General features: G+C 62.0%; 53 protein-coding genes (2 of these 53 running past the window's edge). 19 read left to right on the top strand and 34 right to left on the bottom strand.

All coding sequences use genetic code 11. From position 1 onward, the window contains the following. Together E0L37_RS10200 and lpxL are read left to right on the top strand one after the other, a co-directional pair. A protein-coding gene (locus tag E0L37_RS10200) for a hypothetical protein (protein WP_133491641.1) crosses the window boundary here: on the top strand, positions 1 to 1,110 show its 3' portion. Its footprint begins 78 nt before the window's first position; only the last 1,110 of its 1,188 coding nucleotides appear in the window; the start codon falls outside the window, past its left edge; it ends in the stop codon at positions 1,108 to 1,110. 7 nt (positions 1,111 to 1,117) lie between these two features. Beyond that, positions 1,118 to 2,032, top strand: coding sequence for an LpxL/LpxP family Kdo(2)-lipid IV(A) lauroyl/palmitoleoyl acyltransferase (gene lpxL / locus E0L37_RS10195; RefSeq protein ID WP_133491640.1), 915 nt, complete (start codon positions 1,118 to 1,120; stop codon positions 2,030 to 2,032). Here the strand turns inward: lpxL and E0L37_RS10190 are convergent. Beyond that, positions 2,002 to 3,498 (bottom strand): glycosyltransferase family 39 protein, encoded by a 1,497-nt coding sequence (locus E0L37_RS10190; RefSeq protein WP_133491639.1) that lies wholly within the window; start codon positions 3,496 to 3,498, stop codon positions 2,002 to 2,004. The two genes, lpxL and E0L37_RS10190, sit on opposite strands and share 31 nt — an antisense overlap. Positions 3,499 to 3,717: 219 nt before the next feature. Between E0L37_RS10190 and E0L37_RS10185 the strand changes: the two genes are divergently transcribed. Together E0L37_RS10185 and E0L37_RS10180 are read left to right on the top strand one after the other, a co-directional pair. Then, positions 3,718 to 5,664, top strand: a complete 1,947-nt coding sequence (locus tag E0L37_RS10185) for an acyltransferase family protein (protein ID WP_166643038.1) — start codon at positions 3,718 to 3,720, stop codon at positions 5,662 to 5,664. A gap of 97 nt (positions 5,665 to 5,761) precedes the next feature. Further along, a complete protein-coding gene (locus E0L37_RS10180) occupies positions 5,762 to 6,865 on the top strand; it encodes a hypothetical protein (RefSeq protein WP_133491637.1) in 1,104 nt (367 codons plus the stop codon). A gap of 22 nt (positions 6,866 to 6,887) precedes the next feature. Here the strand turns inward: E0L37_RS10180 and pseI are convergent, their stop codons facing one another. The 15 genes from pseI to E0L37_RS10105 form a co-directional block, all read right to left on the bottom strand. Beyond that, positions 6,888 to 7,949 (bottom strand): pseudaminic acid synthase, encoded by a 1,062-nt coding sequence (gene pseI / locus E0L37_RS10175; protein WP_133491636.1) that lies wholly within the window; start codon positions 7,947 to 7,949, stop codon positions 6,888 to 6,890. Then, entirely contained in the window at positions 7,946 to 8,476 is a 531-nt protein-coding gene (gene pseH, locus E0L37_RS10170; protein WP_205655601.1) for a UDP-4-amino-4,6-dideoxy-N-acetyl-beta-L-altrosamine N-acetyltransferase, read from the bottom strand. Before pseH ends, pseI begins: the two co-directional genes overlap by 4 nt. Then, positions 8,473 to 9,585: a UDP-2,4-diacetamido-2,4,6-trideoxy-beta-L-altropyranose hydrolase gene (gene pseG / locus E0L37_RS10165; RefSeq protein ID WP_133491635.1), complete on the bottom strand. Its 1,113-nt coding sequence runs from the start codon at positions 9,583 to 9,585 to the stop codon at positions 8,473 to 8,475. Before pseG ends, pseH begins: the two co-directional genes overlap by 4 nt. Continuing rightward, complete coding sequence (pseF, locus tag E0L37_RS10160; protein WP_240687453.1) at positions 9,582 to 10,298, bottom strand: pseudaminic acid cytidylyltransferase; 717 nt, start codon at positions 10,296 to 10,298, stop codon at positions 9,582 to 9,584. Before pseF ends, pseG begins: the two co-directional genes overlap by 4 nt. Beyond that, entirely contained in the window at positions 10,295 to 11,452 is a 1,158-nt protein-coding gene (gene pseC / locus E0L37_RS10155) for a UDP-4-amino-4,6-dideoxy-N-acetyl-beta-L-altrosamine transaminase (RefSeq protein WP_133491634.1), read from the bottom strand. Before pseC ends, pseF begins: the two co-directional genes overlap by 4 nt. Further along, positions 11,452 to 12,453, bottom strand: coding sequence for a UDP-N-acetylglucosamine 4,6-dehydratase (inverting) (gene pseB / locus E0L37_RS10150; RefSeq protein WP_133491633.1), 1,002 nt, complete (start codon positions 12,451 to 12,453; stop codon positions 11,452 to 11,454). The genes pseC and pseB overlap by 1 nt, the downstream gene beginning before the upstream one ends. 145 nt (positions 12,454 to 12,598) lie before the next feature. After that, positions 12,599 to 13,981, bottom strand: a complete 1,383-nt coding sequence (locus E0L37_RS10145) for a lipopolysaccharide kinase InaA family protein (RefSeq protein ID WP_133491632.1) — start codon at positions 13,979 to 13,981, stop codon at positions 12,599 to 12,601. 6 nt (positions 13,982 to 13,987) lie between these two features. Beyond that, entirely contained in the window at positions 13,988 to 14,833 is an 846-nt protein-coding gene (gene rfaP, locus E0L37_RS10140) for a lipopolysaccharide core heptose(I) kinase RfaP (RefSeq protein ID WP_133491631.1), read from the bottom strand. Next, positions 14,830 to 15,909: a glycosyltransferase family 4 protein gene (locus E0L37_RS10135; protein WP_133491630.1), complete on the bottom strand. Its 1,080-nt coding sequence runs from the start codon at positions 15,907 to 15,909 to the stop codon at positions 14,830 to 14,832. The genes rfaP and E0L37_RS10135 overlap by 4 nt, the downstream gene beginning before the upstream one ends. Next, a complete protein-coding gene (gene waaC / locus E0L37_RS10130) occupies positions 15,906 to 16,937 on the bottom strand; it encodes a lipopolysaccharide heptosyltransferase I (RefSeq protein ID WP_133491629.1) in 1,032 nt (343 codons plus the stop codon). Before waaC ends, E0L37_RS10135 begins: the two co-directional genes overlap by 4 nt. 235 nt (positions 16,938 to 17,172) lie before the next feature. Next, complete coding sequence (locus E0L37_RS10125; protein ID WP_159661126.1) at positions 17,173 to 17,946, bottom strand: lipopolysaccharide kinase InaA family protein; 774 nt, start codon at positions 17,944 to 17,946, stop codon at positions 17,173 to 17,175. Positions 17,947 to 17,948: 2 nt separating this feature from the next. After that, the gene (gene waaF, locus E0L37_RS10120) at positions 17,949 to 18,992 is read right to left on the bottom strand and encodes a lipopolysaccharide heptosyltransferase II (RefSeq protein ID WP_133491627.1); all 1,044 of its coding nucleotides are present in this window, start codon (positions 18,990 to 18,992) and stop codon (positions 17,949 to 17,951) included. Positions 18,993 to 19,019: 27 nt separating this feature from the next. Next, positions 19,020 to 19,943 (bottom strand): branched-chain amino acid transaminase, encoded by a 924-nt coding sequence (locus E0L37_RS10115; protein ID WP_133491626.1) that lies wholly within the window; start codon positions 19,941 to 19,943, stop codon positions 19,020 to 19,022. A 54-nt stretch (positions 19,944 to 19,997) separates the two neighbouring features. Further along, on the bottom strand, positions 19,998 to 22,865 hold the full coding sequence (gene glnE, locus E0L37_RS10110) for a bifunctional [glutamate--ammonia ligase]-adenylyl-L-tyrosine phosphorylase/[glutamate--ammonia-ligase] adenylyltransferase (protein ID WP_133491625.1): 2,868 nt from the start codon (positions 22,863 to 22,865) through the stop codon (positions 19,998 to 20,000). A gap of 253 nt (positions 22,866 to 23,118) precedes the next feature. After that, positions 23,119 to 24,855 (bottom strand): GspE/PulE family protein, encoded by a 1,737-nt coding sequence (locus E0L37_RS10105; RefSeq protein ID WP_240687452.1) that lies wholly within the window; start codon positions 24,853 to 24,855, stop codon positions 23,119 to 23,121. A gap of 231 nt (positions 24,856 to 25,086) precedes the next feature. Here E0L37_RS10105 and E0L37_RS10100 point away from each other — a divergent pair, with 231 nt between their 5' ends. The 11 genes from E0L37_RS10100 to tatC all read left to right on the top strand — a co-directional run bounded on the left by E0L37_RS10100 (position 25,087) and on the right by tatC (position 34,312). After that, on the top strand, positions 25,087 to 25,767 hold the full coding sequence (locus E0L37_RS10100; RefSeq protein ID WP_133491623.1) for a TIGR00153 family protein: 681 nt from the start codon (positions 25,087 to 25,089) through the stop codon (positions 25,765 to 25,767). A 27-nt stretch (positions 25,768 to 25,794) separates the two neighbouring features. Then, positions 25,795 to 27,063 carry an inorganic phosphate transporter gene (locus E0L37_RS10095; RefSeq protein ID WP_133491622.1) on the top strand — a complete coding sequence of 423 codons (1,269 nt, stop codon included), beginning with the start codon at positions 25,795 to 25,797 and terminating at the stop codon, positions 27,061 to 27,063. A gap of 158 nt (positions 27,064 to 27,221) precedes the next feature. Continuing rightward, on the top strand, positions 27,222 to 28,532 hold the full coding sequence (gene argA, locus E0L37_RS10090; protein WP_133491621.1) for an amino-acid N-acetyltransferase: 1,311 nt from the start codon (positions 27,222 to 27,224) through the stop codon (positions 28,530 to 28,532). Between the two features lie 2 nt (positions 28,533 to 28,534). Next, the gene (locus E0L37_RS10085; protein WP_133491620.1) at positions 28,535 to 29,272 is read left to right on the top strand and encodes a hypothetical protein; all 738 of its coding nucleotides are present in this window, start codon (positions 28,535 to 28,537) and stop codon (positions 29,270 to 29,272) included. Continuing rightward, positions 29,269 to 30,027, top strand: coding sequence for a bifunctional demethylmenaquinone methyltransferase/2-methoxy-6-polyprenyl-1,4-benzoquinol methylase UbiE (gene ubiE, locus E0L37_RS10080; protein ID WP_133491619.1), 759 nt, complete (start codon positions 29,269 to 29,271; stop codon positions 30,025 to 30,027). The genes E0L37_RS10085 and ubiE overlap by 4 nt, the downstream gene beginning before the upstream one ends. Further along, positions 30,027 to 30,659 carry an SCP2 domain-containing protein gene (locus E0L37_RS10075; protein ID WP_133491618.1) on the top strand — a complete coding sequence of 211 codons (633 nt, stop codon included), beginning with the start codon at positions 30,027 to 30,029 and terminating at the stop codon, positions 30,657 to 30,659. Before ubiE ends, E0L37_RS10075 begins: the two co-directional genes overlap by 1 nt. A gap of 259 nt (positions 30,660 to 30,918) precedes the next feature. Then, on the top strand, positions 30,919 to 32,535 hold the full coding sequence (locus E0L37_RS10070; protein WP_133491617.1) for an AarF/UbiB family protein: 1,617 nt from the start codon (positions 30,919 to 30,921) through the stop codon (positions 32,533 to 32,535). A gap of 44 nt (positions 32,536 to 32,579) precedes the next feature. Further along, entirely contained in the window at positions 32,580 to 32,909 is a 330-nt protein-coding gene (locus tag E0L37_RS10065) for a phosphoribosyl-ATP diphosphatase (RefSeq protein WP_133491616.1), read from the top strand. Between the two features lie 2 nt (positions 32,910 to 32,911). Continuing rightward, positions 32,912 to 33,139 (top strand): Sec-independent protein translocase subunit TatA, encoded by a 228-nt coding sequence (gene tatA / locus E0L37_RS10060; protein WP_133491615.1) that lies wholly within the window; start codon positions 32,912 to 32,914, stop codon positions 33,137 to 33,139. 20 nt (positions 33,140 to 33,159) lie between these two features. Continuing rightward, positions 33,160 to 33,540 (top strand): Sec-independent protein translocase protein TatB, encoded by a 381-nt coding sequence (gene tatB / locus E0L37_RS10055; protein WP_133491614.1) that lies wholly within the window; start codon positions 33,160 to 33,162, stop codon positions 33,538 to 33,540. Further along, on the top strand, positions 33,533 to 34,312 hold the full coding sequence (gene tatC / locus E0L37_RS10050) for a twin-arginine translocase subunit TatC (RefSeq protein WP_133491613.1): 780 nt from the start codon (positions 33,533 to 33,535) through the stop codon (positions 34,310 to 34,312). The genes tatB and tatC overlap by 8 nt, the downstream gene beginning before the upstream one ends. A 175-nt stretch (positions 34,313 to 34,487) precedes the next feature. On the opposite strand, the gene E0L37_RS10045 is transcribed toward tatC, so the two are convergent. The 15 genes from E0L37_RS10045 to E0L37_RS09970 all read right to left on the bottom strand — a co-directional run bounded on the left by E0L37_RS10045 (position 34,488) and on the right by E0L37_RS09970 (position 51,091). Continuing rightward, positions 34,488 to 35,324: an alpha/beta hydrolase gene (locus E0L37_RS10045; RefSeq protein WP_133491612.1), complete on the bottom strand. Its 837-nt coding sequence runs from the start codon at positions 35,322 to 35,324 to the stop codon at positions 34,488 to 34,490. Continuing rightward, a complete protein-coding gene (locus tag E0L37_RS10040; protein WP_133491611.1) occupies positions 35,309 to 37,153 on the bottom strand; it encodes a DUF4105 domain-containing protein in 1,845 nt (614 codons plus the stop codon). Before E0L37_RS10040 ends, E0L37_RS10045 begins: the two co-directional genes overlap by 16 nt. Positions 37,154 to 37,224: 71 nt before the next feature. Continuing rightward, positions 37,225 to 37,704, bottom strand: coding sequence for a DUF3015 domain-containing protein (locus E0L37_RS10035; protein ID WP_133491610.1), 480 nt, complete (start codon positions 37,702 to 37,704; stop codon positions 37,225 to 37,227). 162 nt (positions 37,705 to 37,866) lie between these two features. Next, positions 37,867 to 38,304 (bottom strand): D-aminoacyl-tRNA deacylase, encoded by a 438-nt coding sequence (dtd, locus tag E0L37_RS10030; protein WP_133491609.1) that lies wholly within the window; start codon positions 38,302 to 38,304, stop codon positions 37,867 to 37,869. After that, on the bottom strand, positions 38,301 to 39,245 hold the full coding sequence (gene pip, locus E0L37_RS10025; protein WP_133491608.1) for a prolyl aminopeptidase: 945 nt from the start codon (positions 39,243 to 39,245) through the stop codon (positions 38,301 to 38,303). Before pip ends, dtd begins: the two co-directional genes overlap by 4 nt. Positions 39,246 to 40,040: 795 nt before the next feature. Then, on the bottom strand, positions 40,041 to 41,465 hold the full coding sequence (gene glnG / locus E0L37_RS10020; RefSeq protein ID WP_133491607.1) for a nitrogen regulation protein NR(I): 1,425 nt from the start codon (positions 41,463 to 41,465) through the stop codon (positions 40,041 to 40,043). A gap of 41 nt (positions 41,466 to 41,506) precedes the next feature. Further along, on the bottom strand, positions 41,507 to 42,610 hold the full coding sequence (gene glnL, locus E0L37_RS10015) for a nitrogen regulation protein NR(II) (RefSeq protein WP_166643037.1): 1,104 nt from the start codon (positions 42,608 to 42,610) through the stop codon (positions 41,507 to 41,509). A gap of 169 nt (positions 42,611 to 42,779) precedes the next feature. Further along, entirely contained in the window at positions 42,780 to 43,490 is a 711-nt protein-coding gene (locus tag E0L37_RS10010; RefSeq protein WP_166643036.1) for a DUF4124 domain-containing protein, read from the bottom strand. A 314-nt stretch (positions 43,491 to 43,804) separates the two neighbouring features. After that, positions 43,805 to 45,211, bottom strand: a complete 1,407-nt coding sequence (gene glnA / locus E0L37_RS10005) for a glutamate--ammonia ligase (protein ID WP_133491604.1) — start codon at positions 45,209 to 45,211, stop codon at positions 43,805 to 43,807. Between the two features lie 223 nt (positions 45,212 to 45,434). Further along, on the bottom strand, positions 45,435 to 45,677 hold the full coding sequence (locus tag E0L37_RS10000; protein WP_133491603.1) for a sulfurtransferase TusA family protein: 243 nt from the start codon (positions 45,675 to 45,677) through the stop codon (positions 45,435 to 45,437). A 2-nt stretch (positions 45,678 to 45,679) separates the two neighbouring features. Then, on the bottom strand, positions 45,680 to 46,777 hold the full coding sequence (locus E0L37_RS09995) for a tRNA (5-methylaminomethyl-2-thiouridylate)-methyltransferase (protein ID WP_133491602.1): 1,098 nt from the start codon (positions 46,775 to 46,777) through the stop codon (positions 45,680 to 45,682). Between the two features lie 609 nt (positions 46,778 to 47,386). Beyond that, positions 47,387 to 47,866 carry a DUF3413 domain-containing protein gene (locus E0L37_RS21680; protein ID WP_205655600.1) on the bottom strand — a complete coding sequence of 160 codons (480 nt, stop codon included), beginning with the start codon at positions 47,864 to 47,866 and terminating at the stop codon, positions 47,387 to 47,389. Positions 47,867 to 47,995: 129 nt separating this feature from the next. After that, a complete protein-coding gene (locus tag E0L37_RS09980) occupies positions 47,996 to 48,994 on the bottom strand; it encodes an alpha-L-glutamate ligase-like protein (protein WP_133491600.1) in 999 nt (332 codons plus the stop codon). Continuing rightward, on the bottom strand, positions 48,995 to 50,536 hold the full coding sequence (locus tag E0L37_RS09975; protein WP_133491599.1) for an inactive transglutaminase family protein: 1,542 nt from the start codon (positions 50,534 to 50,536) through the stop codon (positions 48,995 to 48,997). It abuts the gene before it with no gap. A gap of 9 nt (positions 50,537 to 50,545) precedes the next feature. Continuing rightward, the gene (locus E0L37_RS09970) at positions 50,546 to 51,091 is read right to left on the bottom strand and encodes a RimK/LysX family protein (RefSeq protein WP_236564205.1); all 546 of its coding nucleotides are present in this window, start codon (positions 51,089 to 51,091) and stop codon (positions 50,546 to 50,548) included. Between the two features lie 475 nt (positions 51,092 to 51,566). On the opposite strand from E0L37_RS09970, the gene typA reads away from it, so the two are divergent. From typA to trmL, 3 genes are all read left to right on the top strand, one after another. Continuing rightward, positions 51,567 to 53,375: a translational GTPase TypA gene (typA, locus tag E0L37_RS09965; RefSeq protein ID WP_133491598.1), complete on the top strand. Its 1,809-nt coding sequence runs from the start codon at positions 51,567 to 51,569 to the stop codon at positions 53,373 to 53,375. 174 nt (positions 53,376 to 53,549) lie between these two features. Beyond that, complete coding sequence (locus tag E0L37_RS09960; protein ID WP_022997152.1) at positions 53,550 to 53,756, top strand: CsbD family protein; 207 nt, start codon at positions 53,550 to 53,552, stop codon at positions 53,754 to 53,756. An 86-nt stretch (positions 53,757 to 53,842) separates the two neighbouring features. Then, positions 53,843 to 54,307 (top strand): tRNA (uridine(34)/cytosine(34)/5-carboxymethylaminomethyluridine(34)-2'-O)-methyltransferase TrmL, encoded by a 465-nt coding sequence (gene trmL / locus E0L37_RS09955; protein WP_133491597.1) that lies wholly within the window; start codon positions 53,843 to 53,845, stop codon positions 54,305 to 54,307. A gap of 1,125 nt (positions 54,308 to 55,432) precedes the next feature. On the opposite strand, the gene secB is transcribed toward trmL, so the two are convergent. The 3 genes from secB to E0L37_RS09940 all read right to left on the bottom strand — a co-directional run bounded on the left by secB (position 55,433) and on the right by E0L37_RS09940 (position 56,679). Then, positions 55,433 to 55,900, bottom strand: a complete 468-nt coding sequence (gene secB, locus E0L37_RS09950; protein ID WP_133491768.1) for a protein-export chaperone SecB — start codon at positions 55,898 to 55,900, stop codon at positions 55,433 to 55,435. Between the two features lie 91 nt (positions 55,901 to 55,991). Next, positions 55,992 to 56,246 (bottom strand): glutaredoxin 3, encoded by a 255-nt coding sequence (grxC, locus tag E0L37_RS09945; RefSeq protein WP_133491596.1) that lies wholly within the window; start codon positions 56,244 to 56,246, stop codon positions 55,992 to 55,994. 16 nt (positions 56,247 to 56,262) lie between these two features. Then, positions 56,263 to 56,679: a rhodanese-like domain-containing protein gene (locus tag E0L37_RS09940; protein WP_133491595.1), complete on the bottom strand. Its 417-nt coding sequence runs from the start codon at positions 56,677 to 56,679 to the stop codon at positions 56,263 to 56,265. Positions 56,680 to 56,753: 74 nt separating this feature from the next. On the opposite strand from E0L37_RS09940, the gene E0L37_RS09935 reads away from it, so the two are divergent. After that, positions 56,754 to 56,897 carry the beginning of a murein hydrolase activator EnvC gene (locus tag E0L37_RS09935; protein ID WP_133491594.1) on the top strand. The gene runs 1,041 nt beyond the window's last position, so the window shows 144 of its 1,185 coding nt (coding positions 1-144); its start codon is at positions 56,754 to 56,756; the stop codon falls past the right edge of the window.

The raw sequence follows: 56,897 nt of genomic DNA, 5'->3' as shown, positions 1-56,897 counted from the left end.
ACCGGACCCTTTTTGTTCCATTCCCGGGTCGCCCTTCTCAACGTGGTGGACGTGCTGTTCTTTCTGCCGTCACTGACCCTGTTGACCCGGGCCGTGGTCAGCGGTGATCGCCGCCTGTTGCTGTCCCCCTGGCTGGTGCCGCTGTACGCCCTGCTCGGCTGGTTGCTGCTAACCATGGCCTGGGCGGATAACGCCAATACCTCCCGCACCGTACGCGGCGTGGTGGAGATCATCACGCTGGTGGGCATTCTGCGCTGGCTGCATCTGTACTACCGGCACACGCTCAAACAGGCGCTGACCAACGCCGCGCTCACCTCCACCGTGCTGCTGGTGGTGATCATGATCAGCTACTACACCACCCAACCCCTGGGCAGCCCGCTATTCGGCGAATCCGTGCGTTTGATTTTCGATCTGCCGCAGCCCGGTCCACTGCTGACCACCATGGCCCTGGTGACGCCCTGCTTCATCCTGCTGGCCCAGGCCGTGGAGGAAGGCATCAATGCCAAAGGCGGACGCCGCGCCGCCGGCGCCCTGGTGGGATTCGGCTTCCTGCTGCTGGTGCAATGGCATACCGGCATCATGTTGCTGGTAGCGGCGCTCAGTTGGGTGCTGCTGCGCGCGGAACAACGGATACTCGGCATGCTCGCCGCCGCGGTGGCCTTGTATCTGTCCCTGGATTTCCAGGTACTCGGCAACATGAGCCAGTACTTCACCCATCCTTTCTTCGGCAACGGTCTCAGCCAGGAAACCGGGGAGTCGTTGCTGGTGGGCGTGGACGACGCCCTGCGCATCATTCCGCATCCGGATAATGTGCTGCTGGCGGTAATCCACTCCTCCGGGCTGGTGGGTCTGATTCTGTTCATCGCCGCCTGGGCGGTGCCCGCCTGGCGCCTGCCGGACGGCGAGCAGAACCTGCGCGAAGGGGCCATCTTCCTGATCGCCGTGGTACCGGGTCTGCTCGCCATGCTGTCGGTGGGCGCCTATCTATTGGTGCCGTTCCATCCCAGTTGGATGAGCCTGTGGATGCCGCTGGCTTTGATGCTGGCCAGCCTCAGCACCCGCGACACCATCCGCCCGCCAGTGCGGCACCCGCAACCCCAGCCGCAGTAACCGCACCATGGCTAAACGTCGACAACGACCCACGGATCCCCGCGACCCGCGCCTTTGGCCCACACGTGTGGGCCTGGCCCTGTTCTGGCTGACCGGCCAGTTACCCTGGGACCTGCTGCTGGCGCTGGGGCGCGGCATCGGGCATCTGGGTTGGTGGCTGGCCAGGAAGCGGCGGCATATCGCCCTGACCAATCTGCGTCTGTGCTTCCCCGAACTCTCCGACACCGAGCGGGAAGCGCTGGCCCGGAAAGTGATGGTCAGCACCGGCGAGGCATTGATGGAGATGGCGGGCAGCTTCCACAACCGCCGCATCGACCTGGGCCAGCGGCTCTCGGTCACTGGCCTGGAGCACCTGGAAGCCGCTCGAGAGCGTGGCCAGGGGGTCCTGCTGCTAGGTATGCACTTCAATTCCATCGACGTCGGCAGCCGCCTGCTCGGCAAGTTCTTTACCTTCAGCGTGGTGTATCGACCCAACGACAACCCCTTGCTGGATCACCTGATCACCGAAGGCCGCGGCACCTGGCTCAAACACTCAGTGGACCGCCGTGACTTGCGGCAAACAGTACGGCTGCTGCGCCAGGGCGAAGTGGTGTGGTATGCCCCGGACCAGGACTACGGCACCGAACATGCCGTGTACGTGCCGTTCTTTGGTGTCCCCGCGGCCACCATCACCTCCACCAGCCGTATCGCCCGCATGGGCAAAGCGGCGGTGATCCCCTGTGCCCATTACCGCCTGCCTGGCGGGCGCTATAAGATCGAATTCGGTGAACCGCTAACCGACTTCCCCAGCGGCGATGACGAAGCCGACACCGCTCTGATCAACCGCACCATCGAGCACTACGTGCGCAAGCATCCCGAGCAGTATTTGTGGGTGCATAAGCGCTTCAAGCATCAGCCCGAGGGGCGGCGCTCGCCGTATTGAACGCGCTTCTCGAACACCAGCACCAGGTCGGAACCGCCGGTGTCGAAGCGTTGTATCAGACGATAACGTTGTTCCAACTTGTCCCTGGTGGTCACTTCCTCATCGCGGTCGACCATCAATACCTGCCAGCGGCTATCAACCTGCTCAGGGGGGCGGATTTTATCCGAATGACCACGAAAATAGGGCCGGCCGAAATAAAAGTTCACCTGCCCGTTGTTGATGTAGACCCGTTCATCACCCGGCAGATTCTCTCGAGCCCATTCACCCGCCTGACGAATCGCCAGCTTTTCCGGCCCACGGGTGGATATAGCGCCAGACAGCCCCTGTAGCAGTATCAGGAAGATCAGCATTCCCCAAACCCAGCCTCTCACCCGGTGTTCGGTGAGACGCATCATGCCTACGTACAGGAACGGTAGCAGGCACACCATTAACGGCACGAGATAGCGGGTGGACAAGTAGTAGTGGCGCCAAAGAAACACCACCACCACGGCCAGCCAGGTCAAAGCCAGAGCGCCATAGACCCGCAGCTCACCATCAAACCGCAGCGGCCCGTAGCGTCGCGCCAGAATCGCGGGCAACATCATCGCCAACAGATAATGCAACAGCTTGATCGGAATCAGTATCAGCAGCCCGAACAGCAGCACTTGCGCCCCGTAATCCTTGGAGTACTGATTCAGCACCGCATCGGCCAAAGCCTCCCCGGAGCGTAGAAAACCCTCATGGATCAACGCCGGATTGATGGTATTCAGATAGCCCCATAGCCGCTGACTCAGGCCACCACTATCCCCCAGCAGCACGCCCACCCCCAGCACGCCGATCACTATCGGAACCACGAACAAACGCAGCCTCTCCCGCCAGCGATAACCGCGCTCGAACAGCGACAACAGAAACAAAGGGACCAGGATGATTCCCGTTTCCAGTCGAAACAGAGCCCCCATGAACACGGCCAGAAAAAAGCAAATTGCCCAGGACCAGGCCCGGCTCCGCGAATAGCGCAGGTACAACCATATTGACAGCAGCATGAAGAACCAGGCGGGCCAGTCCCTCAACGCATCCGGCCGGTATTCGTTGAAAGCCGCGAACGAAAGCGCCGTCAGCACCGCCCACCAGATGCTCTTTTCCGGGGTCAATCGATGCAGAAGAAGCACCAGCATCCAGGAAGCCAGCGCGGCGGACACCACACTGACTCCGTAGGCGACGTGCAACATGGAAACCGGCAGTACCGCCTCCAGAACGGCCATAAAGGCTGAGTAGAACGGCCAGTCGAAAAGGGCGAGAGCCTGATCCAGGCGCCCGTCACCGATCAATTCGGCTACATGGATGTAGAGCATGCCGTCGCGATCCAGGATCGGTGAATAGTGAATAGCCACCAGCGAAAGCATCACACTGCCGAGCAAGGTCACTATCAGCGCTGACCCGTGGGACCGCGCGGGCCGCTGCGCCACGGCGCTTTCATCCATGTTCATCCTGCCTTATCCATTATTTAATCCGGAAGGGAGAAGCCCGATGGCGGGCATGATCACCAACACAATTGCGCTGATCCATCGGCTTGGGCAGACTTGCCCGCACCAATGATGCGTGACCACCAATCCCCGTTCAAGCGCCTGTGTACACTTGGAAATTCAGCAGGCGTCGAGGGTGGCCATTCAAGCTTTTGCATTTTCACCACCGTGGTAGGGACTGCCTTGGATTCTTTCCGCACCGACATCAACGGCCTGAGGGCTTGGGCCGTACTGCTTGTGATCCTGTTTCATTTCCAGGTTCCCGGGTTCCAATCCGGCTTTCTCGGTGTGGACGTGTTCTTCGTCATTTCCGGCTTCCTCATGGCCTCCATCCTCTATCGCGGTCTGGCCAAGAGCACGCTCTCTCTGCCCGCTTTCTACGCCTCGCGGATGAAAAGAATCTATCCGGCCCTGATTGCCGTCTGCGCCGCCAGTCTGGTGCTGGGATGGTATTTGCTGATGCCTCGCGACTATATGGCACTGGGCGCCCATGTTCGAGAGAGCCTGCTATTTTCATCCAATTACCGCTACTTGTCCGAGGCCGGCTATTTCGATGCCGCTTCCGAAAGCAAATGGCTGTTGCACACCTGGTCGCTGTCGGTGGAGTGGCAGTTCTACCTACTGTATCCGTTGCTGGCGATGCTGCTCTATCGGTTAACCCGGCATCATCGCACCTTACTCGTCGGAACCCTGCTGATCGCGGCGCTGTCCCTGGCCTGGGATATCCACACGATCCAGGTCGCCCCGGACCGGGCTTTCTATGGTTTTCCCGGCCGCGCCTGGGAAATGCTGCTGGGCGCCGCGGCCTTCCATCTCGCTCAGCTGTGGCGGCCGGAGCGTCGCGTTGGTCTGGCACTGCACCTGGGTGGACTGGCTTCGATAGCGGTGGCAGCCTGTCTGGTCACGCCGGCGTCCTGGCCCGGCCTGTGGGCGCTATTGCCAACGGCCGGCGCCGCCGCTCTGATTCTCGGGAACAGCCACTCACCGCTGACGGCAGGCCGGTTCTGGAACTGGTGCGGTGAGCGCTCCTATTCCATTTACCTCTGGCACTGGCCGGTGGTGGTTCTACTGCACTATTTTCTGATCGCTACGAATCCCCTGTGGGTGGTTGCCGGCCTGGCCGCATCCGCGCTGCTCGCTGAGTTATCCTACCGCCTCATCGAGCAACCCTGCCGTGGCCGAATGGCGCGATTCAGTTCCTGGCGCACCATCGGCACGGTCTTCACCGTGGCGGTTCTGCTCGCCGGGCTAGGACAAACCGTGCGCCGCTCCGGCATTCCCGAGCGCCTTCCCGATGAGGTGATCCATCTGGCGGACGAGGCACGCCTCTCCAATCCACGGCAGGACGAGTGCCTGGATCACGACAGCGAATGCGTCTATGGCAGCGGCCCGGTGGGGTTGATTCTGATCGGCGACAGCCACGCTGATGCGGTGGTCAACGCGATGCAAAGCGCTCTTGAGCCTCGGGTCGGCGGCATTCTGTTCAAAGGCGAGTCCGACTGCATCCCCCTGCCCGGACTTCAGGGCAACGAGCCCGATGATCGCGAGTGCGAACAGCTCGCCGCCGGCATCCCTGATCTGCTGGCACAATACCCCGGATTACCCGTGTTAGTGGTATCCCACTGGGCCGCCTACGCCAATTACGGCGTGGTGGAACCGGACCGGGAGGCGCATTTCTTCGTCCCCGGAGGCGCCAGGCACTTCAGCGAGCGCTGGTTCCAGGAATTTGATAACTGGTACCTCACGTCGCTATGCCGAATCAGCCAGACCCACCCCCTGTGGATCATGCGTCCAACACCGGTGATGCCGGTGGACGTTGCCAGCGTGATGGGCCGCGAAGCTCTGGTAAACCGGGATATTGATCTGTCTCTGCCGCGCCACCAATACGATCTCGACACCGCCTATATCCGGGACTTGCAGGATCAGGCTGCTCGCCAGTGCGGCATCCGCATCCTCGACCCCATCGCCACCTTATGCGATGAACAGCATTGTGTCGCTGAAACCTCCAATGGCCTGCCCATTTACCGGGATGACAACCACTTCACCGAGTATGGCAACCGGCTGTTGATTCCGATGTTCCAATCCATGGTGCTACCCGGGGTTACCGAAGATCATGTCGGCGCTCGTTGAACGGGAAGGTTGCGGCACAACAACCCTCTACGGCAGACTTGCCCGATAACCCGGGGCTCCCTGAGTCTCCGGACTTTTTTGCGTACGAGAATTGGCGTTGAACGACATAGTCTATTTTTCGAAGATGTTCCAGGCAGTGCCGCATCTGGCACAGATCGCCAGGGTTCTGCCGGGAACCTTCGTTTCCAATCGCTCATCCACCCTCAAGGTGGTGCGGCGGCAGTATCCTCAACTACAGAGCGCCCGCTACCTGAAGCATCTCGGCCCCCTTGGCAAAGGCAATCGCAAGCTCAGCGGCGCCGATGTTATCGTCACGGGTTCTCCTTACCGGGAGTTTCTGCAACCTTACGCCGCTCGCAAGTGCACCGTCTTTCACGGCACTTACATGTTCCTCAGCCGGGAAGCCCTGCAGGCCAACACACATTTTGATCTGCTTTGCATCATTGGTCCGCGCATGCAGCAAATGGTGGAACGCTTCGCCGATGACATTCCGGTGAAAGCGGTACGCACCGGCTTTCTGCCATTCTGCGAATTTCCCCAACGGACCGAAGCCCATCGCCACGAAGTGCTCACGGAAATGGGCCTCGACCCATCACAACCCACCGTGGTCTACACACCCAGCCGCCGGGGCATCGGTTCCTGGGACCAGGCCGTGGAGGCGCTGCTGGATACCCTCGCCACACATTACAATCTGGTGCTGCGACCCCATCCAAGCCAGGGCGTGACACCGCGCTCCAGGGATCACGCGTTGTTCCGCAAGCTCGCGGCCCGTATCGAAGCGCGACCGCACTGCGTACTGGACTTGTCCCGCTTTGCACTATCCACAGTGTTGTCGGTGGCGGATCTGGTGATCTCCGACGCCAATTCGCCGGCGGAGGAATCGTTGTTCTATGACGTGCCGCAGTTGTTCGTGGAAACCGACACGTTTTCCCGCGACACTCTGGCCCGGCAAGGGGAACGGGAAGGCATGCACGCCGACGACATGGCACGGTTGCTGGCCATCTATGATTGTGGCCCCAGCGTCCACTTCGGCGGCCAGCACCAAGGGCCCCATGATTTCAACGCGACGGTGGAAGACGCGCTGGCCCGGGCGGCACAACATCGCTCCGCCCGCGAGCACTACTTTTCCTGGGTATTCGGTGAGCGCGACCGGCAGGCCAACCAGAGAGTAGCGGCGGCAATCCGCCAACATCTGCTGTAGTCACGATCAGACGGCGCCTCCATCAACGGGGCGCCAGATCCTCCCAGCGTACCGGGGTATTGCGGCACACATCCCGCGCCAGCGTGGCACCCACCACCTGGTCCTGGTACTTCGGCGCCAGCCCGAACCCCGGCCGCACACTGCGCACATTCGCGGCCGACACCACCTCGCCCGCCTTCAGATCACTGACAAAATACAGCGAACGACGGAACTGGGCGTTGCCCTGCTCACTGGATTTTCGTCCGTAATCCACCTCCCCCAACGCCCGCCAGGCGGTCTTGCTGTCCCGGCACAGCGCCGCCAGCTCCGGCGGTTCCAGGGAGAAGCTGTCGTCCGGTCCACCGCCACGGCGATCCAGGGTAAAGTGTTTCTCGATCAGCGCCGCGCCAAGAACCACGCTGGCAATGGCGGTGGTATTGTCCAGAGTATGGTCGGACAAACCGGTGACGACACCGAAACGCTCGGCCATGTCCACCAGCGTTCGCAGGTTATAGTCCTCCGCCGGGGCCGGATACCCGCTGACACAATGCAGAATGGCCAGGGAGGTACAGCCCCCTTCCCGCGCCGCTTCAATGGCCTCACCGATTTCCTCCGCATCGGCCATACCGGTGGAAATAATCATCGGTTTTCCGGTAGCGGCCACATAGCGGATCAACGGCAGGTCCACCGCCTCGAACGAAGCAATTTTATATGCCGGGGCGTTGAGATCCTCCAGCAGGTCCACCGCGGTGGTATCAAACGGCGAACTGAACAGAGTGATGCCCCGCTGGCGCGCATGCTCGAATAACGGCTTGTGCCATTCCCATGGCATATGCGCTTCTTGATAGAGCTGATACAGCGTCTTGCCATCCCAAAGCCCGCCATGGATCTGGAAGTCCTCGCCGTCGCTGTCCAGGGTAATGGTGTCAGGACGGTAGGTCTGCAATTTCACCGCATCGGCACCGGCCTGTTTGGCCTCGTCGATAATGCGTAACGCGGTCTCCAGCCGGCCATTATGGTTGGCGGACAGCTCAGCGATCACATAGGGCGGCTGGTGCCGGGCAATCTCCCGGCCATCAATAATAAGGGAAGGGTATCCGCTCATGACGCCTGACCTCCTGGGATTGGCCACTCGGTGGCCAGTATTCCGAAGCAATATACCGAGTGGTACTGTTCACCATCAAAATGCTGGTCGCGCAGCACCCCTTCGTCCTCGAATCCGAGGGCGCGATGCAACGCGATGGAGCGCGCGTTAAAGGCCAGTGCCTGGCCACACACCTTGTGCAGAGCCAAAGGTCCGAAAGCGTGCGACAGTGCCGCCCGCCCCAGCCTGCGGCCGCTGCCGCGCGGCGCCTCCGGGGTCAGATAAAACCCCCAATCGACCACGCCGCCGTTACCGGCTCGTTTGAACTGAACGAATCCCAGCGGTACCCGGCCGCTTTCCACAATGCACAGGTGGTGGCCAGTGTCGGCGGAGACCCGTTCAAACCAGGCACTGTGTTCCGCCAACGTGATCTCATGGGACTGGTACATGTAGCGGCGAACGTCGGGATGGTTACGCCAGCGTAACACCGCCGGCAGGTCCTCGGTGGTCACCGCCCGGACGATTTCGTTTGCCTTTGTCTCGCTCATGGTCCCGATTTCTCCGAGGTGGGGCCGACCATGTGCTGCGCCACCCGTTCGGCTCCCAGCCCATCGCACAACGCTGACGCCGCACGTGCCATTCTCAACATGCCAACAGGATCGTCCAGTGCCGGCAAATCGATCCGCAACGGCCGCTCGGTGACGTCACCAATAATCATCGCCGCACCGGCCTCCACCAACGCCCTGGCACCGGGCCTCTGATTGTCCGCCAGCACCACCATCCAGGTCGGCAGCCCCAGGCAACATCGCTCCCAGGCCGAACCGCCAGCGGCGCCGATGGCCAGATCAGCCTCACACAGGCGCCGGGCCATATCGGTGACATTCACCTCAACGGAGCACTCGAACGGCACCGTGCTCGCTCGCTCACGCACTTCCACCAGGCCCGGCGCGGAGGCACCCATGACCACGTCCACTTTGATGGAGGCAGGTAGCGGTGCCGTCGACAACGTGGCCAGCACCGCCGAGGTCACGTTGTCCGGATCGGTGCCACCCAGGCTTACCAGAATGCGTTCCGGCAATCCCGCGTCACGACGAGCCAGCGCGAGTTGCCGCCACTGGGCAAATTCCGGCCGCAACAGCGCGAAACGGGGCCCGATTAACGGCGTCGCCGGAGTCGGCAGCAGATCGTGGTAGTCCTCGACGCGACGCCCCAGATTCTGATCCAGCAGCACATCCACGTCATGGCGGCGATCGGCCAGATCGTCTATCGCCAGAATCGCACCAACCCGATCCCGCAATGCCCCTTCCCACCGCTGATCCAGGGCATAATGATCCACCACCAGCCAGTCTACTTCGAGACCGGCCAGAGCCGCGGCACAATCCCGTGCGTCCTCGTCGGCGGGCACTCCCAGCCAGGCCGCATGAGCCGGCGCGCCAGGCGCGGGAACAACATCACCGGTGGGCGCAGGCAGCAGAGTCAGCCGGTGGCCGGCCTGCTGGATGCGCGCCCCCAGGTGGCCCGGCAAATCACGGCACAGGAAATGTATCTCCGCGCCGTGACGCTGAAGGGCCGCCGCCAGGGTCAGACAGCGCATCACATGACCACTGCCGATACGCAGCGACGCATCCGCGCGAAACACCACGGACAGCGCGGTCATGACGGGTCGGGCTCGCTTTGCAGCACCTGAAACAACGCTTCCGCGCGACGCCAGTCTTCCAGAGTATCAATATCCTGAACGCGGTGGCGGGGCAGCCTCACCGCCACCGACTCCGGCGTGAAAATCGCCCTTCCATCAAGCCATGCCCGCGCCCTGCCCCAATAAAACTGACCGGCATCGTGGAAGGCTTCTTCCAAATCCTGGGAGCGGGTATTGGCGTGAGCCGGTTCAAACATGCTGACGCGCTGCCGTGGATCCAGACGCAGAGCGCGCTGGATCGGAAAGGCGAAAGTGGTTACGGGAAACGCGTAGTCACCGCCACCGGCTCGCAGCGCCTCCAAGGCGGCAAGGATATCCCCGGCACGAACAAAAGGTGCGGTGGCATACAAACAGCACACCTCGGATACGGAAACGCCCTGTTGCCGAAGCCATGCCACCGCGTGGGCGATCACCGGCACCGTCGGAGTGTGATCGTCCGCCAGTTCGGCGGGGCGCCGGAACGGCACTTCCGCGCCTTCCGCCAAGGCGACCGCCGCCACCGCGTCGTCATCGGTGGACACCAGAATGCGGTCAAAACAGTCCGCCTCGCGGGCCGCCTGGATCGACCAGGCGATCATCGGGCGGCCGCAGAACGGCTTGATGTTCTTATGCGGGATTCGCTTGCTGCCGCCCCGCGCTGGGATGACGGCAACCCGCACCGGCGCCGTCGTCATGCTCTGACCACCTCCGCCACCGCCTCACAGACCTGCTCCTGCTGCGCTTCGGTCAGTGTCGGAAACAGTGGCAGACTGATGGCCTCACGGTAATAGGCTTCCGCTTCAGGGAAATCGCCATCGGCGAAGCCAAAGCGCCGGTAGTAAGGTTGGGTATGCACGGGAATATAGTGAAGGTTAACGCCGACGCCACGCTCACGGAGTGATTCGAAAGCACGAGCATGCTTTTCCTTACCGCATCGCGGTAACCGGATCACGTACAGATGGCGTCCGGAATAGCTGTCCGGATGCTGCCAGGGCGTGGTCAGCGGCAGCCCCGCCAGGCGCTCATCATAACGATGCGCCAGCTCATTGCGGCGGGTCACATACTGATCCAGCCGGGCCACCTGACTCAACCCCAATGCTGCCTGCATTTCGGTCATGCGGTAATTGAAGCCCAGCTCGATCTGCTGGTAATACCAGCCGCCGTCCGGCTCCCGGTCCATCAGCGCCGGATCACGGGTGATGCCGTGGCTACGCAACAGTGCCATGCGCTCCGCCAGCGCCCCGTCCCGTGTCATCGCCAGCCCGCCTTCCGCGGTAGTAACGATTTTTACCGGATGAAAACTGAAGACGGTGATATCACTATAACGACCGCAACCAATAGGTTCGTTCCGATAACGACCGCCGATGGCGTGGGAAGCATCCTCAATCACACGGAAGCCGTACTTGTCGGCCAACGCACCGATCGACGCCATGTCACAGGGCTGGCCGCACAAATGCACCGGCACCACCACTTTCGGCAGGCGGCCGTTCTTTTCCGCCTCGATCAGTTTGCGCTCCAATGCCCGCGGGCAAAGATTGTAGGTGCGTGGATCGATGTCGACGAAGTCCACGCTGGCGCCACAGTAGAGACCACAGTTGGCGGAAGCCACGAAGGTGATCGGCGTGGTCCAGAGCCAGTCCCCAGGCCCCAGATCCAGCGCCAGGCATGCCAGATGCAATGCCGAAGTCGCGCTGTTCACCGCCACTCCATAGCCACCGCCGCAGTGCGCGGCCACCGCCTGTTCAAACGCCGGCACCTTGGGGCCCTGGGTAAGAAAGTCCGACTGCAGCACCTCGAGCACCGCGTCGATGTCCTCCCGGGTAATGTCCTGACGGCCGTAGGGAATCATCAAGCGTCCGCGCGTCGGTTGAAGTCCAGGATCTCGTCATGATCCAGAAAATGCTCATTGATACCGGAGTTGTACTCGAAGCCTTGTGGGACCGGCGCCCCTTTTTCTCCCAGGCCATTGACCTGGAAGTCGTTCTGGCTGGAGGTAAAAGTGATGGTTGGCTGGATCACGTAGTGATCCTCGAACTCCAGCGTCAAGTGAGAATCATCCGCCGGGCACATGATCTCATGCAGCTTTTCCCCGGGCCGGATACCGATGATGTCCTGCTTGACGCCCGGTGCCATGGCCTCGGCCAGATCGGTGATGCGCACGGACGGGATCTTCGGCACGAAGATTTCACCGCCATACATGCGCTCGAAATTCTTGAGTACGAAATCCACCCCTTCCTGCAAGGTGATCCAGAAGCGCGTCATGCGCTCGTCGGTGATGGGCAGGCTTTCCGCGCCTTCAGCGATTTTCTTGCGGAAGAACGGCACCACCGAGCCACGCGAACCAACCACATTGCCATAACGCACCACGGCGAAACGGGTCGGGTGACCACCGGCCATATTGTTGGCCGCCACGAACAGCTTGTCCGAAGCCAGCTTGGTGGCGCCGTACAGATTGATCGGATTGGCGGCCTTGTCGGTGGAAAGGGCAATGACCTTTTCCACATCATTGGCCAACGCGGCCTTGATCACGTTCTCGGCACCGTTGATGTTGGTTTTGATGCACTCCATCGGGTTGTACTCCGCCGCCGGCACCTGTTTCAGGGCGGCGGCATGGATCACGTAATCCACCCCACGCATGGCTTGTTCCATACGCGCCGCGTCGCGGACGTCACCGAGGAAATACCGCATGCAGGGCTGATTGAAGTCCTGCTGCATCTCATACTGTTTGAGCTCGTCCCGGGAGAACACGATGACACGTTTCGGCGTGTAGCGGCTCAGCAGCGTTTGCACGTATTTTTTACCGAACGAGCCGGTACCGCCGGTAATCAGAATGGATTTGTCGTTGAACATAGTTAACCCACTGAGTCGATCCATAGGATGTTGTTGAAAGCGACGTTCCCGGCCCTGCCCGCAGAGTGATCGACCGACCCCGTCCGTATGCCTTATTGTAACGGCTGGAGCGCCGCGGAATAACTCGATAATACCGCCGACAGCCTCAGTCGTGCTGATTCTGGAAATTCGCCGCCCAACGCTTGCGATCCCGAGCCACCAGCCTGGCGGTCTGGCCCTTCGACAATCCCAACTGCATGGCGTCCAGGTCGAGAATACACAGCCGCCCTTCGACCCACAGGAAATTGGTGGCCTTGAGGTCGCCGTGATTGAAATGCAGGGTTTCCATCAGGAAAAACAGCCGCGCCACCTGTTGGCGCGCGCGTGCCATCGCCTCGGAACCGCCGCCGGCCAGATCCTTCAGTGACGGCCCGGACACGTACTCACAGATAAAGTAAGCGGTATCCTGCAGCCCCATCACTCTGCGCTCAACGTAGCCTACCGCTGGCGGCGTATCCAGTCCGATCAGCTCCAGCCAGCGAGCGTTGCGCCAGGAGCGGGCGGCACGGCTGGGCTTGAATTGCTTGCGCAGCCGGTGACCGGCGCTTTTCACATTATAGCGTTTGATCACCCAGTCCCGGCCCTGCCAATGAACCCGGCAGACGGTGCTGCTGTTGCCGGGTTTGAGCATCTCGCCTTCCGCCATCAGGCGATCGATTCCCGCCTCCAGCAGCGCTTCGAACACCGCCCGCAGCGGCCGGCGGACCATACCCCGCAAGGATGAATGGCGCACCACCGCGAAATCGGTGCAATCCCGCTGCACTTTGCCGAGCGCATGCCGGTAGCGCCGCTGGCGTGCCCGACCCAACGCCGTTTCAAGCTCCGCAACGGACGGCGCCCCTTCACCATAGGCGGCCACCACCGGCGCCAGTTCACGGGTATCCACCGGGTAGAACTGTGCCAACAAAGCCGCCAGGTTGGCCAGGCGGTCGGCGGCCGGCACCTGCCCCGGCTCGAACAGACGCACGCTGCCGGCGTCCACCAGATAACATTGATCGCCATCGATCAGAAAGTTGCCAAGATGGACGTCATCCTGCACACAACCGGCGCGGTGAAGCTTTGCCAGGAACGCCACCAACAGTGCCGCCCATTGCTCTCCAGCATCGTTCCTGTAGGCCTGTTCATAGAGTCTGGCGGCATCGGTGCCGGATAAATGCTCCAGCACCAATACCCGCCCTCCGGCTACCGGTCCACTGTCGCCCACCAGCCGCGGCGCCGGAACGCCACGCTCAGCCAGAGCAACCAACCGCTCCGCCTCTTGTCTCGCGTCTCGCACCGATTTCGGGTGGTCAAAAAACACTTTGGCGATCACGGGACATTGATTCAGTACCGCCAGCGCGGTAAATCGCCGCTCTGGCAGAATGCGCAAGGCCCTTCGCAGCACCAATTCACCGAATTCGGTTACCACCGTGGCGGGCAAATCCGGCTCACGTCCGGCCTTGGAGAGCACATTAAGCGACAGGCTAAGGGGCTGGGGGTTATCCGGCATGGCGAGTCAGATATCCTTTCCCGGATGCTCGGCGAACGGCAGAGGAAACGCCGGCGTCTTCTCGAAGTAGCGCTGATAGATGCGCTCGCCCTCACGACGGCTGGCGTCCAGTAGCGGCGCCTTGTCGCCAAGCGCTTCCCGCAACGGCATGTCGGTGTAGATCCGCACGAAGCGCAGCACATCGCGCCGGGTCAATGAAAAACGGGCGGTGGAGAAATACAGACCGCCAAGATCCTTGACCCGCCAGCGGCGTGGCACCCGCCCTCGCACCTGGGAGCGATGCAGATCGATCAGATACAGCGGCGCGGTGGCGTCGTGCGCGGCCACGGCGTCCTTGGGCATCAGGAAGTGCCCCAGGTAGAAATCGCGGTGATTCACGCCAGCGTCGTGCATGCGCTTGGCGATCTCCGCCACGCGCCGAATCAACGCCCATTTGAAGGCCGCCGGCGGCGGATTCAGGCGCCAGGTTTCACCCAGTTCTTCCAGGCTCACGGTGTCCAGCAGTTCTTCGGTGACCAGGAAGCTTTGCCGTGATGCCGGGTTAAGGCCGCGTTCGCCATAACCGACGATGGTGAGCGTCTCCAGCCCGGCTTTCGCCACCCGGCGAATGGCACGCACTTCCGACATGGCGCCGAGAATCGGCAGCTTGGCCTGGGTCAGATTCTTGACGATTTCGCCCCAACCAATGCCTCCGTGGTACTTGAGGAAATAGTGGCCGCGCCCGGTCTGGAAACGCAGCGTGCGACGCCCTTCCCGTTCGCGAAATACGTCTCCCTGTTGGCGGGCGGCCTGCTCGAAAGGGTCCTTGCCGTGCCAGACCTCCGCCAGATCGTCACGCAGATACAGCGTCATGAAGACTTCCTTGGATGGCGTTCAATGGCGTCCACCGCGTGGCGCACCAGATCGTAGATATCCGCGCTCTCAGCGAACGCCCTGCCACGCTGACGCCACTGGTCCCTTGATGTGGCCATCAATGCCTGAACATCGGCGGCGGACGGTTCGGCACTGACCTTACCCATGTTCGCCCGCTCAATGTAGGGCGCGTAGCCGCAAGCCGGGGTGGTCAGCACCGGCAGGCCGGCCACCGCCGCTTCCAGCAATACCGTGCCGGTATTTTCCGCATAGGCGGGGTGGACCAGCAAGTCCGCGCTCCACAGCCATTCCGCCACGTTATCCTGACCGCCCATGAAGTGCACGCGGTCCTGTACCCCCAGCCGGCGGGCCTGGCGCAGGTAAGACGCCGGGTTATCGTCACCCACCACATACAACGGGATGTTCTCCGGTAAGTCCGGCAGCAACGCGATAGCGCGATCCAACCCCTTGGTGCGAAAACCGGAACCGACGAACAGCAGCATGGGCATGTCCTCCGCCAGTCCCAGCCCGGCCCGCAGGTGTTGACGGCGAGAGGCGTAGTCCTCCGGCAAAATCCGGTCACGGCGGATGCCCGGCGGCAGATCGACGAAGCGCTCGTCGGCGGTGCCGTAGTGATATTGGTACAAGGCTCGCTGGGGCGGCGAAATAGAAAGGATCCGGGTGCTGGCGTCGGCACCGAACACCGCGGCCTCCTTTGCCAGTTTGTCGCGGTAGCGGGAAAGCCAGCGCCGCACGCCCCGGTAACGGGCGGCCAGGCAGCCGTCGGCGGCATAATACCAATCCAGCCCCGGCATTTTGTTGAAGCCCACCACGCTGTCGAAGTCCCCGAGCCGGTCTTGCACCCGCCGGGCGAAGCGGTCATCACGAACATGGTTCATGCCGTCTCTCACCGGCAGGATTTCCACCTCCAGCCCCGGCTCCGGCTCACCGTGCCAGGCGCGGGTAAACACGGTGACCTCATGGCTTCGGGACTGCGCCTCCCGGGCGATGGCGAGCATGTCCCGCTGCAGGCCACCATAAGGAAAGTACTCGAACAGCGGAAAGGCCAGCTTCATGGATCCGTGACCTCCAACAGCCGCTGCCACACCCATTGTGGTTTGAGACTGCTGAAACAGGGGGGCTCCACCCCTTTGCCCAGGCTGCCCCGGTAGGTGCATTTTTCCTGTACACAGGGCGCGCAGGGAAATTCGGCGCCCAGCGACTGGGCGCGGCTGCCCCAGACGCCGGTCAATCGCGGGTCGGTGGGGCCGTACAGCGCCACTCCGGGCATGCCGGTGGCGGCGGCCAGATGAGCCAGTCCGGTGTCCACGGCGATGAAGGCATCCCAACCGAGGAAGTGTTCAGTCAGTGCCTCCAGCGACAGGCGCGGCAGCACTCGCGCGCCGGGCACGCCGCGAACCAGCCGTTCCGCCCGGCGTTTCTCGGTTTCATCGCCCCAGGGCAGATACACGCGGTGGCCGGCCTGATCGGCCCATTCCACCAGCTCACGCCAGAACGCTTCGGGGTAGTGTTTGGTGGGCCAGGTGGTGCCATGGCAAAACACCAGATCGGCGCCCGGGGTCAGTAGCGAGCGAGGCTCCTGTTGCCGGTGCAGACCGTAATCCGGCGCACTGTCCGGTGTGGTGTAGCCGAACACCCGGGCGAACAGTTCCCTCACCCGGCTGACCGCGTGCCCGCCACGGGGGATCGGCAAGGGATGATCCAGTACGCGGGCCGACAAGGCCTCCCGGGCGGAAGTGCGGTCAAGGCCGTACTTGGGGCCTCGCGCCAGCCGGGTCAGGAAAGCGCTCTTGATCAGCCCCTGGGCGTCGATCACCGCGTCGTACTCGGAAGCCTGAAGACGTGCTTTGAAACCGCCCCATTCACCGCTGCGGCGAGCCCTAAGGGGATGGCGGCGCCAGCGGCGCAGGGCGCAGGGCAGCACTTGCTCCACCGCCGGGTGTCGGCCCGCCAGGTCAGCAAAGGCTTCTTCCACCACCCAGTCCACGCGCAATCCCGGCACCACCGCCCGGGCGTCGGTCAACGCCGGCAGGGTGTGGATGACGTCCCCCATGGACGAGGTTTTGATCAGCAGAACGCGCATGTGCTTCCTGGTATTAGGGCCTGTTCTCACAGTCGCCCGCCATCATAACGGCTGCTTGGGGCCGGTTCATGCTCTTTACCGAAAAGATCGTGAACCTGGCGTCTGTTCATGCCCTTTAAGAAACCTGAAAAACACCCCGTCATCCCGGACTTGACCCGGGACCTCTGTTTACAGGGCACCTGGCTTGGTAGAGGGAGATGCCGGATCAAGTCCGGCATGACGTTTCAGGAGCCTCTCAGCGATAGCGCAGCTTCCGGGCCAACCAGCGGGCGAGAATTTTGCCATCCTCACTGAGATGACCGGTGTCCAGGTAATACTTGAGAAACCGGAGTTGATCGCGGCGACTGACATTCTTGCTGCGTCGCGCCAGGCTTTCCAGATCCCGGAACAAGTGCCGGAATCCGGTGAACAAATGGGTTTTCTCCAGATCGATGAAGCGGACGTCGAATCGCTCCAGCATCGGTCGCCAAGCCACGAATACATGCTTGGGGTAGAGATTGCGATGAGCAAAACCCCGCAGGTGCATGAAACGCAAGGTCCTGCCCACGTCTTCCAGCAAACGGCGGCGGCGCGCGAACGGCAACGCCGGGATATCAATCTGATCAAGACTCTGGAAACCGTCCAGCCCCAGACTCACCAGAACATAGTGTTCATCGCCATTGTCATCGACAAAGTGATCGAAAAACACCGGCCGCGCCACCGGCACACCCTTTTTCAAGCAGGCCGATAGCGCTCTGAACTCCGTTTCCAGGGTGGCCCGTCCGCGCAGTGGATGGCGCGGAGACCGTCGGCGCTGATTGCGCTGGCATTTGACATAGAGGCTGTGGGCCGCGCCCGTGCCGTCGTCCATTTCCAGACGATAGACGTGCATGCTGCCGCCATAGCGCAGATTGGGCTCATCCACCAACTGCTTGCCGGACAACGCCAGCCAGGCGGCGGCGTGATTCAAACCCCGGCTGATCAGCGCCGGACGCCAATCCGGATCGATGTATTTACGCGGCACACGCACACTTAATCCTCCCTGACGGCCAGGTCCCGCAAAGCGGAAATCACCCTGGCCGGCTCCAATTGGCGCAAGCAATTGAGATGCCCCAGGGGGCATTCACGCTGAAAACAGGGACTGCAATCCAATCCCAGACGCACCACCCGCACCGCCGAGCCCAGCGGCGGGGTGAAATCCGGAGAAGTGGAGCCGTAAACCGCCACCAGCGGACGGCCAAGAGCGGCGGCGATGTGCATCAGTCCCGAATCGTTGCTGACCACGGCATCAGTAGCGGACAGCAAATCCACCGCCTGTTCCAGGCTGGTGCTGCCGGCCAGCAGTTGTACCGACGACCGCTGCGCCCCGGGCAGCGCATCGCGAATGGCTTCCGCCACGGGCAGATCCTTGCCGGATCCGAAAATCCAGACCTGGCCGCCGCGGGTGCTGATCCAGTCCCGCGCGACCTCGGCGTAGTGGTATTCCGGCCAGCGCTTGGCCGGGCCGAACTCCGCCCCGGGACAAAGCCCGAGCACCGGCACATCCCGATTCAAACCGTGGGCCCGCAGTGCCTGCTCCAGGCTGTCCTCACTAACCACCAGATGCGGCGGGGTGATCGTCTCAAGCAGCGGCGGTGCGGCTTGAGAGGGCAACGCCAGGGCAACGAAACGCTGCACCATCAAGGGATAACGCTGCTTATCGAGTACCCGGACGTCGTTGAGCAGGCCATAGCGCATCTCGCCACGCCACCCCGTGCGTACCGGCACCCGGGCCCAAAAGGGCACCAACGCGGATTTCAGAGAGTTGGGTAAAACGAAGCATTGATCGTAGCGGCCACGCAGGGAGCGACCCAGCTTCCGGCGGGCAGCCAGCTTCAGATCGCCATGGTCGAACGGCAAATCGAGGGGGGCACGCACTTCCGGCATGCGCGATAACAAGGGTCGGCACCAGGCGGGCGCCAGAACATCGATGGCGCAGTCCTGCCGCCGCTGTAACTCGGCGAACAGGGTCTGCGCCATCACCATGTCGCCCACCCACGAGGGGCCGACGACAAGGATACGCTGGGATTCGGACATCAGGCGTCAGGCGTCCGTCTTCGCGTCTCAGACCGCGAAGGTCAGCCAGTCGCGGTACTCGTCCAGCTTGCCGCGCACCAGATCGAAATACACCGCCTGCAGTTGCTCGGTGATCGGCCCCCGCTTGCCTTCGCCGATGATACGGCCGTCCAGCTCACGGATCGGCGTCACTTCCGCCGCGGTACCGGTGAAGAACGCTTCGTCGGCGATGTAGAACTCGTCTCGGGTGAGACGCTTCTCACGCACCTTGTAGCCCCGCTCCTCGGCCAGTTGAATGATGGTCTTGCGGGTGATGCCGTCCAGACAGGAGGTCAGTTCCGGGGTGTACAACACCTTGTCACGGATCAGGAACACGTTCTCGCCGGAGCCTTCGGCCACATAACCTTCGTTATCCAGCAGCAGCGCTTCATCGGCACCACCGGAGAGGGCTTCGTTCAGCGCCAGCATGGAGTTCATGTAGCTGCCGGAAGACTTCGCCTTGCACATGGTGATGTTCACATGGTGGCGGGTGTAGCTGGAGGTCCGCACCTTGATACCCAGCTCCAGGGCTTCCGGAGACATGTACGACGGCCATTCCCAGGCGGCCACGGCCACATGCACGTTAAGGCCGGCGGCGCGCAGCCCCATGCCTTCGCTTCCATAGAACACCAGCGGACGCAGGTAGGCGTGGGGAAGTTTGTTTTCCCGGACCACGTCGATTTGCGCCTGGTTGATCACATCCTTGGCGTACGGCACCTTCATGTTAAGAATATGCGCACTGTTGAAGAGCCGGTCCGTGTGCTCCCGCAGGCGGAAGATAGCCGGGCCCTTGTCGGTCTCGTAGGCCCGCACGCCTTCGAACACGCCCATGCCGTAATGCAGGGAATGCGTCAGCACGTGCACCTTGGCATCGCGCCAGGGCACCAGTTTACCATCCAGCCAGATAACACCATCTCTATCAGCCATGGACATGGCGGTCATTCTCCCAGAACTATGACCCGTGGAAGCGTGCCTTGCCGGGCACGTCTATTCTTCGAGGTCGAACCATTGCTTCCAAATCGCACGAACCCCCTCCCGCAGATCGCGGAATTCGGCATCGTCGACGATGGATTTCTCTTTGCGCAGCGAGGCGCGATGAGCCGCTGACCGGTAGGCCAGGTAGGCTTCCCTTAACAATCCGGCGTCCTGCGCCGGCATCAGTTCCAGAGCGGCAAGCGTTTCCAGCAACCGCACGTTATCGGTGAAGCGGGTCAGTTCACCGTGGGAGGAGGCCCATCTGAGTACGCCATATTGCACCATAAATTCGATATCAACGATACCTCCAGGATCCTGCTTGAGGTGGAAACGGCCTTTCTCCCCCGATCCCAGGTGCGTCACCATGCGTTCGCGCATGGCCAGAACGTCATCGCGCAGGGTTTGAGGATCGCGCGGCTGACACAGCACCTGATGGCGAATCGCGTCGAACGCCTGACGCGCCCGATTACAACCGGCCACCACCCGGGCCCGCACCAGCGCCTGATGCTCCCAGGTCCAGGCATCCTGGGTCTGGTACTTCTCAAACGCGCTCATGGCGGACACCAGCAAGCCGGATTTGCCACTGGGACGCAACCGCATATCCACTTCATAAAGCTGGCCACTCATGGTGCGGGTGGACAGGATGTGGACAATGCGCTGCCCCAGGCGGGCATAAAACTGCTCGTTGGAGACCGGTTTGTCACCGTCGGTATTACCGCCGGGGGCGGCATCGTGCAGGAACACCAGGTCCAGATCCGAGTTATGGCCCAGCTCGATGCCGCCGAGCTTGCCGTAGCCCACCACCACGAAATCCGGATCGCAGGGCTGGCCGCTGTCCCGTGACGGCTTGCCATGGCGTTCCACCAACGGCTCCCAGGCCAGCATCACCACCTGATTGAGAATGCTCTCGGCCAGCCAGGTGAGATAATCACTCACCTTCATCAATGGCAGCACCTGGGTCACCTCGGACGCCGCCACCCGCAGCAGATGCGCCTGCTTGAAGTTCCTCAGCACCTCCATCTGCTGCTCGAGGTCATCCTCCGCCACTCTCAGCAACTGCTGGCGCAACTCATCGTCCAGTTCGGTCCGGGCCGGCGGCGAGTACAACGTACCCACGTCCAGCAACTCGTCCAGCAACACCGGGTGACGCGCCAGCCTTTCGGCGATCCAGGGGCTGGCCCCGGACAGTTTCACCAACTGGGTCAGGGCGCCGGGATTTTCCACCAGCAGCGCGATATAGGCGCTGCGCCGCAGCACCGCTTCGATAAAAGCCACCAGCCGTGCCGCGGTAACCGCGCCATGCCCCTGATAGCCCAGGCCCTCCAGCAACAACGGCATCAACCGGTCGAGACGCTCGCGCCCGATACGCTGCATGTTCTCCACCGCCCGGCTCTCGCGCAGTGCATGGACCTGCTCGTAGACCTGCTCCGCCTCCTGGATACCCATGTTTGACAGCACCGTAACGGCCGCCTCCGGCTCCAGTCGTCCCAGCCAGACATCCACCAGTTCCTGATCGCCCTGGCGCTCATCGGACTCCTGCTCGGGATCCGCGATCACCTGGCTGAAGTGGAAACGCACCCGCTCCCGGTGGCGGCGCAAACCGCGTTCGAATACGCGCCGTGAAGAGAACCCCATGGCAAAGGTCAGCCGCTCCCAACCCACCTCGTCATCAGGCAGACGCTGGGTTTGCCGGTCCGCCACCGCCTGCAGCCGGTGTTCCACATCGCGCAGGAACACGTAGGCGTCCCGCAATTCCTCCACCACATCCTCCGGCAGCAGCCCCTGCTCGAGCAGCAGCGGCAGAACCTGAATCAGGTTGGGCTGACGCAGCGCCGGCAACTGGCCGCCCCGGATCAGTTGGAAGGCCTGAACGATGAACTCCACTTCACGAATGCCGCCGGCGCCGAGCTTGACATCCGCCTGCATCCCCTTGCGGTTCACTTCCCGCTCGATCAGGGATTTCATCTCGCGCAGCGACTGGAACGCGCCGTAATCGATGTAACGGCGATAGACAAAGGGATTGAGCCGCTCCACCAGGCGGGCGCCGGCCTCCAGGTCACCAGCCACCGGGCGCATCTTGATCAGCGCGTAGCGTTCCCATTCGCGGCCCTGGGTTTCGTAGTAGCTCTCCATGGCGTCGAAGCCCACCGCCAGCGCGCCGCTCTTGCCCCAGGGGCGCAGCCGCATGTCGACACGAAATACAAAGCCGTCGGCGGTGGTCTGGTCCAGTGCCTTGATCAACTGCTGGCCAAGACGCTGGAAAAACTGATGGTGGCTGAGTGCTCGCCGCTCGCCTTCCAGCTCGCCTTCGTGTTCATAGGCGAAGATCAGATCGATATCGGAGGAGAGGTTCAGTTCCCGCGCCCCCAGTTTGCCCATGGCGAACACCACCAGCGTCACTGGTTGCCCGTCCGGCCCGATCGGCGTGCCCTGACGGGCCCGGGCCCAATCGTAAAGCTGCTCCAGCGCGCAGGAAATCAGGGTATCGGCCAACAGGGAGAGGTCCGCCACGGTGCTGTGATAGTCGCCCTGCCCGGCCAGGTCCCGCCAGATGATGCGGGCCATATGGCGCTGACGCAGCCGCCGCAGCACCTGTTTCAACTCATCCTCGCCGGCGCAGGCAGCCACCGCCTGTTGCACCTGGATAACCAGGGACATCGCATCCAGGCGTTGATTCAGGGAGTGCTCAAGCAACCAGGGTCCCAGCTCACCGTCACGAATGAACTGTTCCGCCACGAAGTCGGAACCCGCCCAGACCTTGGGCAGATCGGCGCGCAGAGCATCAGGCAGGGTATGGCCCGCCTCCTGAAACCGTTGCCAATGCTGGCCAACCAGCTGAGCAAGGTCATCGGGCAGGCCGGAATAGTCCGGTTCTGTCATGGGTGGTATTGTCCACAGCCTCGGGAAACAAGGAAAGGCCCGGTCCGGGCTTTTCCGCTGGCACGCTGGCACGCTGGCACGCTGGCACGAAACACGCTAAACCCGAAGCCAGATCGCTGGCAAACAATAGCGAGCATGTTTGCGCACCCGCGATGACAGCCTTCCCAAACAATCCGCCCTCCCCGTCTCGCTACAGGGTCGGCAAGCATGGCGTGCTAGCGTGTTGCGTGTATGCGTGCTGCGTGTATGCGTGTCAGCCCAACAGCATATCCGGGGATGGCGTTACCCGCATCACTTCTTCCACCGTGGTGAAGCCGGCGGCCACTTTCCGGGCACCGCTGATACGCAAGGGTTTCATCCCCCCACGCACCGCCTCGCGGGTAAGTGATTCGAGGTCTCCGCCACGATTAACCAGGCTTTTTACCGGCGCCGCCAGCGGCATGGCCTCATACACCCCCATGCGCCCCAGGTAGCCGGTACCCCGGCACTCCAGACAGCCCACCGGCCGATACCAGGTTTCCGGCGGAGTCATCTTGAAGGGCCGCACCAGCTCCCGCCAGGACGCCGCGTCCACCGCTTGCGGTGCCTTGCAATGCGGACACAGGGTCCGCACCAGCCGCTGGGCCATGACCCCGGTGACGGCGGCGGTGATCAGATAAGGTGGCACGCCGAGATCGGTGAGTCGCACGATCGACGACGGCGCGTCATTGGTATGCAGGGTGGACAACACCAGGTGACCGGTCAGCGCCGCCTGGATCGCCATTTCCGCGGTGGCCAGGTCACGGATCTCCCCGATCATGATGATGTCCGGATCCTGCCGCAGCATCGCCCGCACCCCTTCGGCGAAGCCGACGTCGATATTCGCCTGCACCTGCATCTGGTTGAAACTGGGCTCCACCATTTCGATCGGATCCTCGATGGTGCAGACATTGACCTCGCTGGTCGCCAGTTGCTTGAGCGTGGAATACAACGTGGTGGTTTTGCCGGAACCGGTGGGCCCGGTGACGAAGACGATACCGTGGGTGTGGCCGGTCATGGCCCGCCAGGCCTGATGATCCTCCTGGCTGAATCCCATTTGCGCGAAGCTGCGCACCAGCACCTCCGGATCAAAGATACGCATCACCATCTTCTCACCGAAGGCGGTGGGCAACGTGGACAGGCGCAATTCCACCTCATTGCCATCCGGGCTTTTGGTCTTGAGCCGGCCGTCCTGGGGTTTGCGTTTTTCCGCCACGTTGAGCCGGGACAGGATCTTGAGGCGGCTGGTCACCGCCGCCATCACCGGCGCGGGCAGTTCATAGACGTCATGCAGAACGCCATCGATCCGGAACCGCATGCGGCCGGTGTCCCGGCGCGGCTCCAGATGAATGTCGCTGGCACGCTGGGAAAACGCGTATTGCAGGATCCAGTCGACAATATTGACGATGTGCTGATCATCGGCGTCCGGCCGCCCCCGGCCAACTTCCAGCAGTTGCTCGAAGTTGGCGATATCCGTGCCTCCCTGCCCCCCGGAACGACGGGCACCGGCGATGGAGCGGCTGAGATTGTAGAATTCGATGCGATAGCGGCGCAGCGCCTCCGGATTGGCCAGCACCACCCGCACGGTCCGATCCCCCAGCACCTGCTGCAGATCCTCGCGCCAATCCAGACGGAACGGCTGATCGCAGCCCACCACCACCGTCTCCGCCGACACTTCCAGGGCCAGAATGCCGTGGCGTTCCGCGAAGGCGTAGCTCATCACGTCGGTGACCCGGTCCACTTCCACCTTGAGCGGATCGATGTGATACAGGCTCAGACCGCCTTTTTCCGCCAGCCAGGCGGTGAGCGCATCGATATCAAGGAAGGCGTGCTCATTCTGACGATCGGCCAGCCGGTATTTCGCCACTACCTGTAGCGGATGCCAACCCTGCTCGCTGCTTTCCCGTGGCGTTGTGGAAATCACATTGTAGTCTTCCCGGGTCACGCGCTGCTCTTCGAGCAGTTCACGCATGACCCAGCGAACATCCAGCTCAAACGTCCGGGACGAATGAGCCGCGGTGGTGGCCCCGATCACTACTACCCCCAAAAACCTAATTTACAATTAAGAAAATACTATCACCTATCCCCGGAATAGGCAGCGGCGCTTTCCGGAACAGGCTCCGGCATTTCATGGAATAGGCAGCAGCGCCGCTATCCACTATACTCGCGCCCACTTCAGTGACGATTCCGTGACAGGGTTCCTATGTCCTTTGGCAGCTCCATCGCCGGCCTTTTTGGCCGATCGCCGATACGCCCCCTGCAAAAGCATTACGACACCGTGCACGATTGCGCTTTGGGCCTGGGCGATTTCTTCTCCGCGGTCCGCGACAATGACTGGGAACGCGCCCGCGAAGCCCGCCAGCGCATCGCCCAATTGGAAAACCAAGCCGACGAGCTGAAGAAAGAGTTCCGCCTCAACCTGCCCAAAAGCCTGTTCTTGCCGGTGCCCCGCTCCGATCTGCTGGAACTGGTCAGCGTGCAGGACAAGGTGGCCAACAAGGCCAAGGACATCGCCGGCCTCATGCTCGGCCGGCAAATGACGCTCCCTCCCAGCCTCGCCGATAGCATGACCGATTATCTGCAAGGCGCCATCGACACTTCCGCCCAGGCCAAGAAGGCCATCAATGAACTGGACGAACTGGTGGAAACCGGCTTCAGCGGCCGGGAAATCCGTCTGGTGGAAGAGCTCATCGAGGAACTGGATCGCCTGGAACGGGCCAACGACGACCAGCAGGTGCAGATCCGCGCCCGGCTGTTCAAATTGGAATCCGAACTGCCTCCGGTGGATGTGATGTTCCTGTACAAGATCATCGACTGGATCGGTGACCTGGCTGACCGCGCCCAAAAGGTCGGCGGCCATCTTCAATTGTTGCTTGCCCGCTAGGGTCCGGCAGACCAGCAGAGGTTCCCTATGGAGTGGATGCTCGAACACAGCACCCTGATGCTGCTCATTGCCGGCGGCGCCGGTTTCCTGATGGCCCTGGGCGTGGGCGCCAATGACGTCGCCAACGCCATGGGCACGTCGGTGGGGGCGCGGGCTCTCACCGTCAAACAGGCGGTTCTGATCGCCATCGTTTTCGAGTTCGCCGGGGCCTACCTGGCCGGCGGTGAGGTCACCGCCACCATCCGCAAGGGCATCATCGACGCCGAGGTTTTCAACCAGACCCCTCATTATCTGATCTACGGCATGCTCGCCGCATTACTGGCCGCCGGCATCTGGCTGGTGGTGGCTTCCTGGGCGGGCTGGCCGGTGTCGACCACCCATTCCATCGTCGGCGCCATTGTCGGCTTCGCCGCGGTCGGCGTCGGTATGGACGCGGTCCATTGGGGACAGGTGGGTTCCATCGTCGCCAGTTGGGTCACCTCGCCGCTGCTGGCGGGCTTTCTCTCTTTCGCCTTGATCAAGAGCGTGCAGAAACTGGTTCTCAACCATGACGACCCGTTCCAGCGGGCCAAGAAAGTGGTGCCGTTCTACATGTTCCTGGTGGGCTTCGTGATCACCAAGGTGACCCTGGTGAAAGGCCTCAAGCATGTGGGCCTGGAGATGAACTTCGCCTCCAGCACCCTGTGGGCGATCGTCGGCGGCGCGGTGGTGGCCGGCCTCGGGGTCCTGTTCCTGAGCCGCATCCAACCGGATCCGGAAGCCGACAAGGATTTCCGTTTCAGTTCGGTGGAGCGGGTATTCGCGGTGCTGATGATCTTCACCGCCTGTGCCATGGCCTTCGCTCATGGCTCCAATGATGTGGCCAACGCAGTAGGCCCGCTGGCGGCGATCAGCAGTGTGCTCGCCAATGGCGGCGTGATTGGCAAGGAAGCGATCATTCCCGGCTGGGTTTTGCTGGTGGGCGCCATGGGGATCGTGTTCGGGCTGGCGGTGCTCGGCGCCCGGGTCATGGCCACGGTGGGCACCAAGATCACCGAGCTGACCCCGAGCCGTGGCTTCGCCGCCGAACTGGGCGCCGCCACCACCGTGGTACTGGCGTCCGGTACCGGACTGCCCATTTCCACCACCCATACCCTGGTGGGCGCGGTACTCGGTGTCGGCATGGCGCGCGGCATCGGCTCGCTCAACCTGCGCGTGATCAGCACCATCTTCACTTCCTGGATCGTCACCCTGCCCGCCGGGGCCCTGTTGTCGATTCTGTTCTTCTATTTCTTCAAGGGACTGTTCGGGGCGTGAATTCGCTTACACGCCAGCACGCGAACACGCTTGGTTCGCCCCGCCGGTTTTAGGGGTTAGCGTGCAAGCGTGTTGCGTGTAAGCGTGCTTCGGCCCCTGGCGTCGCCCTGGCGGCGCTGGCTATACTGGCCCATCCCCTTGATTGGCCGAGAAAAACCGTGAGCACTACCGACCAGGTGAACTGGTTCCGCAATTCCTCACCGTACATCAACGCGCATCGTGGCCGTACTTTCGTGGTGATGATGACCGGCGAGGTTCTGGACAGTCCGTTACTGCCCTCATTGGTGCATGACCTGGCGCTGCTCAATACCCTTGGCGTGCGCCTGGTGCTGGTTCACGGGGCCCGGCCGCAGATCAGCCGGCGCGTTCATGCCGCCGGCCTGGAAACCCATTTCGAGCACCACACCCGGATCACCGACAGCGCCGCGCTGGAAGCGGTGATTGCCGCGGTGGGCGCACTGCGGCTGAAGCTGGAAGGGCTGTTTTCCATGGGGTTGGCGAACACGCCCATGCACAACGCCTCGATCCAGCTGATCAGCGGCAACTTCGTCATCGCCAAGCCCAAGGGGGTGCGCGACGGCTTTGACTACCAGCACACCGGCGAGGTACGCCGCATCGAGGTCGGACCGATCCGCCGCCAGGTGGACGCCGGCAACGTGGTGCTGCTATCCCCGCTGGGAAGCTCCCCCACCGGCGAGCTGTTCAATCTGAATGCGGAGGAAGTGGCCTCCACCGCCGCCATTGCCCTGGCCGCCGACAAGCTGATCGTGCTCGGCGACGGCGTGCGCATCGACGATGAACACCAGCGCATACTGCGCGAGCTGACGCCGCAGGAAGCCGGACGGTTGCTCGCCGGACAGCGTCTACAGGACAGCGCTCTGGAACGGCACCTTACCGCCGCGTGTCACGCGGCCAGCAACGGCGTGGCACGCGCCCACCTGCTCGACGCCAGCGACGACGGCGTACTGTTGAAGGAACTGTTCACCCGTGACGGCTGCGGCACCATGGTCACGAGAGAGACCTATGAAACCCTGCGCGGCGCCCGCATCGAGGATGTCGGCGGCGTACTGGAGCTGATCTCTCCGCTGGAGGCGGACGGCACCCTGGTGCGCCGCTCCCGGGAGTTGCTGGAAAGCGAGATACAACGCTTCCTGATCATCGAGCGGGACGGCATGGTGATCGCCTGCGCGGCACTCTATCCCTTCCCGGCGGAAAAAGTGGGCGAGTTGGCCTGTGTCGCCGTGCACCCGCAGTATCGCAGTAGCGAGCGGGGCCTTCAGTTGCTGCGGCAATTGGAGCGGCGGGCGCGGGAGCAGGGATTGGAACGGCTGTTCGTGCTCACCACCCATACCGCCCACTGGTTTCAGGAGCAGGGATTCCAGCCCGCGGATGTACACAGCCTGCCGGCGCAGCGGCAGCAGCTGTATAATTGGCAGCGCAATTCCAAGGTGTTCGTCAAGACACTCTGACCATGCCCACTTCCCAGTCCCCAGCCAATGGCGCCGCCGACACCGCCGGCCTTCGCTTGCAGCATGCCCTGGCGCGCTTTTTTCAGCTGCGCCAACACGTTGACGACGCGGTGTTTCTGGCCCGCTTGCAACGGCTGCGGGCCACCCAACGGCAGCGGCTTGCCGAGACCCACGCCGATCTGCTCGCCGATCACCAGCTGCGACCGGCGCTGACTTTCCTGCTGGATGATGTCTACGGTGGTCAGGATCTGCTGCCGGTGGCCACCGAGATTCGCCGCGCCCTGCCCAAGGCGCTGAAGTTGCTGCCCGACCGGGTCATGGCCACCTCCGCGGTGGCCCTGGAAGCGGCGATGCTCACCCAGGAACTGGATGAGGCCCTGGTCCATACGCTGGGAGCCCGGCTGGATCAGCCGCTGGATCCCGCCAGCTACGCCGAAGGCTACCGGGATCTCGGTGACGATGGCGCGCGCCGGCAACAGATCACGCTGGTGGCGGAACTGGGGCCCCGGCTGGACCGCTACATCCGCTCACGCACCCTGCAAACCACCTTCCGGCTGGTGCGCAAACCCGCTCATGCGGCGGGCTTCTCGAACCTGTATGATTTCATCGACCGCAGTTTCCGGGTAATGAAACCGGTGCCCAGCGTGACCGCCCTGCTTGAGCGAGTGGCGGCCCGCGAGGACGCGATCATGACGCGCCTGTTCAGCCGGCACCCTTTTCCGTTCAAGGACATCCCATGACCGACACCAACGACGACAAAGTAACCCACTTCGGCTACCAGCAGGTTCCCTGGCAGGAAAAGCAACAGCGGGTGGCGGGCGTGTTCCGTTCGGTGGCGGCCAAATACGATGTCATGAACGATCTGATTTCATTGGGCAGCCATCGCATCCTCAAACGCATGACCATCGAACTGGCCGGGGTGCGCCCGGGCCAACGGGTGCTTGATCTGGCCGGCGGCACCGGCGATCTGGCGATCAAATTCTCCCGCCTGGTCGGCGAAACCGGCCAGGTGGTCCTGGCCGACATCAATGACGCGATGCTGGGCGTGGGCCGGGACCGGCTCTACGACGCGGGTTGCGGACACAACACACAAGTGGCCCAGGTCAATGGTGAGCACCTTCCTTTCGCCGACAATAGCTTCCATTGCGTGACCATCGCCTTTGGTCTGCGCAACATCACCGACAAGGACGCGGCCCTGCGCTCCATGCTGCGCGTGCTCAAACCGGGCGGACGCCTGTTGGTACTGGAATTCTCGCAGCCGGTGAACAAGCCCTTCGCCAAGCTGTATGACCTGTACTCCTTCGCGGTCTGGCCGCGGCTGGGCAAACTGGTGGTGAACGACGCCGACAGTTATCAGTACCTGGCCGAGTCGATCCGCATGCACCCGGACCAGGACACGTTGCAGGGCATGATGGATGAGGCCGGTTTCGTGCGTACCGAATACTTCAACATGATCGGCGGCGTGGTGGCCCTGCACCGGGGGTTCAAAGCCTGATGTCGGATCCCGGACTGCTCTCCACCACCGCCGTGGCCGCCCTGGAACGGGCCATCAACACGGCACTGCGCGGCGACCCGGTGACCGCCGCCGCGCTCCGCCAGCATGCCGGCCGGCTGCTGGGGGTACACAGCACTTTGCCGCGCACCTCGGTGTTTCTGCTGATCGTGGATGACGGCGTCGAGCTGTACCTACGCAGCGAAGCGGCGGCGGACGTCAGCGTCACCGGCAACCCGGTGGACCTGGCCGCGCTGTTGCTGGACTGGAAACGTCAGCCCAGCGCCATCGGCGGCCCGGTTCGCATCGAGGGCAACCGTGAACTGCTGCAATCCTTGCGTGAGCTGGCCCGCGACCTGCAATTGGATTGGGGCGCCATGCTGGAGCCGGCGCTTGGTGGCGAGTTGGCGCAGACCCTGCATCAGGGCGCCCTGCGCCTGGGAGGCTGGGCCCGCGAGGCGTTTCGCCGCCTCGGCGACCAGGTGGGCGACTATCTGGGCAACGAGTCCGGCCTGCTGGCACTGCGCCGGGAAGTGTACGAATTCTATCAGGACGTGGATGAGCTGCGCGGTGATGTGGACCGCCTGGAAGCCCGCGTTCAGCGTTTGAAGGCCTGTTCCCGCCCGGTTCGATAGTCGCGTTGCCGCCCCAAAGCGGGCCAGGCAAGGCGTGAGGAGAGAAGTTTAGCGTGCTAAATGAACGACGAAGAACACCGACTGGCCCGCTTTGGGGCGCAACCCGAAGGGTCGGGGCCGTATTCCCGCGATCCCGCGTTGCGATTCGCTCATGTAACCAGCCACACCGCGCTCACCGCACCCTGGCTGGTGAGAAAACGGCCCCCGGCGCGATTATCGAACCGGGTGGGAACAGGTCCGCAAGGAGTTCCGCGCCCTGATGCCACCGTTTGCCCGCTTGTTCTCGGTCACCCTGGTGGTGTGCCGCTATCGTCTGCTGTCCCTGCTTCCGGCGCATCCCATTCGCCCGCTGCTGGTCTTTCTGCAGTACCTGGTGCCAACCAGTTGGCGCGGCACCGGCGACCTCAGCGAAGGCGAACGTCTGCGGTTGGCGCTGGAGGAGTTAGGGCCGATCTTCATCAAATTCGGCCAGTTGATGGCCACTCGCCGGGATCTGCTGCCACCGGACTGGACCGAATCCCTGGCGCGCCTGCAGGATCAGGTGGCGCCCTTCGATGGCGGCGAAGCCCGGCGAAAGGTCCAGGCCAGTCTGCCTAAGCCGTTCGACCAGGTGTTCGCCACCTTCGACGAGCGGCCGCTGGCCTCCGCCTCGGTGGCCCAGGTGCATCCGGCCACCTTGCTGGACGGCCGTGAAGTCGTGGTCAAGGTACTGCGCCCCGGCGTTGAAATGAAGGTGGAGCGGGACCTCCGGGTAATGGGTTTCGGCGCCCGGATACTGGAGAAACTCTGGTCCGATTCCCGCTATTTCCACCCGGTACGGGTGGTGCGGGATTACCAGTCGGTGATCCGTGGCGAACTGGACCTGGAGCAGGAAGCCAGCAACAGCGAGACCATGCGCCGGCATTTCCTGTTCAGTTCGCTGCTGCACATCCCGGAGGTGCACCTGGAGGTGTCCTCCCGTCAGGTGATGATCTCCGATCGCATTTACGGCATTCCGGTCAATGACATTGAGCGCATCAAGGCGGCCGGCATCGACCCGCGCGCCCTGGCCGAACGCGGTGTGGAAATCTTCTTCGCCCAGGTGTTCCGGCATAATTTTTTCCATGCCGACATGCACCCGGGTAATATTTTCGTCAATCCGGCCACCCCGGATCTGCCCCAATACATGGCGGTGGACTGCGCCATTGCCGGGCGCCTGTCCCGCCATGACCTCAACGTGCTCGGGCGCATGGTACTGGCGGTGATGCGCGAGGATTACCCGATGCTGGTGGATCTGGTGATCCGGGCGGGCTGGAGCAACGCCCCGATCGATCGCCACCGTTTCGAACAGGAGGCCACCCAGTTGCTGGCACCGGTTCGCTCCGCCTCGCTGGAACAGCTGGAATTCGCCCCGCTGGTCCTGCGCCTGTTTGATCTGGCCCGGGAATACCACATTGAGGCACCGGTACAATATGTGCTGTTGATGAAGACCCTGGTGCATATCGAAGGTCTGGGCCGCAGCATCTACCCGCAACTGGATATCTGGACCGTGGGCCGGCCGCTGCTGGAAGCGTGGATGATGGAGGAATACGGCCCCGCCGCCACGCTCAATAAACTGCGCAACCGGCTGCCGGAATGGACCGCTCAGTTGCCGGAAATGCCGGATCTGCTGCGTGACGCCCTGGAGAATCTGCGCGATCATCCGCAGCGGCAACGGGACCTGGAATTCCGCCTGGCATCAAACTTGCGCCACAATCGCCGCCGTGCCCTGGCCGGGGTCGGCGCGGTGGCCCTGGGCCTGCTGGCGGGCATTGACGCGCTGCTGGTCGGTAGCGGCTGGGCCTGGCCTCTGGGCGGTACTGGCGCCGTGCTGCTGGCGTGGTCATTGCGCGCGTAGCGGCCCGTACTTTGCTACACTGACGGGCCTGCACTGGAGACACCATGTCGGATATTCTCAACCAATTGCACCAAGTCCTGGAGGCCCGCAAGGGGGCGGACCCGGACAGTTCCTATGTGGCGAGTCTGTACCATAAGGGCCTGAACAAGATTCTGGAGAAGGTGGGCGAGGAAGCCATCGAGACCCTGCTCGCCGCCCGGGACCTGGAAGCCGGCGGCGACACCCGGGCCCTGGTCAGCGAAACCGCGGATCTGTGGTTTCATTCCATGGTCATGCTGGCTCATCTAGGATTGCATCCCGACCAAGTGCTGGCGGAACTGGAGCGTCGCTTCGGCCTGTCCGGGCACGAAGAAAAAGCCTCTCGAGGAGATTAATCATGTTTTCCGGTATCAGTATTTGGCAATTGCTCATCGTCCTGGCCATCGTGGTTCTGCTGTTCGGAACCAAGAAGCTGCGCAACATCGGCAACGATCTCGGCGGCGCGGTCAAGGGCTTCAAGGATTCCATGCGCGATGGCGAAAATGAGCAAGACCAGCAGCGTCTAGCCGACGAGAAAAACGACACCACCCAGGAACAGAAAGAAAAGGACAAGGATCAGGTCTGACCTGAGCGGAGCCGCTACCCATGTTCGACGTCGGCTTTTCCGAGCTGCTGCTGATTTTTGTTATCGCCCTGGTGGTGCTGGGTCCCGAACGCCTGCCCAAAGCGGCCCGCACCCTGGGCTATTGGGTCGGTCGTGCCCGTTCCACTTTCAATAACCTGCGCAACGAGCTGGAACGTGAAGCGTTGAACATGGACATGCGCGAGCGCATGGAAAAACAGATGCGGGAAATGGGGCTGGACGAAGACAGCATCCGCAAGGCCAAGGACAGCCTGCTGTCCCCGGACGAGGTAGCCCAGGCCCGGCAGAAGCCCGACCCGATCAAGGCGGAAAGCCGTCTGAATACGCTCGAACCCTCCGAGCCAGCGTCTTCCACCCCGGAGGAGAAGAAATCCGATGAATGACGAGCACCACGGCGATACCGCGCAACCGCTGGTAGCTCATCTCCTGGAACTGCGTAACCGTCTGCTGCGTGCGGTGGTGGCGGTTCTGGTGGTGTTCCTGTGCCTGTTTTATTTTTCCCGGGAACTGTACACGCTGATCGCCGCGCCGCTAATGCAGGCGATGCCCGAGGACACCCACATGATCGCCACCGGCGTGGCCGCGCCCTTTCTCGCGCCATTCAAGCTGACGCTGTATCTGAGCATCTTCGTGGCGGTCCCGGTCATTCTGCATCAGGCCTGGGCCTTCGTGGCCCCGGGGCTTTACCGGCACGAGAAGCGGCTGGCGGTCCCCTTGCTGATGAGCAGCGTCCTGCTGTTCTATGCCGGCGCCGCCTTCGCCTACTTCGTGGTCTTTCCGCTGATGTTCCAGTTCTTCACCTCGGTGGCGCCGGAAGGTGTGGCGGTATCCACCGACATCAGCAGTTATCTGGATTTCGTGCTGGCGCTGTTTCTGGCTTTCGGCGTCGCCTTCGAGTTGCCCATCGCCATTGTCCTGCTGATCGCCTCCGGCGCCACCACCGCCGCCAAGCTGTCCTCTTCCCGGGCCTATGTGGTGGTGGCGTGTTTCGTCCTCGGCATGCTGCTGACACCACCGGACATCATCAGTCAGACGTTACTCGCCCTGCCCATGTGGCTGCTGTTCGAAGTGGGCCTGATCTTCGGACGCTTCGTCGAGAAAGAGAAGGTGCAGCGGGAAGAGGAAAACGACGGCGTTTCCGCCAAGGACGAGTGAGAGATTGATCGCGGTACTTTCTTTGGCCGCTCCTGGCTGGAAAGCAGCGGTGGGAAGCAGCCTTGGCCGCGAATGCCCCCGAACCGTTAGTCATTCGCTTGCAAGCAAGCTCCCACAGCGGCTTCGTAGCATGTGGGAGCCAGCCTGCTGGCGAAGGGACGCGCTAGCTTGATGATCAGCCTCCCAGGCACGCCTTGTCGCGCAGGAAATCGACGATCCGGGCGCGAACCGCCGGATCTCTCGTTCCCTGCCCATGACCGCCGCGCAGCGGCTGAAACAGCTTCGGCGCCTCGGCGGCGTGGTACAAGCGCTCCCCCTGAGCGTAGGGGATCACCGGATCTTCCCGGCTGTGCAGAATCAGTAAAGGGCGCGGCGCCAGAGCGGCAATGTTATTTTCCGGATCCCAGTCACGTGGCGGCAGCGTCGGCACCACCAGCCACTGCAACGGCCATAGCAGCCAGCTGCGCCCCATCACATCCTTGGCAATATCCCGGTAGCTGGCGAAGGCGCCTTCGAACACCACGCATTGGACTTTGTCCTCATTGACCGGTCGCGCCAACACCCGGGTTCCCATTGCCGCCCCCAGGCTCTGGCCAAACAGAATGATCGGCTGTCCCTCGGCACGCCCGGATGCCACCAGCCAGTCGAGCCCGAGCTGGATATCATCGAAGACCTCCGGCAATTCGGCGGAGCCCTCCGACAAACCATAGCCCCGATAATCCAGCAGCAGCACATTGAAGCCCTGCTCCGGCATCCATTGCACATTGGCCAGGTGAGTACTGATGTTCTCGCCATTACCGTGCAGATAATAAACGGTGGCAACACTGCCCCCCCGAGCCGGCAACCACCAGGCGTGCAGGCGCAGCCCATCCGGATGAATCAGAATCACATCCTCGTAGTCCAATCCCTGGCGGGCAGGATTCTGCGCCCAGGGCTTCATCGGATAGAAGAATACCCCGCTGCAACCGCTCACCAGCAACGGCACCAGCAGCAGCATCAGTCGTAATACCATCGCCACTCCAGATTGAAACCGGTGTCACTGTCGCCGCGCCAGCCTTCGCGCTCCAGAGAGGCGCGCAAACCATGCTGGCGCCCCAGTGCGTAATGGGCACTAAGCCGGGAACGATGCCGGTATTCGTCATTGGTAAAGTAATGTCCGGCACTGCTTAGTTGCCACTGCCAGGCGCCGCTGTTGTATAGCAGTCCGGCCTCGGCGCCCCCGCCCGGGGTAATCCAGGTGCTGAAAGCACTGTTGTTTTCCGCCCGGGCGCTGAGTAGTACATAGGGCTGCCAGCCCTGCCAGCGCCAGCTGAGGCCGGCGCCGCCCTGAACATAACGGGTCAGCCGGCGCCCTTGCGCCCAGGCCCGTTCCAGCCCGCCCTCCACATACCAGCTCAGCGGCTTGGAGAACGTATCGCGGGGACTCAATGAGCGAATGCTGACCAGGTCCAGGCGCTCCAGCTTCACCGCCTGGCTTTCGGTACTGCGCAAGGTAACACCCAACCCTTCGATTTGCGCGCCATCAAGAAAACCGCGGCGGTTATCCAGCAGGTCATGGTAGGTCATCCGCCAACTGAGCTGACCGTAATCATCCGCGCCCCATTGGCCACCGGAGACGCCCAGCATTTTGGTACCATGCCCCTCTTCCGGCGGACGTTGAGGCTGCACCCGGGGCGGTGTCGCCGCTGGCAGCCGGCTCATCAGCCCCAACAATGCGAAGGAACGCTTGGCCACATCCTCGGTGCGTTCCTCCTTGCGATGAACAAACCGTACATGACGATAAGCGGTTTGCGCCATCAACGCCTGCCGTGGCGGCGGATAGGCTTGAAACTCCGCGCTTTGCGCCAAATCCGGATCATCGGCGAGACGGCGGGAAAGGCGCCGTTCCGCCACCGTCATCTCCGCCACCAGGGCTTCCAGCTCCTGCGCCTTGGACGGTCGATAATGGCGCTGTTCGATCAGGTCCTTATCGTCCAGCGCCCGCACCGTATTGACGGGCAGCTCAGCAAACCGCCACCTGTCCAGCAAGCCGGTGCCGGGCCGGGCCACTTCCACCAGTTCCAACAGCCGGAACGAGCAATTCTCATCGAAAAAGTAATAGTCGAAATTGATGTCCTTGAGTTCCCACAAATGCTCGATGACCCAATCAATCTCGTCCTGATTCAGAGCCAGGTCGTACTCCCAGATGTCCCGGTTTTCCATATGGGAGTATTCCTGGATTTTCTGCACATAAGGTACCAGGGTGAAGCGTCCGGGATAGCCGCCGGCCAGGCCGCGGTATATGTAGAACAGGGAGTTGTCTTGTTCCGAGGTCATGGCGCCAAAATTGACCGCCCAGGACAGCCATACGGTCCCGTCACCGGTCTGATCCAGGCGTAATAAAGTATGGCCGAACATGGAGGAAGGGCTGTTCAGGTAGGCGGCGGGAAAGACCAGCACGGCCCGGTTCGCCTGAACCGATTGACGCCATTCCATGTATTCGTCGCAATGGGCGAAAGGCGCGCTCTCTTGCCCCCCACTCTCTTCCCAACCCAAGTGCTCGGCAAAAAAGCGATAGCGGGCCGGGAAACGGCAACGCTCCGGCGCCTGTGCTGGCCGCAACGCGTCAATGGAGGCGTTCAGCTCCGCCAGCGGATCATCCTTACCGGTGTCGGAGAGGAAAAAATTATCGTCGTCCACATAGCTGCGGTGGCGATCACGAAGGGTGGCGCCCGGGTTAATATGCAGCAAGGCCTGCCAGCGTGGTTCCCGGGCAAGGTCTTCCCGATTCTGCGCGGCGGCAACGGTAGTGGACAGGGTCAGGAACAGGCCCGCGAGGGCGCACAGAACTCCGGTGCGCATGGCACATCCTGGCAGGGGAAAAGAAAAGCGTGAAACGAAGGCCCCGCCAAAGCAGCGGGGCCGTCAAGCACTTATACGTACTTGGCCAGTTGTTGATCCTGGCTCATTACCATGTTGATTTGCTGCATCACTTCCGCGGCAGTGACGTCCTGGCTCGGGAAGATGGAGGCGAAGTTCTGATGCATGATGCTGTTGAAGTGAGCGCGATCCGCCGCGTCCACACCGATGGAAACGGACAGCGCGGTCAGGGCCTCACCTTCACCCACCGCCATGTCCTGAGCCACTTCTTCCATCACGCCGGTCATCCCCAGCAGGCTTTCACCGCTGTAGGTCAGGGCGCCATTGGTGTCACAACCGTTGGTACCGGAAGTCATACCGAAAGTGGCGTTGCCGGAGGTACCGTTCACAATCGTGGCCAAAAGATGCATGGGAAGGCCGGATTTGCCTTCGAATAACAGGTTACCCCAACCACAGCCCGGACCACCCGGAGCCACGGCGTGAGCGGAGAAGGAAGCACCCATCAGTGCAGCAGCAAGAAGCGTTTTTTTCATCTTTGATCTCCTGATGTTTTTTACCATCGTCCCTAAGGAACTTGCCTTGGCCCCCATCGACGATCCCCGGGAGCATGCGAATCATCATAAACCAGGGTTGTTCCATTGCAATACGGCTGTCACCTAAAAAAAGGCCATTTACAAAACGCAACCTGACCCGGATCACAGCTCCAGCAGAAAAGTCACCGGCCCGTCATTGATCAAATGCACCTGCATGTCAGCACCGAAACGGCCGGTCGCCACCGGCACACGCCGTGCTTTCAATGCCTCGACAAACTCCTGGTACAGGCGCAGCCCCAGGGCCGGCTCCGCGGCGCTGGAGAATCCGGGCCGGCGCCCTTTGCGGGTATCCGCCGCCAGAGTGAACTGAGACACCGCCAGCACTTCCCCGGCCACAGCGCGAACATCCAGATTCATCTTGCCCTCGGAATCCGCGAACACCCGGTAGCCGCTCACCCGTTCCGCCAACCGCCGGGCCGTGTCGGACTCATCACCGTGCTCCACACCGACCAACACCAACAGACCCCGGCCGATACGACCAACCTCTTCCCCCGCCACCTCCACATGGGCCTGGCGCACTCTCTGTAGCAGTACCTTCACGCCAGATCCCCGCGTTGCTCCAGCCGATGGACCGCGGCAATCAACGCCTCTCCGACCCCCGCCTCACTGGTGGCATGGCCGGCACCGGGCACCCACCGCAAACGGCTGTCTGGCAGCGCTTCATGTAACAGCCACGCCTGTTCCGGCGGACACACCAAATCATAGCTGCCATGCACGATTTCCACCGGGCAGCGCAGTTGCGCGCAGCGCGGCAACAAGGGTTCCGGCAAAAAACCATCGTGCATGAAGTAATGGGTTTCCAGTCTGGCCATGGACCAGGCGTGGCCATCCACATCCAAGCCGGCTAGCGGTATCAGGGCGGACAGATGGGTTTCCCAAAGTGTCCATTCCCGGGCCAACCGCATACCCTCCCCGCTCCGCGCTTCGCCAGCGGCAAGGGCGGCGTGATAGCGCGCCAGCACCGTGCCTTCTCCGGCCGGCAGGGCATCCACCAGCCGTTGCCATTGCTCGGGGCGATAGCGGGCGGCGCCGTGCTCCGTATAAAGCCAGTCCATGTCTTGCCGCCGGCACAGAAAGACACCGCGCAACACCAGCGACGCCACTCGGTCGCCGTGTTCCAGAGCATAGCTGAGAGCCAGCGTGCTGCCCCAGGATCCTCCCATCACCACCTGCCAGCGAGATACGCCCAGATGACAGCGAATGCGTTCGATGTCATTGACCAGATGCGACAGGGTATTGTGGTCGGTACCGGCATGAGGACGACTCTTGCCGGCGCCGCGCTGGTCATGGAGCACAATGCGGTAATGACGTGGATCGAACAGTCTGCGCAGCAATGGCGAACTGCCGCCACCGGGGCCGCCGTGGAGCACCATCACCGGCACACCGTCCGGATTGCCGCATTGTTCCAGATAGAGCTCATGGCCGTCGCCGACGGCCAGATACTCGTGCTGATAGGGTTCGAGAGGAGGATACAGCGCCATGATGATCTTCTTGCCGGAGTGCGCTCCAGCATAAGGATTGCGGGAATGAGCGCAAGACGCCGGACGCCGGACGCCGGACGCCGGACGCCGGACGCCGGACGCCGGACGCCGGACGCCGATAATGCAAAACCAGACCCAACGCCCTGGCAAGCACTAAAACGCCTTTTTTTAGGTTCATCGCGGTTTGGCGGGCCACGGCGCTTCAATCATGGGCACGGGTCTGTAACGGAAGGGGCTACCAACCGCTGTATTCGCCAGCAAGCTGGTCTCCCACGGATCATGCCACGAAGCCGCTGTGGGAAGCTTGCTGGCAAGCGAATATCCCAACATCAGAGGGCCGGAATTCGCCAGCAAGCTGGTCTCCCACGGATCTGCCACGAAACCGCTGTGGGAAGCGGCCCGGGCGGCGCTCCGCTTGGCCGCGAATGCCCTGAGCCATTGGCGATTCGCTTGCCAGCAAGCTTCCCACAGCGGCGCTGTAGCCACCTCTGAAGGGAGGTCTTCGAGGTAACCGACCAATACGGGAGCCCCCGCCGGAGCGACCCTTCCCGCTAAACCGCGATGAACCTTTTTTTATGACCGCCATCCATGGCGGTCACCCTTCGGGCCGTCGCACAGCAACGTTAAAAATTGCTCCCGGCAATTTTTTATGACCGCCATCCATGGCGGTCACCCTTCGGGCCGTCGCACAGCAACGTTAAAAATTGCTCCCGGCAATTTTTTATTTCCGCAACGCCCGCAGCCCGGGTTTTGACTTTAGCGTCTGGCGTCTGGCGTCTGGCGCCCCGCCCCTTTTCAATCCTCGCCGCTGAACTCCGCTTCCATGTCCAGCTCCTTGATCTTGCGGGTCAGGGTGTTGCGGCCCCACCCCAACAACGCCGCCGCGTCGCGCTTACGGCCGCCGGTATGCTGCAGCGCCACTTCAATCATGGTGCGCTCGAACACCGGCACCGCCTGGTCCAGGATCGCCCGATCGCCCTGGGCAAGCGCCCGGTCCGCCCACTGGCGCAGGGATTTCTGCCAGTCGCCGCCGCCTTCGCTGGGCCGTCCCACTGACTGGCGCAGTTCCGGCGGCAGGTCGTCCACCAGCACCTCCCGGCCGGAGGCCATCACCGTCAGCCAACGGCAGGTGTTCTCCAGTTGACGCACATTACCTTGCCAGGGCAATGCCGCCAGGTACTTTTCGGTGTCCTTGTGCAGTACCTTGGGCTCCACGCCCAGCTCGCTGGCGGCCCGTTGCAGGAAATACCCGGCCAGTTGCGGTATGTCTTCCCGACGCTCCGCCAGTTTCGGGATATGGATGCGAATAACATTGAGACGGTGGAACAGGTCTTCGCGGAAATCGCCCTCGCGCACCAACCGTTCCAGATCCTGGTGGGTGGCGGCGATGATACGCACATCCACATGAATCGGCGTGGTACCGCCGACCCGGTAGAACTCGTTTTCCTGCAGCACCCGCAGCAGTCGCGTCTGGGCCTCCAGCGGCATATCACCGATCTCATCCAGAAACAGGGTGCCGCCATTGGATTGCTCGAAGCGGCCGACCCGCTGGGCATTGGCGCCGGTGAACGCGCCTTTTTCATGGCCGAACAACTCGGATTCGATCAAGTCCTTGGGGATCGCCGCCATGTTCAGCGCCACGAACGGCTTTTCCCGGCGCATGGAATGACGGTGTAGCGCCCGCGCCACCAACTCCTTACCCGTGCCCGACTGGCCGTTGATCAGCACGGTGACATTGGAGTGGCTGAGCCGCCCGATGGCGCGAAACACCTCCTGCATGGCCGGCGCTTCTCCGATGATCTCGGTGGGGGTTTCCTCGTTGGCCACCACCGCTTCGCCCTGGGCTTCCTGACGGTGCTTGATGGCCCGTTTCACCAAAGCCACCGCCTCGTCCACATCGAACGGTTTGGGCAGATATTCGAATGCGCCGCCCTGATAGGAGGCCACCGCCGAGTCCAGATCCGAGTGCGCGGTCATGATGATAACGGGCAGATCCGGGTGCTTGCGCTGCAGAATCTTCAGCATGCGCAGCCCGTCGGTACCGGGCATGCGCACGTCGGAAATCAGCACATCCGGCTCCCTGGCACCTTCTTCCAGGGTATTCAGGGCCTCATCCGCATCCTCGAAACAGGCCAGTTGAAACCCTTCCTGGCTGAGCGCTTTCTCCAGCACCCAGCGGATGGAACGGTCATCGTCAATCACCCATATGGTCGAGGTCATGCCTGTGCTCTCCCTACATCATCTGGCCACCGGCCGGCCTGTCAGGCCGAATCCGAGGTGGCGAAGTTCGCTTCCGGTAACTCCATGGGCAGCAGCAAACTGAACAGGGTCCGGCCCGGTTCGCTGTCGCATTCGATCAACCCCTGGTGCTGGCTGATGATGGATTGGGCAATGGACAAACCCAGGCCGGAGCCATTGGCTCGACCGCTGACCATGGGATAAAAAAGGGTTTCCCTTAACTCTTCGGGAATCCCCGGGCCGTTATCTTCAATGTCCACCCGCAGCACCAGACGGTGGCGGGTGGAACCGATGGTGAATTGCCGCAATACCCGGGTGCGCAAAAGGACCTGGGCGCCCTCGGTGCCGGATTCCAACAACGCCTGAATCGCGTTGCGCATCAGATTGAGCAGCACCTGGATCAGTTGATCACGGTCGGCGGGGATGTCCGGCAGACTGACATCGTAGTCGCGCAGGATGCGCACCCCCTGAGGGTATTCCGCCAGCAACAGTTGACGCACATGCTCCAGACATTCGTGCACGTTCACGTCGGCGAACGCCGGCGGTTTGCGCGGCCCGAGCATGCGATCCGCCACTGAACGCAGGCGGTCCGCCTCGTCGATGATTACCCGTGTGTACTCAGCCAGATCCGGGCTGGGCAAAGCACGCTCCAGCAGTTGCGCGGCGCCGCGGATCCCACCCAGCGGATTTTTGATTTCGTGCGCCACGCCCCGCACCAACGCGCGGGTGGCCTGATGCGCGTGCACCAGAGCCTCCTCGCGGCTGATTTTGAGCATGCGGTCGAGCCCCTGCATTTCCACCAGCAGCGCCATCGGATAACCGGGTTCCTGTAACGGCGTAATACTGTAGTCCACCGTTACCTGCACCCCGGGAGTCACATCCAGCTTCGCCTCCCGGCGGGTAAAGGGGTTACCGTCCTCGATGCACTGCTTTAGTGCGTCGCGGGCATTGCCATCATCATGGAAATAGTCCGGCAGCAGTTGGCCGATGATCCGGCTGGCACTGGTGGACAACAGAATCTCCGCCGCCGGGTTGAGATAACAAACCCGCAGCTCATCATCCAGCAGCATCACCGCGGTACGCAGGTGATCCAGCAAGCGTTTGTGCATTACCTTCTCGGTCTTCATGATTCGGCCCATAACGGGGCACAAGCAATTATCAGGCCACCCGTCAGAACCGCCGGAATGAGGCATACCGGGCACCGCTGAAGGGCGTCAAAAAGGCCAGGCGGCCAAAATCAGTGTAATCACTACGCGGAAGGGATGCACCGATTTGGTGCGAATCATGGAAAGAGGGTCAGGAATCGGGCTTGACGGTTTGAGCACGGCTGGCAGGCTGGCCCACGGAGGCCGGAGAACCGGTCTTCGCGCTACTTCCGCGAGCACTGCCGGTCCCGGGGCTGGCGGCGCCCCCTCGCTGGGCAGCCTGCCCGATCCCTGCCCGTCCACTGGGTGCCGGTGCCTGACCGCTTTGCAATCGGCTGGTGCGATGCACATGCACCGTGACCGTGGCGGAGCGTTTGATCTCCTTGCCCTCCTGGTCCAGCACTCGCGCCACCAGCACATGACTGCCCCGCTCCGGATCCCTCAGCGCGGTTCCAGCCAAAGGTTCGCCATTGTCCAGAACCTCAAGCCGGTGCCCGGCCTGAAGCGCCGGCTCCAGCGCTACTTCCACGCTGATCGGCCCCTCCGGATTGCGCACCGTGGCGTTCGGCCGCGGGGAAACAATCGCCAGACGCTGGTAGCCCTCGAAAACCGGCAGCGACGACTCCGGCGGCTCGGCCGGCGGCCGTTCCTGTCGCGGCCCTGGCACGGTATTGGTCGGGCCAATGCGTACCGCCTCCGCGTCGCGTCCCTTCGGCGGCGAGTCAGTGAACGTCACGTTGCCGTGCTCATCGACACTACGAAAGATCATCGCGCCCCCTGTTTCCGACACATCGCCGGCCCGCACCGAGACAGCGGCGCAGACGCCAAGCAAAGTGATCAACAGAACGGTTGTGGTTTTCATGCGGTCCTCCTCTCCCCCAAGAGTCATGGCTTTGATTCTGACCGCACCGGAACAGGGATAAAAGGGTCTGGGGCACACTATGGGCCCCGCCCTTTGTGGGCCTTGGAGACATAAACTCGGAAACTACTACAAGGCCGCTGTGGGAAGCTTGCTTGCAAGCGAATCTTGGGGCCCGGAAACCCATTCGCTTGCAAGCAAGCTTCCCACAGCGGCTTCATAGCCCCCCTTCCGTGCCAGCAATCGTTATGCCGCCATGAACCACAAAAAAGGCCCCGCCGGAGCGGGGCCTTGCAACTGCCGGGAACTTGGGATTCTTAGCAGCTGTAGTACATGTCGAACTCGACCGGATGCGGAGTCATGTTCAGACGCTCGATCTCTTCACGCTTGAGCTGGATGTAACCGTCCAGCATGTCCTTGGTGAACACATCGCCGGCCATCAGGAACTCGTAGTCCGCTTCCAGGCAATCCAGAGCCATGGTCAGGGTATGAGCCACGGTCGGGATGCCCTGAGCTTCCTCGGCCGGCAGATCGTACAAGTCCTTGTCCATGGCATCGCCCGGGTGCATCTTGTTCTTGATGCCGTCCAGGCCGGCCATCAGCAGCGCCGCGAAGCACAGGTACGGGTTGGCGGACGGATCCGGGAAGCGCGCCTCGATACGACGGGCTTTCGGGCTGTTCACCCACGGAATCCGGATGGAAGCGGAACGGTTGCGGGCGGAGTAGGCCAGCATTACCGGTGCTTCGAAACCGGGTACCAGACGCTTGTAGGAGTTGGTGGAACCGTTGGTGAAGGCGTTGATGGCGCGAGCGTGCTTGATGATACCGCCGATGAAGTACAGGGCTTCCTCGGACAGTCCCGCGTAGCTGTCGCCGGCAAACAGGTTCTTGCCGTCCTTGGCCAGGGACACGTGCACGTGCATACCGGAACCGTTGTCACCGATCAGCGGCTTGGGCATGAAGGTGGCGGTCTTGCCATAAGCATGAGCCACGTTGTGAACGCAGTACTTCAGGATCTGAACTTCGTCGGCCTTGGCGGTCAGGGTGTTGGCGCCAACACCGATTTCGCACTGGCCGGCGGTGCCCACTTCGTGGTGGTGCACTTCGATTTCCAGGCCCATCTGCTCCATGGCGGCGCACATGGCGGCGCGCAGGTCGTGCAGGGAATCCACCGGCGGTACCGGGAAGTAGCCGCCTTTCACACCCGGACGGTGACCGATGTTGTTCTTCTCGAACTCATCGGCGGACACCCAGGCCGCTTCTTCGGAGTAGATGTTGTACATGGCGCCGGACATGTCGGACTTCCACTGTACGGAATCAAACACGAAGAATTCCGGCTCCGGACCGAACAGGGCGCTGTCGGCGATGCCGGTGGACTTCAGATATTCCTCGGCGCGCTGAGCCACGGAGCGGGGATCGCGCTCGTAGCCCTGCATGGTGGAGGGCTCGACGATGGTGCAACGCAGGTTCAGGGTGGTAACGTCGGTGAACGGATCGATCACCGCGGAACTGTCGTCCGGCATCATGATCATGTCGGACTCGTTGATACCTTTCCAGCCAGCGATGGAAGAACCATCGAACATCTTGCCGTCCTGGAAGAAGTCCTCGTCCACTTCCGAACTCGGAATGGTGACGTGCTGCTCCTTACCCCGGCTATCGGTAAAACGCAGATCGACCCACTTCACGTCGTTATCTTTGATCAGCTTCAGCGTCTTTTCAGACATTGTAGAACGTCCTCCTGGAACGGGTATGTGTCTGGCATTCAGTGGTATCGGCGGGCCGACCACTCGAAGCCGCTATTCTCGGGCACTCGGCCCCGCATGCCAATAGGTGAGCAAATTACGTGCCAGCCCTTTTTTAGCGCATTCGGGCCGTAACGCCCCGAAATCGGCCGGCATACCCGGCATGAAAGCACCAATACTGTGCATGCATGACAAGAACGCACCATTACAGTGCAATCGAAGACTCCCCAATCTCAAGCGTCACCCGCACCTCATGACCTTCTTCCCGGGTCTCCAGCACCGCATGACCATTGATCCGGCACCAGGCGGGAATGTCATTGAGCGCCCCCGGATCGGTGCAGATCACCGTCAGGGTATCGCCTTGTTGAAGCGCATTCACTTGATTCTGGGTTTTGATCACCGGCATCGGACACAGCAACCGGCGGGCGTCCAATTCATGATGGCTCATGGTTATACCATCCATTCCTGTGGCACCTGATCCGGCGTCGCCGGGCACACCGGTAACTGGCGAGCCACGCCGCTGGGATCGCGCACTTCCACCACCACCTCGTCATCGGTTCGCCCCTTGGAATAACGGGCGACGATGGCGGCCGCCTGGCGCAGTTCCTCATCGGATGTCAGCTCACCGTCGATCAGGGCCAGCGGACCGGGGCAGCTCGACGTGGTGATGCTGGTGAACTGATACCGATACCCTTCCAGGAAGCGGTTCTCCCCTTCTTCACGGCTAATGATCAGCTTGTAGTGCGGCGCCGGACGGATATGCCGCCCCACCTTCAGCAGCATGATGTCATCCAGTTCATAGCGGCGCTCGTTACGGGCTTGCCACAGATCCGCCAGCTTGCGCGAATAGGACTCATCGGTAAGGAAGCAACAGCCGCCGGCGGGTTGGGCGAAGTCATCCAGGCCAAAGCGCTTGGCCAGTGCCATTTGCGGCTTGCGATTACGGCCGGAGAAGTCGTGCAATCGGCTGCGATCCACCCAGCCCTCCCGCTCCGGCAGGGTCTCCGGCAGGTTCCTGGCGCTGAGCGGGCGCAGCAGGCGGTCATCGGCGCCGGATTCGCGGCTGATGATCGGCATGGTTTCCTTGCGCTGGCTCTTGGGGCGCTGCCCCACCACCTCACCGGTGATGATGAAGTCGAACCCCTTCTCGCCGGCCAGCTCCCGTGCCTTGTTCAGCATCAGGGTGGCCTTGTTGACCATGAAGATCTTGCAGTCCAGGCAGGGATTCAGATTGGCGCCGTAGCCGTGTTTCGGATTGAGTACCACATCCTTGTACTCCTCCGAAATATCCACGATATGCAGCTTGATACCCAGCTGCTCGGCGACCCAAAGCGCATTATTGCGCTTGTTTTTGTCCTTGTCCTTCTTGCGAATGGCGTGAGTGTGGCCTTCCACGCAGAAGCCGGTGAAGAAATTCACCCCTTCGACGTGGATGCCTTGTTCCTGCATGACTTTCACCGCCAGCATGGAGTCCAGGCCGCCGGAAACCAGGGCGATGGCGCGTCGTTGCAGCGGTTGTTGCAGCGTTCGAGGGGCTGACTCGGTCATAGGTCGGCTCGCGTGCCGGTCAAAAAATGGGCGGCGAGTATAGCAAACCCGGGCCGGGTAGCACTATCCGCTGGACGCTGGACGCTGGACGCTGGACGCTGGACGCTGGACGCTGGACGCTGGACGCTGGACGCTGGACGCTGGACGCTGGACGCTGATAATGCAAAGCCAGACCCAATGCCCTGGCAAGCACTAAGCAACGCTTTTTTTATGGTTCATCGCGGTTTAGCGGGAAGGGTCGCTCCGGCCGGGGGGGGCCGTGCAGCCCCGATTCGAGTGAACCGCCGCGTTGCGGACGCCAACAACGACAAACCTTTCCAGGAGAGGAAAGGAGACCCGTATTGCTCGGTTACCTCGAAGACATCGATTCAGATCATGCCACGAAGCCGCCGTGGGAAGCGGCCCCGGCGGCGCTCCGCTTGGCCGCGAATGCCCTGGGCCGTTGGCGATTCGCTTGCAAGCAAACTTCCCACAGCGGCTTCGTGGCATGATCCGTGGGAGACCAGCTTGCTGGCGAATACAGCGGTTGGTAGCCCCTTCCGTTACAGACCCGTGCCCATGATTGAAGCGCCGTGGCCTTCTAAACCGCGATGAACCTTAACAATACCGTCAATGTCCTGTTCCAGGTCCATGGTGGCGTAGTTGAAGTTCTTCAGATAATCCGGCCGGATCACGCTTTCCGCGGGAAAGTAATAGCGCGCTCGAAAAACAGAAAGCCGAAGAACGGTTCCGCCGCGTTCCGCTGATCCAGAAACGACATAACGTGGTGGGCTGATAAAACGGTACCGCTTGGGAAGCGTTGAGCACCGGACGGTAAGCGAGAAAATGCGCGGCGCCATAGGCCGCCCCCATGGAGGTGAAGCCCCCCGGCGTGGTCAACAGATTCCAGACGAAGCCGTTAAGATGGAAACCGTAGAGATCATGGATCTGACCGTCCACCAGCAGGAAGAGCAGGCTCCAGACACTGCCCGGTTGCAGCAATGCCTGCCTCGCCACATGCAGGCAGGCGATCAGAATAAGCACGTAATTGATTAAAAAGAAGCGGCACCAGGGTGTGGACGGAAAGGAAGGACGGGATCTTTGTGTCATCAACCAGGCTCATCGGGAATGTAAATTCCGACAAGCCCGGCCACAAAAACTTAACCGAAGCTTAATGCTGATGGCTAACGCCAAGGTCAGCCATCCCACGTTGCCACGTCAGTCACTTCGAAAAGGCGATTATTCCGTGGCCGCATCCGGCGGCTCCGGAGTCGCCACCGCGAAATGACGTTTTGAGAACAGTACCCTCTGCGCCACCAGTTCCTCGCCTTCATCCTTGCCGCGCTGTTCCAGATGGCGCTCAACGATACCGCAGCGACGCAGCAATCCATCATCATTGGCGATCTGGATATTGAGGCCGGGACGGGCATTCAATTCCAGCATCATCGGCCCTTTATGCTTGTCCAGCACCAGATCCACGCCAAGGTACCCCAGACCGGTCAGGTCATAGCAGCGCGCCGCCAGCGCCAGACACTCCTCCCAATCCGGGATAGTGACGCCGGCCACCGGGTGCGCGGTATCGGGATGGCGGTCGATTTTCAGGTTGTGCCAGGTGCCGGCCAGAGTCACCCCGGTGGCGATGTCCACGCCCACCCCGATGGCGCCCTGGTGCAGATTGGCCTTGCCATCGGACTGCCGGGTGGGCAAACGCAGCATGGCGAACACCGGGTAGCCCTTGAGCACGATGATACGGACATCCGGCACCCCGCCGATGCTGATGCGGTCAAACAGATCGGTGGAACGGACCCGGTATTCAATCAGCGCGCGATCACGATGGCCGCCCAGTGAATAGATACCGGAAATGATCCCGGAAATGTGAAACTCCATCTCCTCGGGGCTGACCATGCGGCCGGAGACCGTGCGGTAATACCCCTCGAAGCGATCGGAAATGACCATGATGCCGTCACCGCCGGCCCCCTGGGAGGGTTTGATGACGAAATCCCCGTGGGTTTCCACGATCTCCGCCACCTTGCCGATGCCCTGCTCGGTCTCGATGATGCCGTACATATCCGGCGCCCGGATACCGGCGTCCAGCGCCAGCTTCTTGGTGCGGATTTTGTCGTCCACCAGCGGGTACAAGCGACGGTCGTTATAACGCAGCACATAATCGCCGTTACGCTGGTTGATGCCCATTACGCCGCGCCGCCGCAGAGCGCGCCAGGTCTTCACCCCGAACATTCAGCGTCCCTCTTCGGTCATGGCCCGGAAGCGCACCAGTTCAGTGAGCCGGTAGCCGCGATAGTGCCCCATGAACACCATGACCGCGGCCAGCACCAGGAGGATGCCCGGGAAGGTGAACACCAGATAGACCAGCGGACTCCACACCATCAGCAAATGACAGAGAATCGCCACCACCAAGGTGCCGATGGCCACTTTCATGGACTGTGGTCCGCCCCGCTCTTCCCAGACAATCGACATCCGCTCGATCACCATGGTCAGAATCACCATCGGGAACAGCGCCACCGACAGCCCCACTTCCAGACCCAGCTTGTAGCTGAACAAACTGATCAGGCCGATCATGATCACCACGAAGGTCAGCACCACCGACAATCGGGCCATCAACTGTAACTTGAGATGCTCCAGATACGATCGCAACGACAAACCGATGGTGGTGATGAAGGTGAACAGGATCACCCCCCAGACCACCTGGGTCTCGCGGAACGCCAGGGCGATCAGTACCGGCGTGAAAGTACCAAGGGTCTCCACGCCAATCAGACTGCGCATCAACAGCACCAGCAGCACCCCCACCGGAATCATGATCAGGATTCGGTGGAGCTGTTGTACCGGTAGCGGCAAATCATAGAGCGAGAAGTCAATGAAGCTGGAAACGTCCTGGGAACTCAGCGTCTGTGCCAGTTGCAGAGCGCTCATCTCATTCTGATGAACGCTGAACTTCACCTCCGCGTTGCGCCCCCCATCCAGGTTGTACAGTGGCGCCTGTCCACTCCACCACACCAGACGGTCCTCCGGCAGCCCCTGCTGACCGGTATTGGGGTTGAAATACAACCAGGCGTTGCCGTTGTAGGAACGCAGCCATAACTCCGGCTGCTGATTCTGCACCTCGGACAAACGCAGGGTGTACACCGGCTCCGCCGGGATGTGCGCCACCGCCAGCAGCAGATCCACCACCCGGGCCCGGTTCTCCGACGTCATGTTGCCGCCCAGCAACAGCCGGACATTGTCGTTGTCGTCTCGGCTGTTAACCCGTTTGATGGTCTCGCTGATGAAGGTTTCGATGTCCGCGGAGTGCTGACGAATCGGCGCCAGCAGAGCGTCGGCGGCCACTTTTTCCGGCCCGGACAGCGTCGGGCTGGGACGGAACTGCGGCCCCGGCTCCTTCGCCTGGCCGCCGGGCTCGGCGAAACGGGGGGTGATCAGCAAGCGGTAATACAGGCTCTGCTGGCCCTCCACCCGGCGGCTGGACCAGGTCACCACCCGATTGCCACCCTCACGGCTGACGTTGACGCCATAATTATTGGAGATAAAACTCTCATTCAAGGTGGTGAAACCACTGTCCAGTGGCGGCACGAACATTCGCACCTTCACCGGGTGGTTACCCCTGGCCTGGAACTGGACCTGGGCATCCACCACCCAGACCGGATCGGTTTCACTTTCGGTAAGCGGCACTTTCTGAATCAGAATCTGGTAGGCCATGCTGCCTATGCCCAGAACCAACAATGCCACGGCCAGCAGCCGCGCGTGCAGTTTCACAGAACCCATGTTCCAGCCTTATTCGGTTTCTTCGGCCGCCAAGCCGATGGTCTCTTCCCTGGAGCAGGATGGCGCACCCCCGCTCATGGACTGTGCCGGGTCTATCAGAGCCCCCAGCGAAACCAGTGCCTCGGATCCCACCAGCAGCGGGAATCGGAAGTCACTGCGATCGGTAAGATTGACATCCACCCGCCGGGCCCGGCCACCGACGCATAGCGTCAATTCCACCACCGGCCGGCGGCTGTAGCCCGGAGCACCGTCAATCTGATTTTCGGCACGGCGCTTGATGCGCACATGTTTTGATAATGGCAATTCGAGGGTGCGCCACTGATCCTGCTCCAATCCGATTTTCTCACGCTGTTCCGGCATCACCCACAAATCAAAGGAAACCCAATCCTGCCCGTCCTGCTGGAAAATCCGGACCTGCCGGGCGCTGAGCGAGGCGGACTGGGCTCCGGTATCCAGTTTGGCGGGCAAGACGATGTCCAACTCTTTGATCATGACCTCTTCATTGAGGCCCAGAATGATCTTTCCAGGGTCCTCACCGTCGGCGACGGCTTTCATGGGCAGGGCCAGACAGAGCGCTATCGCCAGTCCACACCTGATGCCGCTCGCACACCCAAACCGCATATAACGAATACCTTTCCTTGCTCAGAACCGCATTCTGGTCCGGAACACGCGTGTCCAGAACCATTCTGAAGAAACGTCGCGGACAACCTGATATGCCAAACCGCGCAACCTCGGGAGCCAGAAAGGCTCGAACGGACAGTCCTCGACGGGCAGTGTATGACCGGTACGACCTCCGTTTGGTTGCGCCATTCTAGGCGAATGAACACCGCCTTGAAGCAACAACCGCAAAATCGTGAACCGGGTCGCATTCTCTCATAGCCCGCGAACGCCGCCCACTATCAGAAATGGCCGTCAGACCGGGGCTGGCCGGAGGGCGACAAGACGGTGGCCTCGGTAGCCAAGGGGGCTGTACAATGCGCTCCCGCCGCGGCCCAGCCTCGGCCTTATTACTCGCTTCGGAGCCTGTTTCGTGATTGAACGCCTGCGCAATATCGCCATCATCGCCCACGTTGACCACGGCAAGACCACCCTGGTGGACAAGCTGTTGCAACAGTCGGGCACACTGGGAGACCGCGCCGGCGACGTCGAGCGCGTAATGGACTCCAACGATCTGGAGAAGGAACGGGGCATTACCATCCTCTCCAAGAACACCGCCCTCAAATACGGCGACTACCGTATCAACATCGTCGATACCCCGGGACACGCCGACTTCGGCGGCGAGGTGGAGCGGGTGATGTCGATGGTGGATTCCGTGTTGCTGCTGGTGGACGCGGTGGACGGCCCCATGCCGCAAACCCGCTTCGTTACCCAGAAAGCGTTCGCCGCCGGCCTCAAGCCGATCGTGGTGATCAACAAGATCGACCGCCCCGGTGCCCGCCCGGACTGGGTCATGGACCAGGTGTTCGACCTGTTCGACAATCTCGGCGCCAGCGACGAACAGTTGGACTTCCCGGTGGTATACGCTTCCGCGCTCAACGGCATCGCCGGTCTCGATCCGGATGACATGGCCGAGGATATGAGCCCGCTGTTCCAGACCATCATCGATCGCGTACCGGCACCGGAGGTGGACCGGGACGGCCCGTTCCAGATGCAGATCTCCTCCCTGGACTACAACAGCTATCTGGGCGTGATCGGCATCGGCCGGATCAAGCGCGGCAAAGTCAAGGCCAATACGCAGGTCAAGGTGGTGGACCGCGACGGCCAGGTGCGTAATGGCCGCCTGCTGCAGATCATGGGCTACCACGGCCTGGAGCGTGTCGACGTACCGGACGCCGCCGCCGGCGACATTGTCTGTATCACCGGCATCGACCCGCTGGACATCTCCGACACCCTGTGCGACCCGGCCCAGGTCGAGGCCTTGCCCGCCCTGACCGTGGACGAGCCGACCGTGAGCATGGTGTTCCATGTCAACACCTCTCCGTTCGCCGGCCAGGACGGCAAGTTCGTCACCAGCCGCCAGATCCGCGAGCGCCTGGAGGCGGAACTCAAGCACAACGTGGCCCTGCGCGTGGAAGAAACCGGCAGCGCCGACCAGTTCCGCGTCTCCGGCCGCGGCGAACTGCACCTGTCGGTACTGATCGAGAACATGCGCCGCGAAGGCTTCGAGCTGGCGGTGGGCCGCCCGCAAGTGATCGTGCGTGAGGTGGATGGTCAGAAGCAGGAACCCTACGAAAACGTCATGGCCGACGTGGAAGAGCAGCACCAGGGCGCGATCATGGAGCACCTGGGCCTGCGCCGCGCCGAGATGACCAACATGGAGCCCGATGGCAAAGGCCGCGTACGCCTGACCTTCGTCGTGCCCAGCCGTGGCCTGATCGGCTTCCGCAGCCTGTTCCTGACGCTGACCTCCGGTACCGGCATCCTCAACAGCACCTTCAGCCATTACGGCGAGTACAAACCCGGCGACATGGCTCAGCGCAACAACGGCGTGCTGGTCTCCATGGTCAAGGGCAAGGTGTTGGCGTTCGCTCTGTTCAATCTGCAGGAGCGTGGCCGCATGCTGATCGACCCCAACGTGGAGGTCTATGAAGGCCAGTTGATCGGCATCCACAGCCGAGGCAATGACCTGGTGGTAAACCCCACCAAGGGCAAGCAGCTCACCAACATGCGTGCTTCCGGCACCGACGAGAACGTGATTCTCACCCCTCCGGTGCGCTTCAGCCTGGAGCAGGCCCTGGACTTCATCGAGGACGATGAACTGGTGGAAGTGACACCAAACCATCTGCGTCTGCGCAAGAAACTGCTCACCGAAACCGAGCGCAAACGCGCCAGCCGTTGATCCCTCGCCCGAAGCGGCACCTCCGGGTGCCGCTTCCGACCCCGCCCCGGCTTTTACAGTCTTTTCCCCCGGCCATTACCAGACTCCTGCCATAGTGGTGCTGGCGTCTCGGCGCAAGGAGCGTCTCCGTCATTACTGGAGACACCACTCATCGACCCTCTCAGGAGAGACAAGATGAACTGGAACACCATCGAAGGCCGCTGGAAGGAGCTAAAAGGCAATGTCCGGGAACATTGGGGCAAACTCACCGACGACGACATCGAGGAGGCCAAGGGCAAGCGTGATGTACTGCTGGGCAAGATCCAGGCAAAATACGGTATCGCCAAGGAAGAGGCGGAAAAGCAAATTGACCAGTGGGTCGATAAACTGAACTCGAAATAAGCGACTTCAGGGTCATCCGGACCGCCTTCCCCACCCTTCCGGTTAGCGGATGGCTAAAGGGCGGCGCCCCGCCGCCCTTCTTTACCATGCTGCATATTGCTCTCTATCAACCGGAAATTCCTCCGAACACCGGCAACATTATTCGCCTCGCCGCCAATACCGGCGCCGGGCTGCACCTGATCGAGCCGCTCGGTTTCAGTCTGGATGAGAAGCGCCTGCGGCGCGCGGGACTGGACTATTCGGAATGGGCCAGGGTGACCGTGCACCCGGATTTCGAGGCCTTCCTGGCCGCCATGAACGGGGCTCGCCTGTTCGCCCTGACCACCAAGGGCCACACTGCCCCCAGCGATACCCGGTTCAAGGACGGCGATGTGCTGTTGTTCGGCCCGGAAACCCGGGGGTTGCCCGCGGAGATCCTGAACCGGCTGGCGCCGGAGCAACGGCTGCGGCTGCCGATGGTGGCCGACAGCCGCAGTCTCAATCTGAGCAACGCGGTGGCGGTGACCCTCTATGAGGCCTGGCGCCAGTTGGGCTACCCGGGCGCGGTCTAGGGACGCCGGACGCCGGACGCCGGACGCCGGACGCCGGACGCCGGACGCCGGACGCCGATAACGCAAAACCAGACCCAACGCCCTGGCAAGCACTAAAACGCTTTTTATGGTTCATCGCGGCTTAGCGGGCCACGGCGCTTCAATCATGGGCACGGGTCTGTAACCGGAAGGGGCTACCAAGCCGCTATATTCGCCAGCAAGCTGGTCTCCCACGGATCATGCCACGAAGTCGCTGTGGGAAGCTTGCTGGCAAGCGAATATCCCAACACCAGAGGGCCGGAACTCGCCAGCAAGCTGGTCTCCCACGGATCTGCCACGAAACCGCTGTGGGAAGCTTGCTGGCAAGCGAATATCCCAACACCAGAGGGCCGGAATTCGCCAGCAAGCTGGTCTCCCACGGATCTGCCACGAAGCCGCTGTGGGAAGCTTGCTGGCAAGCGAATATCCCAACACCAGAGGGCCGGAATTCGCCAGCAAGCTGGTCTCCCACGGATCTGCCACGAAACCGCTGTGGGAAGCTTGCTGGCAAGCGAATATCCCAACACCAGAGGGCCGGAATTCGCCAGCAAGCTGGTCTCCCACGGATCTGCCACGAAGCCGCTGTGGGAAGCTTGCTGGCAAGCGAATATCCCAACACCAGAGGGCCGGAATTCGCCAGCAAGCTGGTCTCCCACGGATCTGCCACGAAACCGCTGTGGGAAGCTTGCTGGCAAGCGAATATCCCAACACCAGAGGGCCGGAATTCGCCAGCAAGCTGGTCTCCCACGGATCTGCCACGAAGCCGCTGTGGGAAGCTTGCTGGCAAGCGAATATCCCAACACCAGAGGGCCGGAATTCGCCAGCAAGCTGGTCTCCCACGGATCTGCCACGAAGCCGCTGTGGGAAGCGGCCCGGGCGGCGCTCCGCTTGGCCGCGAATGCCCTGAGCCGTTGGCGATTCGCTTGCCAGCAAGCTTCCCACAGCGGCGCTGTAGCCACCTCTGAAGGGAGGTCTTCGAGGTAACCGGGCAATACGGGAGCCCCCGCCGAAGCAACGTTAAAAATTGCTCCCGGCAATTTTTTATTTCCGCAATGCCCGCAGCCCCGGGTTTTGACTTTAGCGTCCGGCGTCTGGCGCCCGGCTCATTTACTGAACCGTCAGGCTCTCGCTGCCTTCTTTCTGCTGCTCACGCTGCTGCTGGTACAGAGCATCGAAATTCAGCGGCTGCAATACCATTTGCGGGAAAGACGCCTTGGATACCAGATCCGACACCACTTCGCGCACGTACGGGAACAGCAGGTTGGGGCAATAAGCGCCGAGCAACTGGTTGCGTTCCTCACCTTCGATACCGACCAGAGTGAAGATGCCGGACTGTTTTACTTCCACCAGGTAAAACGTCTTTTCTTCCGCCTCGTCCTTGGCGGTCACGGTTACCGTCACTTCCACTTCATACTCATTGGAGTCACCGAGCCGGCGGGCGTTGTTATTCAGTTGAACATTGACCTTCGGCTTCCACTCCTGCAGGAAAATCTCCGGCGCGCCCGGGCACTCGAAGGAAGCATCCTTCAGGTACACGCGCTGCAGTTGAAATACTTTTTCCTGTTGATCCGCCATCATTATCTCCATGGTTTGCAGGGCCACCCCCGGCGACCCGTGTTATTCGGCATGCCCGGCATCGCCTGGCCAACCCTTACCCTTCTAGCGACTATTGGTTAAGCAATGCGTCCAACTCGCCCGCCCGTTCCAGGGCGAAAAGCTCATCGCAGCCTCCGACGTGACGCGTCCCGATCCAGATTTGCGGCACGGTACGCCGGCCGCTGCGTTCCATCATCTCCTGGCGCCCTCCGGCGACATGGTCCACGTCGATTTCATGAAGCCGCGCCGCCTTCGACACCAGTAAACTTTTGGCCCGCCGGCAGAAAGGACACCAGGAAGTGGTGTACATTGTCACCTCGGTCATAGTGTCACCCCGGCCATCAGGCTTTCACCACCGGCAGGTTATCATTGCGCCAGGCGTTGATGCCGCCCTGAATACGGTAGAGGTTGGGAATCCCCTTGCCGCGCAGTTGACGCCCCAGGTGTGACGACTGATTGCCCATTTTGCAGGCCAGAATCACCGGCCGGTCCTTGTAGGCCTGCAGCTGCGAGAGCTGGTCCATGACCTGACCGGCGGGGATATTGACACTACCAGCGATGTGGCCGGCGCGGAACTCCTCGCTGTCACGCAAGTCGATGATCACGCCCTTTTGCTGGTTGATCAGATTGGTGGCCAACTGCGGGCTGATGGGCTTGCCGCCGCGCCGGGACTCAATCGTGAAGAAAACAGCCCACAATAGAAAGAAGGCGGAGACCAGAAGGTAATGGTTGCTGGCGAACTCGATCAAACGATCCATGGTTACGTTCCTGCCGAGGTAAAATCGGCGCCAAGTATACACATCGGGGGCCGGTTACGGTAAAACCCGCTGCCATGAGACGTCTTTTTCCCCTGCTCCTGCTGTTGAGCCTGGTGGCCCGGGCGGACGATCCGTCCCCCGAGCAACTGGAAGCCCTGAAGGAGCGCATCCGCGAGCTGACCTCGGCTCAGAATCGGGACCTGGAGCGCCGCGACGAT

The sequence above is a fragment of the Alcanivorax sp. 24 genome (assembly GCF_004360225.1).
GTDB classification, from domain to species: domain Bacteria; phylum Pseudomonadota; class Gammaproteobacteria; order Pseudomonadales; family Alcanivoracaceae; genus Alloalcanivorax; species Alloalcanivorax xiamenensis.
This window is presented reverse-complemented; position numbering and strand designations above follow the sequence as displayed.

What these genes read in the sequence shown, in the direction of transcription:
- pseC (WP_133491634.1), bottom strand. Translation starts at nt 11,452, where the DNA reads ATGATTCCCTACGGCCGTCAGGACATTACCCGGGAGGACATCGACGCG.
- glnL (WP_166643037.1), bottom strand. Translation starts at nt 42,610, where the DNA reads ATGAAGACCGAGAAGGTAATGCACAAACGCTTGCTGGATCACCTGCGT.
- E0L37_RS10070 (WP_133491617.1), top strand. Translation starts at nt 30,919, where the DNA reads ATGCCACCGTTTGCCCGCTTGTTCTCGGTCACCCTGGTGGTGTGCCGC.
- E0L37_RS21680 (WP_205655600.1), bottom strand. Translation starts at nt 47,866, where the DNA reads ATGACACAAAGATCCCGTCCTTCCTTTCCGTCCACACCCTGGTGCCGC.
- pseI (WP_133491636.1), bottom strand. Translation starts at nt 7,949, where the DNA reads ATGAGCGGATACCCTTCCCTTATTATTGATGGCCGGGAGATTGCCCGG.
- E0L37_RS09975 (WP_133491599.1), bottom strand. Translation starts at nt 50,536, where the DNA reads ATGGGTTCTGTGAAACTGCACGCGCGGCTGCTGGCCGTGGCATTGTTG.
- E0L37_RS10000 (WP_133491603.1), bottom strand. Translation starts at nt 45,677, where the DNA reads ATGAGCCATCATGAATTGGACGCCCGCCGGTTGCTGTGTCCGATGCCG.
- waaC (WP_133491629.1), bottom strand. Translation starts at nt 16,937, where the DNA reads ATGCGCGTTCTGCTGATCAAAACCTCGTCCATGGGGGACGTCATCCAC.
- E0L37_RS10105 (WP_240687452.1), bottom strand. Translation starts at nt 24,855, where the DNA reads ATGCGTGAACTGCTCGAAGAGCAGCGCGTGACCCGGGAAGACTACAAT.
- glnG (WP_133491607.1), bottom strand. Translation starts at nt 41,465, where the DNA reads ATGACCTCGACCATATGGGTGATTGACGATGACCGTTCCATCCGCTGG.
- E0L37_RS10095 (WP_133491622.1), top strand. Translation starts at nt 25,795, where the DNA reads ATGGAGTGGATGCTCGAACACAGCACCCTGATGCTGCTCATTGCCGGC.
- E0L37_RS09980 (WP_133491600.1), bottom strand. Translation starts at nt 48,994, where the DNA reads ATGTTCGGGGTGAAGACCTGGCGCGCTCTGCGGCGGCGCGGCGTAATG.
- pseF (WP_240687453.1), bottom strand. Translation starts at nt 10,298, where the DNA reads ATGACGACGGCGCCGGTGCGGGTTGCCGTCATCCCAGCGCGGGGCGGC.
- E0L37_RS10085 (WP_133491620.1), top strand. Translation starts at nt 28,535, where the DNA reads ATGCCCACTTCCCAGTCCCCAGCCAATGGCGCCGCCGACACCGCCGGC.
- E0L37_RS10115 (WP_133491626.1), bottom strand. Translation starts at nt 19,943, where the DNA reads ATGTCCATGGCTGATAGAGATGGTGTTATCTGGCTGGATGGTAAACTG.
- E0L37_RS10100 (WP_133491623.1), top strand. Translation starts at nt 25,087, where the DNA reads ATGTCCTTTGGCAGCTCCATCGCCGGCCTTTTTGGCCGATCGCCGATA.
- E0L37_RS10065 (WP_133491616.1), top strand. Translation starts at nt 32,580, where the DNA reads ATGTCGGATATTCTCAACCAATTGCACCAAGTCCTGGAGGCCCGCAAG.
- trmL (WP_133491597.1), top strand. Translation starts at nt 53,843, where the DNA reads ATGCTGCATATTGCTCTCTATCAACCGGAAATTCCTCCGAACACCGGC.
- waaF (WP_133491627.1), bottom strand. Translation starts at nt 18,992, where the DNA reads ATGTCCGAATCCCAGCGTATCCTTGTCGTCGGCCCCTCGTGGGTGGGC.
- ubiE (WP_133491619.1), top strand. Translation starts at nt 29,269, where the DNA reads ATGACCGACACCAACGACGACAAAGTAACCCACTTCGGCTACCAGCAG.
- glnA (WP_133491604.1), bottom strand. Translation starts at nt 45,211, where the DNA reads ATGTCTGAAAAGACGCTGAAGCTGATCAAAGATAACGACGTGAAGTGG.
- lpxL (WP_133491640.1), top strand. Translation starts at nt 1,118, where the DNA reads ATGGCTAAACGTCGACAACGACCCACGGATCCCCGCGACCCGCGCCTT.
- grxC (WP_133491596.1), bottom strand. Translation starts at nt 56,246, where the DNA reads ATGACCGAGGTGACAATGTACACCACTTCCTGGTGTCCTTTCTGCCGG.
- secB (WP_133491768.1), bottom strand. Translation starts at nt 55,900, where the DNA reads ATGGCGGATCAACAGGAAAAAGTATTTCAACTGCAGCGCGTGTACCTG.
- pseG (WP_133491635.1), bottom strand. Translation starts at nt 9,585, where the DNA reads ATGACCGCGCTGTCCGTGGTGTTTCGCGCGGATGCGTCGCTGCGTATC.
- E0L37_RS10075 (WP_133491618.1), top strand. Translation starts at nt 30,027, where the DNA reads ATGTCGGATCCCGGACTGCTCTCCACCACCGCCGTGGCCGCCCTGGAA.
- tatB (WP_133491614.1), top strand. Translation starts at nt 33,160, where the DNA reads ATGTTCGACGTCGGCTTTTCCGAGCTGCTGCTGATTTTTGTTATCGCC.
- E0L37_RS10040 (WP_133491611.1), bottom strand. Translation starts at nt 37,153, where the DNA reads ATGCGCACCGGAGTTCTGTGCGCCCTCGCGGGCCTGTTCCTGACCCTG.
- glnE (WP_133491625.1), bottom strand. Translation starts at nt 22,865, where the DNA reads ATGACAGAACCGGACTATTCCGGCCTGCCCGATGACCTTGCTCAGCTG.
- E0L37_RS10010 (WP_166643036.1), bottom strand. Translation starts at nt 43,490, where the DNA reads ATGAAAACCACAACCGTTCTGTTGATCACTTTGCTTGGCGTCTGCGCC.
- E0L37_RS10035 (WP_133491610.1), bottom strand. Translation starts at nt 37,704, where the DNA reads ATGAAAAAAACGCTTCTTGCTGCTGCACTGATGGGTGCTTCCTTCTCC.
- E0L37_RS10045 (WP_133491612.1), bottom strand. Translation starts at nt 35,324, where the DNA reads ATGGTATTACGACTGATGCTGCTGCTGGTGCCGTTGCTGGTGAGCGGT.
- rfaP (WP_133491631.1), bottom strand. Translation starts at nt 14,833, where the DNA reads ATGACGCTGTATCTGCGTGACGATCTGGCGGAGGTCTGGCACGGCAAG.
- E0L37_RS10190 (WP_133491639.1), bottom strand. Translation starts at nt 3,498, where the DNA reads ATGAACATGGATGAAAGCGCCGTGGCGCAGCGGCCCGCGCGGTCCCAC.
- E0L37_RS09970 (WP_236564205.1), bottom strand. Translation starts at nt 51,091, where the DNA reads ATGAAAGCCGTCGCCGACGGTGAGGACCCTGGAAAGATCATTCTGGGC.
- E0L37_RS09995 (WP_133491602.1), bottom strand. Translation starts at nt 46,777, where the DNA reads ATGACCGAGTCAGCCCCTCGAACGCTGCAACAACCGCTGCAACGACGC.
- E0L37_RS10145 (WP_133491632.1), bottom strand. Translation starts at nt 13,981, where the DNA reads ATGCCGGATAACCCCCAGCCCCTTAGCCTGTCGCTTAATGTGCTCTCC.
- tatC (WP_133491613.1), top strand. Translation starts at nt 33,533, where the DNA reads ATGAATGACGAGCACCACGGCGATACCGCGCAACCGCTGGTAGCTCAT.
- E0L37_RS09960 (WP_022997152.1), top strand. Translation starts at nt 53,550, where the DNA reads ATGAACTGGAACACCATCGAAGGCCGCTGGAAGGAGCTAAAAGGCAAT.
- E0L37_RS10135 (WP_133491630.1), bottom strand. Translation starts at nt 15,909, where the DNA reads ATGAAGCTGGCCTTTCCGCTGTTCGAGTACTTTCCTTATGGTGGCCTG.
- pseH (WP_205655601.1), bottom strand. Translation starts at nt 8,476, where the DNA reads ATGAGCGAGACAAAGGCAAACGAAATCGTCCGGGCGGTGACCACCGAG.
- pip (WP_133491608.1), bottom strand. Translation starts at nt 39,245, where the DNA reads ATGGCGCTGTATCCTCCTCTCGAACCCTATCAGCACGAGTATCTGGCC.
- tatA (WP_133491615.1), top strand. Translation starts at nt 32,912, where the DNA reads ATGTTTTCCGGTATCAGTATTTGGCAATTGCTCATCGTCCTGGCCATC.
- E0L37_RS09940 (WP_133491595.1), bottom strand. Translation starts at nt 56,679, where the DNA reads ATGGATCGTTTGATCGAGTTCGCCAGCAACCATTACCTTCTGGTCTCC.
- pseB (WP_133491633.1), bottom strand. Translation starts at nt 12,453, where the DNA reads ATGTTCAACGACAAATCCATTCTGATTACCGGCGGTACCGGCTCGTTC.